The sequence below is a fragment of the Legionella resiliens genome (genome assembly GCF_021344005.1).
Lineage (GTDB): Bacteria > Pseudomonadota > Gammaproteobacteria > Legionellales > Legionellaceae > Legionella > Legionella resiliens.
The window spans coordinates 1-57,671 of record NZ_JAJTND010000005.1; the positions used below are offsets into that span (position 1 = coordinate 1).

Here is a 57,671-nt window from a genome sequence, read left to right on the forward strand (position 1 = left end):
AAGCGCGGTACGTAGAGAAATTTAACATGAAAAACCTCCACTAATTTTTTCGCCTACGTACCGCGCTTTATGCGTGGGATCCAGTGGATCTTGCTATAGAAATGCTCCGCGGCATCTTAAAATATCGTTCTGTTTACCGCGCATAAAGCGCGGTAGGTAGAGAAATTTAACATGAAAAACCTCCACTAATTTTTTCGCCTACGTATCGCGCTTTATGCGTGGGATCCAGGATTTTGCTATAGAAATGACTCAGCGGCATCTTAAAATATCGTTCTGGTTACCGCGCATAAAGCGCGGTACGTAGAGGAGTTTATGCGGTACGTAGAGGAGTTGCGGTACGTAGTGAAATTTAAGCGGTATGTAGAGAAATTTAAAATGAAAAACTGACGATCCATCAGGTATAAATGACTCAACCTACTTGCTTAAATATAATCGTTACGTAGCTACATTATCAATTACACCACCGCCAACAAAATCGCAGTAAGGTAATTTCCTTCTGGGAAAGAAGCTAAGGTAGGATGACAGCTTGCTGGACCATAAATACCTAAAATACGTGCTTGTTTCCCTACTGCTCCAGCTTGAAGACTAACCAAAGAACAAAACTCCTGAGATGAAAGCGCTGAAGAGCAATTACATGTCATTAATAAGGAACCTGATTTCATGTATTTAAATACTTCGCGATGTAAAAACCGATAATAGTTTTTAGCACGCTCAACATGTTGCTTTGATGGAACCAATTTAGGAGGATCAAGGACAACGAGATCATAATTCCCTGCTTTTGTTAAATATTCACGCGCATCAGCCTCGATAAATTCAATTTGAGTCACACCGTTTAATGCTGCATTCTTTTGAGCCTGAGCTATTGCTTGAGCAGAGCTGTCCACCGCAGTCACTTTTAAGGCCCCAGCTTTAGCAGCATGCAATGCAAAGCCACCACTATAACAATAAAGATCTAATACGCTCTTTCCTTTGGATAACTGGGCAATACGTTGGTGATTCTCTCGTTGATCAAGAAACAAGCCTGTTTTCTGTGCCTGAGCAAACTCAACCTCATAAATAACCCCTGCCTCAAGAACCTGAGTATTATTATTTTTCTCTTGTAGGCTAATTTGTTTCCATCCATCTTGGCTTAAGGGTTTACTTTGTGGCATCCATTTAATTTGATCTTCAGGAAACAAATTTTGTAATATTTGAATGATAATTTCTCGATTGAGCTCAACCCAATAAGCGGAACTGGCAACGACACACGTTTGATTAAATCGATCAATCGTTAAACCAGAAAGACCATCTGCTTCGCTATTAAACAATCGATAGGCAGTAGTTTCCTTATTAGGTAGATTTAAACACTCCCTTACCTGTTTTGCCTGGCTTAGTCGATGTGTCATCAGGACATGTAAATTACTGATGTCGATGGATTCATTGGCAAGTGCCAAGACCCTGACTCTATAAAGAGAATGCTCATTATAAACACCTACGCCAATAAGCTCTTCATCTGCATTATAAATATCAATCAAATGTCCTGTAACTAATTTTCCATGCGTTTTTGCAATAGCCTTAGGAAATATCCATGGGTGGCCGCGTAATACAGTATTTTGTTTTGCTGCAAGCAAAATAACTTTTGCATTCATTTTCTATTTCCCAAAGAACAAAAATCGGCTAATCTACACAAAGAACGTTAGACCTGCAATAGTTCAAAATCTAAGAAAGCAGTTCCCACCCCAACATACTGGTGGAAATAAATAAAAGTTAGGGACAGTATAACAAATATGAAAAAACTCTTTATCTCCCTTTTTGCTATTATATTTAGCAAAGTATTCTGGTAATCGATATGGAAAATACACAAAAGTTCTCTTATGGCCTCACTTTAGGTGCATTAGGCGTTGTGTTTGGGGATATCGGTACAAGCCCGTTATATGCCTTAAAAGTAACATTAGATAATATCCCTATTACTCAATCACATATTTTGGGTGTTCTGTCACTTATTTTCTGGTGTTTGATTCTTATTATTTCCTTCAAATACTTGATTTTGATTTTTCGGGCAGATAACGATGGTGAAGGAGGAATTCTCGCCCTTTTGGCACTAATGAAGTATAAAAGTACTAAATACACGCCTTTATTTTACATCATCGCAATTTTTGGAGCTGGATTACTCTTAGGTGATGGAATGCTGACACCTGCTATATCTGTAATCAGTGCAGTAGAGGGTCTTAGTACTCTTTCGCATGAATTTACCCCCTTTATTCTACCTATAGCCGTAGTTATCCTGATTCTTCTTTTCACATTACAAGCAAGAGGGACAGGAAGTATAGGAAATCTATTTGGCCCAGTTATACTGATTTGGTTCCTTACTATCGCAATTCTTGGCATCGTACAAATTGTTAAAGCCCCTATCGTACTTACAGCAATCAATCCGTATTACGCATTTGATCTGATGCGCGATACGGGATTAAAAGGGTATTTGTTATTAGGCGGCATTTTTCTTGTTGTCACTGGAGGCGAAGCGCTTTATGCAGATATAGGACATTTTGGGAAAAATCCTATTCGTGCCGGTTGGTTTGCGGCTGTTCTTCCTTGTTTGATATTAAATTATTTTGGTCAAGGAGCTAACTTACTCATAAACCCCAATGCAATCAAAAATCCTTTTTACATGATTGCCCCTGAATGGTTCTATATTCCCTTGATTATTCTTGCTACGATTGCCACGATAATTGCCTCACAAGCTGTAATTTCAGCTACGTTTTCTTTGACAAAACAAGCAGTTTTACTCAGCTTATGTCCTCGTATACCAATAGTGCAAACATCCAAGGAGTTTTCCGGGCAAATTTATGTACCGCAAATTAACTTTATCTTGTTTATTGGCACATTAACTTTTTGTTTCGCCTTCCAAACTTCAGATAGACTGGCTCACGCATACGGAATTGCTGTGAATGCAGACATGCTTCTAATTGATGCAATGGTTGCCTATGCAGCAATATCAATTTGGAAATGGCCAAAATATAGGGTCATGACCATATTTGGCTTTTTTCTTATCGTAGACTTTGCATTTCTTGGTTCAAATCTACATAAATTCTTGACTGGCGGTTGGGTTCCAGTCATTTTTGCCTTACTCATCGCCACTATCATGTATACCTGGAAATTTGGCTTGGAATACTTACGCGAAAATTATTATATGAATAAGGATGATATTTCGAAGATTCTCAAGCAATTAGAATATAAAAGCTTAAACCAACTCACTGATCTCACTGCAGTTTTTATCACTGATGTTTATGATAAAAGCGGCGGCAGCTTTCTTCATTTTCTTAAATTAAGTCGTGCAGTTCCTGAGCGCGTACTTATTGTTAATTATGTGGTTGATAACATCCCGCATATCCATTACAGCCAACGTTATGAAATTACATGTTTGCATGAAAAAGTATTCAACCTCACCCTGCATTATGGTTTTATGGAAACTATTTCTATACCCAGAGCTTTGGAACGAGCCTCTAACAAAAATCTTTTTCCCTTTAAGTTAAATGTTGAGCGCGCTACATATATGGTAGAAATTCCTAATATTACCGCATCAAAATCAAGAAAATCATTAACTTTTTACTGGCAAGAAAAGTTGTTCGCCTTTCTGATACGCAATTATTCAGCCAATTTAAATATCGAATTTTATAAACTACCGTACAATAGAACGATGGCAATCGGTACCTATTATATTATGTAATCTCAGGAGTTTTTTTATGTGGTTTAACAATGCACTGATCTATCAATATGAGTTGGATGAAGCTTGTGACTTAACAGCATCTCTAGCTGAAAATATTCTAAAACCTTGCCCTCCCCATGCTCGCTTTGTTTATGGCTGGCTTCCTGCTTTTGCGGATGAAATGGTTCAGGAGGTTGCTGGAAGTTCGCTGATTTGTATGGGAAAGGAAGAGCGTTTGCTACCACGGGGCGTCATCAACAAAATGCTTGCCGAAAAAGTACAAGTACTCGAGACCCAACAAGGACGCGCAATTAAACGGGCAGAAAAAGCGCAAATGGCTGAAGATATCGAGTTTGAATTATTGCCTAAATCATTTTGCATCCAAAAAAAGATGCTTGCTATCCTTGATAGCGCCAGCAAAAGAATCATAGTTAATGCTTCCAGCAATAATCAAGCATCACAACTCACTTCCCTTTTGCGTAAATCCGTAGCCGGAGTTTCGATTGAACCATTAACACACACAGAAAATCTTGCTTTACGATTCGCCGAATGGATTCATTCACCCAATTCGCTTCCCAATCATTTTCAATTAGCGTCTGATTGTCTGCTCTTTTCGCTTGATGACGAGAAAAAACGAGTGCATTGTAAAGGTTATGAGCTACCAGCAGAGGAAGTTTTAACTTTATTATCGCAAGGTATGGCAACCGCAGAAATTTCTTTAATCTGGAAAGAAAGAATTCAGCTTACACTGACTCATGACTTTGCATTCAAAAAACTTAAAAGTCTTGATTATCTACTTGATGACTTTAACGAAATTAAACAACTTGATGAAGAGTATCAACAACGCGATGCAGCACTCACTTTATTATCTGGAGAATTACGCGAGTTGACCAATGATCTTTTAGCGGCACTGACAGTAAAAGAAAAAGAACCTGAGTTAGCGAGCATCGTATAAAGGCTATGCCCGCAATAAAACCTGGGTATTACAATTCTACCCAGGTACAATTCCAGATCAATTAATTAGATACTATATGTTCCATTTTAGAGGTATGATAAGTCGCGTTATATACTACTAATGCTTCCTCAGCAGCCTTGTTGAAACCTAAAGCCATATTCGCATCATACATTACAACTAAAGCTTGTTTTGCGCTCGGAGCTTGTGGATAGTTTTTCACCACATAACTCGCTCTATTAATTGCTGCAACATACATCTTGCGTTTAAAATAGTATGTCGCAACATTCAATTCATGTTGAGCAAACATATTGCGCAAATAAATCATACGCTGTAGCGCGTTTGCTTTATATTTACTCTCAGGGAATTTTTGAATCAGGATACCAAAATCAGAATACGCCTGAGTTTGTGTACCAGGATCTCTCCATGATTCGTCTAGAGGTAAAAATTTTGCAAAAACCCCACGACTTTGTTGGAAATTAGCCATGCCCCTCATGTAATAAGCATAATCCACATTCTTAGCTCTTGGGTAAAGATGAATAAATCGTTCCGCAGTAGCAGCAGCTGAAGGATAGTCCTCATTTTTATAATAAGCATAAATTAATTGCATCTGTGAATGCTCTGCATAATCGCTAAATGGATACATCGTTTCGATTGCTTCAAGATGTTTTATTGCTGTTGCATATTCTTTTTTACGTAGATCCTTCTGAGCATCCGCATATAGTTGCTCAGCAGTCATTCCTTTGTAAGGATTATTATCTTCATCGTCTTTACCCCACCATGTCTTACATGCAGATAAAGATACGATAAGACCCACTAGGAACAACATTTGAATTCGTTTCATAAACTACACCTATCTATCAAATATATATATCTGTTGTATCCGCGACAACAGTCACAAATTGGGAACATTATACCTAGGACTATTTATTTTGCGAACATTCTTCTACTTTTTTTGTAAAATGGAAAAAATAGAAACAGTATCGAAAAAAACTGCCTTTAACTGCCCAGAAGATTAAAAAAATATTTGCAAAACCAAGGCCGTTAGGATAGTATTCACGCCTGGAGAGATGGCAGAGCGGTCGAATGCGGCGGTCTTGAAAACCGTTGAAGGGCAACCTTCCCAGGGTTCGAATCCCTGTCTCTCCGCCAAGATCTTCTCCCCCTATTTAGCACCTTCTTAATTCAATATCAAAGCCAATAATATCAATAATGATATTATTTAAGTCATTGATATAGTAGTATTATCTACGAATTAATGGAGAAAACTCTATGATAAGGAATACCCTAAAGCGTTTTGGCGGCGTGACCAAATTATTGCACTGGTTAATCTTTATTTTAATTATCGCCCAATTTTATTTTGTCTGGTCTCTTAGCGATAATTCACCACTCACAGCACTCTATATAATGCTGCACAAATCAGTAGGATTTACTATTTTATTACTCGGAATTTTATTTTTTATTTGGCATATTATAAATATCAAACCACTTCCACCAATAACACAGCCACGATGGCAATACATTACTTCGAAAGTGGTCCATCATACTCTTTTTGTTCTTATTATACTCATGCCCATAGTTGGCTACCTTTTAACATGTGCTGGTGGAAAACCCATTAACTTTTTTGGTTGGTTTACTATCCCTTGCCTTATCTCAAAGAATGATTATTTTGGTAATATTATGTTTTCGACGCATCAAGTGATTGCCTATTTAATTCTCATTTTGGCAGGAATCCATTTCCTTGCAGCGTTATATCATCATTTCATTTGTAAAGATAATGTATTAAAACGCATGCTTCCTTTTACTTCCAGTGAATAGTCTTAAATATCTAATAGAGTGAAAATAAGTCGTAAAATCATGATCTTGACCGAGTAAAGAATTGCTCTTTACTCGGTTCAATACACCTATCCGAATGCAGAATATTGAGGAGCTGTAGGTGTTGTGTACGTTCCAGGATATGGAGGTGGGGTGTCAGAATAGGTAGGTGACACTTCAGGATATAGGGGTTGAACTGGATTATAGTAAGGTGGGATATAAACCCTTTGAGGAAGTCTGCAATCAAAATTCAGCTCCCCTACTTGAACCATATTGATGTCCCCTTTACGCAAATGCCGTAATTTTTCTAATAGCTCCTGGACCTTTTCATTCTCTTTATTAAAATAACGCGAGAAAAACGACGGTATTGGTTTCTCGTTTCCTAATAATTTCGCCATTTCCGCACGCAATGCAACCATCGCGCATCTTACGATAATGGGATCCATACCTTTCTCATCTCTCAAAAAAGCTTCTTCTGAGGCAGTTAATCTAAATCGTTCTGGGTCTGATGGATCCATAGACTCGTTATTTGCTGACTTATTAAGCGAATCATACAACATACTCATCGCAAAACATCCAATACCTGCACCGATGATAGTAAGCAGTACAGCTCCAGCTATCACGATGCCAACTGGATTAAGTCCTGCAGCTACCGCAAGAGCAATTAATGGTGCGGCTCCAAAATTAAGCGTTAAAAAAGCCGAACCTGCACCAAATCCAATAGAAGTAGCGAACATTAATGCGCCCTTTAGCCATCCTTCACCATAGCAAAAACGCTCAATGCTGTTTGCAAATTCATTAAGCATATAATACAAAGCAATAAAAGCTAAAACGACAGCAATCAAAGCCATAAGAATCAGAAGCAAGGCTGCCATCAATTTAGCAAAATCGTCACTTGAAGATGAATCATGACCATGTTGGTTAGAAGGCCAACAGCAGGCATCACTACCTGCATGATGATGATATGAATGATTGTGGGAGTTGATTATGGAACTTAGAATTAACCAATCAAGAAGCGTTGGATCTTGATAACCATAATAATTATACTGATTAATCACATATTTAGCCTTTGGGTTAAACTGAGGCGTTGACGGATTAAAAGTACTTCGTTGAGAAGACTGCATTCCTTGATATAAAGGTAACGCGTTAAATAGTGCATTAAAAGCGGCATATACTTTTAATTTCTCTGCAGGCTCCAATTTAGCGAGTGGGCTTTGACTCCATGATGATTCTAGAGAATATTGCACCGCGAGAAACATTTCATTGTACGTAGCATTAACATCTAAGCCGCGACTAACACAATTTTGATAATGACTTAGTACATGACCATATAATTGCTTTAATTTAAGATCAGTAAACTTCTTGCTTAAATCAGGCATAGCGATACTCCTATATAGTAGATTACATAGCCAAACTTTGCTATCCCAGCCTTAGTATATTAATTTTAAAAAATAAATAAGCAGCTCAAGTTAGCGCATTTGTCTATAAAACCTAGTGCCTCACAATTTGTGCGCGATTAATTAAACTTTTTACATACAAGTCATAATCCATCATGCCATAGCTTGCTTCTATTTGTTGAATTAAGCTATCTTGCTGCTCCCTGTCTAATGTACTTAATTTTCCATAATGAATTTGTTTCAATCTTACAACAACATAATCCCCATTTGGCATGACAAGACCATCACGGCTTTCTGGTCGTAACAAATTGAATGCCATATCATTAATATCCGTATCTACCTTATCGTTGTCACGAGTAGACATAGCAACTGATTTCCATAATAAATTATTTGAACTAATTAATTCGTGTTGCTGCTTATCCTCAACTGGATTTAACAAACCCTTTCCAATCTCTTTTGCTTTGGATTCAGCAATTTTTCTAACCAAAATTTTGCTAATTTGATCCTGAACAGCTTCTAAAGGTTGCTCTTTTTCATCCCAATGCTGATTAACCCTTACAACCACGAGTGAATCATTATCAATTTGTATTGGTTCGCTGTTATTGTTTAAATCGAGAACATCATGGCTGAAGGCAGCATTAATTACCTGTTTATTTTTTGTAATATTATCTGTCCCACCCGACCTTGAAAAAGGTTGGGTTTTTTCAATTTTTAAATTTAATGCCTCTGCTACAGGCTGAAGGGAGTCTGGAGATTGATAACTTAAATCAGACAATTGTTCCATGGCTTGTGTATATTTTGTTTGAGCCGCTTCAGCAATCAGCTGTTCTTTAATCGAGGAGGCTACTTCGGAAAATGGTTTTGTTGAAACAGGCTTATATGCAATTAGTTTAAAAATTTCATAGCCATGTTTTGTTTTTTCAGGAGGAGAAATCTGTCCTGGTTTCGTTAAATTAGATAAAATTTGATTGTAATTATTTTGGCTTCCTGCAGTAATCCAGGGAAGAACACCTTTATCAGCAACTGAAAGCTTGTCATCTGACATCACTGAAACAAGACGTTCAAATTGTTCTGGATTTTTCTGTAATACTTGGTATGCATCATTCGCTTTTTTCTGAATCTTTTCCAAATCAGCTTGACTTGCATCCTCTGGAACAGCAAATAAAATATGTGCTACTTGCCAGCTTGCAGGAGTTAAATAGTTATTTTGGTTGTCTTCGTAATACCGTTTCGCATCATCATCAGATATTTTTATCTTACTTCTAATATCATACATCGATAAAGTGACATAATCTAAACTGACTTTTTCTGGGGACATAAATTCCTTTTTATGCATTTTATAATAATTTGCAATTTCCTCTGGAGAAACTTGAATATCTTTTTCGAAGCGCGCTACTGGAATAGTTAAGTAATCGTAGTCCCTGCTTTGCATGTACAAGCTCACAAAACGATCTATTTCATCAGGTAAAGCAAAAGAACTACCCATAAAAGCAAATCGTTGCTGGTTCAGTAGCATTCCCTGCTTTACTTCATTTTGAAAACTTGATTGAGTGAATAAAGCAGCATTTAGTGCTTGCTGATATTTTTGAGCTGAGAAATGACCATCTTCCTGAAATTGAGGAATACTTAAAATTGCTGCATCCGCTTGGTTTGAACTCACATCAAACCCATGATTACGAGCAGCTTGCACCAGGACTTCATTAGTAATCATTTGATCTAAAACTTGATTTTGTAACTTCTTTTCACTAGCAGCAGTCATTTGCTCAATATCTTGCATGGAACGAGCACGTCTGTAATTGTTTTCAAATGATTGTATTGATAAAGGAGTGTCGTTGACGACCACCTTGGCGTTTGTTGTTTGATGTGATTGCAGGTAATAATCTACACCAAAAAGTGTAAACGTAATACCGATTAAGATAACCACTAACCAAGCTACAACACCCTGTATACGTTCATTTAACTTTTGTAACATGTCCCGAGATCCATATTATTAATAAATAAAGCATTTTTAATTTAGTGAGGGCTGATTATAACCCAGACTGAGAAAAATCAAAACAAAAATCATTCATCTATGCCGCAAAAATTTTCCTTTCCCTGAAATAACTAAAAATTAGGGTGAAGTGAGCAGATTACTACTTTTCATGGCTTCATCCAATCTTTCTCTTAAAGACATGCAAAATGAGAAGGAAATAAAATTTTGAAGTAAACATTCATTCCAGATAAAAAAAACGCGCCTTTCGGCGCGTTAATCTGGCGGAGTGGACGGGGCTCGAACCCGCGACCCCCGGCGTGACAGGCCGGTATTCTAACCAACTGAACTACCACTCCATTTCTTGGTGGGTGCTGTAGGGATCGAACCTACGACCCTCGCCTTGTAAGGGCGATGCTCTCCCAGCTGAGCTAAGCACCCTGAAAACTTATGCTTCTTGCACTGCTTCTTTCAGGTTTTTACCCGCTTTAAACTTGGCTACTCGTGACGCTTTAATTTGAATAATTTTACCAGTTTGTGGGTTTCTACCTGTTCTTGCTGAACGATTGCCTGTTGAAAAAGAACCGAAACCAGGTATTACTACTTGATCACCACTTCTTAAAGCATCAGTAATAGTACTAGTAAAAGTTTCGAGAACTCTGCTTGCGTCAGCTTTTGTTAAACCCGAACCACTTGCTATAGCATCAACTAATTCGCTCTTATTCATTGCTTCCCCTATACTGTTAATCTTCCATACTTCTAAGTTAATTTAATAAAACGCATCAAATTAACCGATCGAGTAGTTACTTCCTTGCAATGCCCGCTAGTGGCGGGCTACGAAACGAAATATACCTCTAATTAATGGGTATGTAAATCATTATTTTTAATTTTTTTTGATCTTTTACCCACTAAAGCCTCAGATTGTACATTTGTTGGCTTTTCTACCCAAGGACTGCGTTGTAAAGCCAGTTCTAAAACCTGTTCTATAGTCTTAACAGGGTGTATTGTTAGCTTACGCAAAACATTATCTGGAATCTCTTCCAGGTCTTTTACATTTTCCTCAGGGATAATGACATGCTTAATTCCACCTCGATGAGCTGCTAATAACTTCTCTTTTAGACCACCAATTGGCAACACCTGCCCTCTTAGCGTTATTTCTCCTGTCATCGCTACATCCGCTTTAACAGGAATCTGCGTCACTACAGAAACCAATACCGTACACATACCTATCCCTGCGCTTGGACCATCCTTTGGTGTAGCACCTTCGGGCACGTGAACGTGAAAATCATTCTTTTCATAAAAATCATCAGGTAAACTAAGTTTTTTAGCTCGACTTCGTACAACCGTCATCGCTGCATGAATGGATTCCTGCATCACTTCACCCAATTGGCCCGTATGCGTCACTTTGCCTTTACCAGGCATCATTGATGCCTCAATCGTTAGCAACTCGCCACCAACACTTGTCCAGGCCAAGCCTGTAACCTGTCCCACTTGGTCAAACTCTTCAGCCAAACCATATCGGAATTTTTTCACACCCAAATATTTTTCAACATTGCTTGTAGTTACATTCATTTTTTTAACTTTTTTATTCGATAAAATTTCTTTTACTACTTTTCTACAAACACTAGCAATATCACGCTCTAGATTACGTACACCTGCCTCACGGGTATAGTGACGGATAACATCTCGAATCGCACCTTCACTAATATGTATTTCATCGTTACTCAGGCCGTTTAAGACGACTTGTTTCGGCACAAGATATTTCTCGGCAATACTTACTTTTTCATCTTCTGTATAACCTGCAAGGCGAATCACTTCCATTCTATCTAATAATGGAGCAGGAATTTCCAGCGAATTTGCTGTTGCAATAAACATAACGTCACTTAAATCATAATCTACTTCTAGGTAATGATCGTTAAACGTATGGTTCTGCTCGGGATCCAATACCTCGAGTAAAGCTGCAGCTGGATCTCCTCGAAAATCCATAGCCATTTTATCCACCTCATCCAGCATAATTAGCGGATTTTTTACACCAGCCTTACACAGTTTCTGAATAATCTTTCCTGGCATTGACCCGATATAAGTTCTTCTATGACCGCGAATTTCCGCTTCATCTCTAACGCCACCTAAAGCAATACGAATAAACGTACGTCCTGTAGCATTTGCAATAGATTGTCCTAATGAAGTTTTACCTACCCCTGGAGGGCCAACAAGACAGAGTATAGGTCCTTTCAGGCGTTTCACACGCTGCTGAACAGCCAGGTATTCAATAATGCGTTCTTTTACCCGCTCTAGACCATAATGTTCTTTATCCAATAATTTTTCTGCCTTAAGCAAATCAAATTGAATTTTGGTTCTCTTTTTCCATGGTACAGAAAGCATCCAATCAAGATAATTACGGATAACGGTCGCTTCAGCAGACATAGGCGACATCATTTTCAACTTATGAAGCTCTGCATGCGATTTTTCTTTTGCTTCTTTAGGCATTCCGGCTTTGTTAATCGAATTTTCCAGTTGCTCAATTTCATTTCCTTCTTCGCCTAACTCGCCCAATTCCTTTTGAATTGCTTTCATTTGTTCGTTGAGATAATACTCTCTCTGACTTTTTTCCATTTGTCGCTTAACACGCCCTCTCACGCGTTTTTCAACATGCAACAAGTCAATTTCATTCTCTATAGCAGACATTAACCGTTCAAGACGAGTTCCCACATCCTTTGTTTCCAGTAACTCTTGTTTATCGTCTACCTTCAGCGTTAAATGAGCAGCAATGGTATCTGCTAAACGTCCGGGTTCTTCTATACCAGCAAGCGGAGATAAAACTTCAGGGGGAATCTTTTTATTCAGCTTAATGTATTGTTCAAACTGCGACATTAAGGAGCGCATCAAAATGCCAATATCTGGTTCTTGTACCGCACTATTTTCATCTTCAATTAATTCGAGATCGGCTTCAAGATATCCTTTAGCTTGATTGTATTCTTTTGCTCTAGCACGCTTTTCACCTTCAACTAAAACTTTTACAGTTCCATCAGGTAGTTTCAGCAACTGAAGGACGCTAGATAACGTACCGACTTGGAAAATATCAGCTTCAGTTGGATCATCATTCGATGATTTTTTCTGCGCTACCAAAAAGATTTGTTTGCTATCAACCATTGCCGCTTCTAAGGCTTTAATTGATTTTCCTCGCCCAACAAACAAAGGAATGACCATATGAGGGTAGACCACTACGTCTCTTAATGGTAATACAGGTATGTTGGACAGATTTTCTGTCTCATTCGAAGTCTCTTTAATTTCAGTGGACATAATGAACCCTTATTCAAACGGAAAACTTATTTTTATTCACGTGACTGCTAAATTATAATTTAAAAGGAAGGGAGAGTTATTGCAAGAAATCAAAGCGTTATAATTAAGAAAGTTCCTTAAAGAATCTCTCCCACACCCTAGGCAGGAGAGATAAAGAGCAGAAATTCTACTCTTGGCCACCTGCTGCACTCTTTATCCCATCCTGTTCATAAATAAGAATGGGTTTAGATGAGCTATTTACAGCATTCTCATCAACCACAACCTTAATTATTCCTTCAAGAGAAGGTAATTCATACATGGTGTCTAAAAGTATATTTTCAAGTATGGCACGTAATCCTCGTGCACCCATTTTTCTTTCCAGAGCTCTTTTAGCAATAGCGATTAATGCTTCTTCTCTAAATTCAAGTTCCACACCTTCCATTTTGAATAAAGACTGAAATTGTTTGGTTAAAGCATTTTTGGGATTAGTTAAAATATCAATCAGAGCTGATTCATCCAACTCCTGCAACGTCGCAACTACGGGCAATCGTCCAACAAACTCTGGTATCAATCCATATTTAATTAAGTCGTCAGATTCCAATTGATTCAAAACCTTGGATACTTCATCACTGGTATCCTTTTTATTTTTTAATTGAGCAGAAAATCCAATACCTGACTTATCACTTCGTTCTCTTATCACTTTTTCTAATCCAGCAAAGGCTCCACCACAAATAAATAAAATATTTGAAGTGTCTACTTGCAAGAATTCTTGTTGCGGGTGTTTACGGCCACCTTGTGGGGGAACTGAAGCGATTGTACCTTCAATCAATTTTAAAAGTGCTTGTTGAACTCCCTCGCCGGAAACATCTCGGGTAATCGAAGGATTATCAGACTTACGTGATATCTTATCAATTTCATCAATATAAACGATACCATGCTGGGCTTTATCTACATCGTAATCACACTTCTGCAGAAGTTTCTGGATAATATTTTCTACATCCTCACCTACATAGCCTGCTTCAGTAAGGGTTGTTGCATCAGCCATAGCAAATGGAACATTGAGAATACGAGCTAATGTTTGAGCTAAAAGTGTTTTTCCGCTTCCAGTCGGACCAATCAGCAAGATGTTACTTTTCCCAAGTTCAACTCCATCTTCACTTTTATGTTGTAATCGCTTGTAATGATTATACACAGCTACGGACAAGACTTTTTTTGCATGAGATTGTCCAATGACGTATTCATCTAAGAAATTTGAAATTTCTTTAGGTGATGGTAAGCGTACGTCTGCTTCTTCATGTGAGTCATGGGTTTCTTCACGAATAATATCATTACACAGTTCAACGCACTCGTCACATACAAAAACAGAAGGGCCAGCAATCAATTTTTTTACTTCATGTTGGCTCTTACCGCAAAAAGAACAATACAAAACTTTATCGCCACTTCCGTTACCGGATTTACTCATAACCCAACCCCTTCTTACAACGATTATCGGAAAATAGATAATATATGTAAAATATTAGTCAATCAGAAAAAGATATGCCACTGTTTATTCAGCGCAATTATTTTTTAAAAATAAAGCAAAATACGAAGAAGTAATATTGAATCAATATAAAAGGGACCCCCTATCGCATTCCTAGCCTGGGCGCAGTGAAGCGGAACCCGGTAAATCTGAACCTCAAACCCAGGTTCCGCTTCACTGCACCTAAGCTACGATAAATTATAGTTCAGTTCTTTAAATTTAATGAAAAATAATTACTCTGATTTACCTACTGACTCTCGATCATAAAGCACTTTATCAACCAGGCCGTATTCAACAGCTTGTGTAGCGCTCATAAAATTATCACGCTCAGTATCTCGCATAATTTGATCTGGTGTCTTATTAGTATGCTTTGCCATAATGGTGTTTAACCGCTCTCTTACAGCTAAAGTCTCGCGAGCATGAATTTCGATATCAGTTGCTTGACCACGATAGCCCCCTAAAGGCTGGTGAATCATTACTCGTGAGTTTGGTAAACAGAATCTCTTACCTTCAGCCCCAGCACAAAGTAACAAGGCAGCTGCACTTGCCGCTTGTCCTATGCACAAGGTGCTTACATCAGGTTTAATAAACTGGATGGTATCGTAAATTGCCAAGCCTGCTGTTACGACCCCTCCAGGTGAATTAATATAGAGAGAAATATCTTTCTCAGGGTTTTCAGACTCAAGAAACAACAATTGAGCAACCACCAAATTAGCCATATGATCTTCAACTTCACCCAAAAGAAAGATAATACGTTCTTTCAATAATCTTGAGTAAATATCATACGAACGCTCACCTCGTGAGGTTTGTTCAATAACCATTGGGACTAATCCACTGGCATTGCGAATTATGTTCTCTGAATAGCCCGACATATAATTACTCTCCTTTTTTCTCTGCCGCTTCAGTTGCTGGTTTAGGATTCATTACTGAATCATAATCTTTATTTTTATATTTAACTTTTGCATCCTCGGCGATTTTATCTGCAACCATCTCTTCCATAACAAGCGCTTCAATTTCAGCCATGTTCTCTTTGCTATTTTGATACCAGGCACGAAGCTCATCAGGATTTTCATAAGCACTAGCAAAACGTTCAATCATTGCCTTCACTTTGTCTTTATCAGCAACGATTTGGTGTTTTTTAACATAATCTGAAAAGAGCAAACCAAGATGAACGCGTCGTTTTGCTTGTTCTTCGAAAAGCTCTCGTGGGAAGTCAGGAATTTGTTCGTTTTCATGATGTTCATGTCCAAAAAGACGATGATACATATCATGTTTCAAATGTTCGATTTCTTTGTCAATTAAAGCAATTGGCAATTCAATGGTATTTACTTCCATTAATTTATCAAACAACTTTTCCCTGTTCATCATGCTCACGCGACGCTCTAACTCACGAGTCATGTTTTCTTTGATGTCTTTTTTCAGCGCATCTATACCACCTTCTTTGATATTGAACTTCGCTGCAAATTCATCATTAAGTTCAGGGAGTTTCCCTTCCATTACATTATGAATCGTAATTTTGAAAACAGCTTCTTTATCTGCTAATTCTTTATGGCCATAATCTTCAGGAAACGTTACTTTGATATCAAAAGGCTTCTCTTTTTTATTTCCAATAATTCCATCTTCAAAGCCAGGAATCATTGCGCCAGAACCAAGAATTAATTCATGGCCTTTCGCAGTGCCACCATCGAAAGGTTTGTCGTCGAGGTAGCCTTCAAAATCAATAACGACCTTGTCGCCTTTTTTGACAGCTCGCGATACGTCATGCCATTCTTTATTTTGCTCGCGAAGTTTATCCAACATGCTTTCAACGTCTTTATCAGTAACTTCTGAACGAGCCAGCTCAACCACTGCTTGATTTAATTCAGCAATCTCAAATACAGGCATCACTTCAAATGTTGCAGTATATTTAAAATCCTTCCCTTTCTCTATTTGTTCGGGCTCTACGTAGGGATAGCCAGCAGGAATCAGTTCATTTTTTTGTAATGCTTCATATAATGTGGATTGTACCATCTCGCGCGCAACCTCTTCACGAACACTTTGAGAGTAGCGACTGACAACAACATGCATGGGTACTTTACCGGGACGAAAACCATCAATTTTAACTTTGCGAGCAAGATTCTTGAGACGTAAGCTCACTTCTTCCTCAACTTTCTCTGCAGGTACAGAAACTGTTACCTTACGTTCCAAACCTTTTAGGGTCTCAACAGAAACTTGCATCAATTTCACCTCTTTGGAATTATAATGTAATGGTGCGAAAGGAGAGACTCGAACTCTCACGGGTCGCCCCGCTGGAACCTAAATCCAGTGCGTCTACCAATTCCGCCACTTTCGCAAATCAGGTTGGATTATCAATCAGTAATTCGGTCTTGTAAAGACTCAGATAAAATCTTTAGCGATAAACCATTTTTCTCAAATGGGGTGAACGATGGGACTCGAACCCACGACAACCGGGATCACAACCCGGGGCTCTACCAACTGAGCTACGCTCACCATAAAAACTTTTTAGCCAGAAATTCTTATGAACAAGATCTGGGCTGGCACGCCCGGCAGGATTCGAACCTGCTACCCTCGGCTTAGAAGGCCGATGCTCTATCCAGATGAGCTACGGGCGCATCTTGGTCGGGGTGGAGGGATTCGAACCCCCGACATCCTGCTCCCAAAGCAGGCGCGCTACCAAACTGCGCTACACCCCGTAAAACCCGTCCCAAGGACAGAGCGCAGATGATACTAGGTGCTTTCATCAAGGTCAATATCTTAAATCATTTAATTTTTATTAATTTTGCTTTAAGTATTAAGAGACTTATTTAGCTTGAACAAATCGATATTTTTTGAACCATATAGCTGAGTGTACAAACAAATACTTAGGCTCCTGCTCCTACTCGTATCTTCATCACTTTTCAGCTAGCATTAGTGATTATGATAAATACCCAAATGAATATTATGAAATTTAAACTGCTTCCTATCTTCGATAATATGAATTACTTACATAAAAATCATGAACATGCCGTATTACCCCATATTCGCTTTCAAAATGATTTTAATTACGCTTTAAGTTTTCTGAAAAGCTATACCGGTAGTCAAGGTACATTTAATAGCTACCGCAGAGAAACGGAACGTTTATTACAATGGTCCTGGTTAATTAAGAAAGCTACGATAAATGAATTGAAACGTGATGATATAGAGCAATACATACATTTTTGCCAGAATCCGCCCAAATCCTGGATCAGTTTAAAAAAAGTACCCCGCTTTATTGAAATAGATGGAAAACGTACCCCTAATGAAGAATGGAAACCGTTTGTAGTAACATTAAGTAAATCTGCAATAAAAAATGGACACAAGCCTGAAATTGATCAATTCAATTTATCTCAAGGAGCTATTCAAGAAATATTTGCTATTTTAAGTACCTTGTTTAATTTTTTAATTGCTGAGGAATATTTGGTCTCTAATCCGGTTGCTCTAATTCGTCAAAAAAGTAAATTCATTCGAAAGAGACAGCATAATGCCCCCATACGCAGACTTAGTTTGGTTCAATGGCGCGCAGTATTGGAAGCCGCCGAATCCCTTGCAGAAGAATCTCCCTTGAAGCATGAACGGACCCGGTTCATGCTAAGCATGTTGTTTGGTATGTATTTACGTATCTCTGAACTGGCAGCAAGTGATCGCTGGATCCCGAGCATGAATGATTTTTCCAAAGACAGCAACGGCCATTGGTGGTTTACCACCGTCGGTAAAGGAAATAAAGAACGACAAATTGCAGTAAGCGATGCAATGTTAGAGAGTTTAATGCGATGGCGTTGTTTCCTCGGATTATCCCCTCTTCCCTCCCCTGCTGATAATACACCACTTATTCCTAAGATTCGTGGTAATGGACCCATGAGTGATACAGCACCAATACGAAGAATCATTCAGCACTGTTTTGACTTGGCTGGTGAGCAACTGAGGATAAATGGGAATATTGAGGAAGCAGATAATTTGGCTGCTGCCACGGTCCACTGGCTAAGACATACAGGAATTTCTGAAGACGTTAAAATTCGCCCTCGTGAACATGTACGGGATGATGCTGGCCATAGTTCCAGTGCAACAACTGATCGCTACATTGATATTGAGAAACAGGCTCGCTACAAATCAGCCAGGAAAAAAACTATAGAGCCCGAAACAACCTAGATATTTTGTGTTAAAATTAATTCATTTGTAGCTAAAGATTTATCATGCTTACACTTCGTCAAATTACCCTGAGTCGTGGCACTAAAATTTTATTGGATAATGCCAATGCCACTCTTTATGAAAAACAAAAAATAGGTCTTATTGGTCATAATGGTTGCGGTAAATCAACATTATTTGATTTTTTATTAGGAAAATTAACTCCTGATTCAGGTGAATTTTTAATTAATCCTCAACTCTCCATCAGTCATTTATCTCAGCAATTACCTGATAGCGATGAAAAAGCATTGGATTTTGTCTTAGGCGGCGATGACCATTATATGAAGTTGCTCCAGCGTTTGCACGAAGCGGAAACTATAGGCCATGATGCTGAAGTGCTCGCATGTCATGTAGAATTAAGTCATACCGGAGGCTACAGTAAACCAGCTCAGGCAGCTACGATCATGTCTGGACTCGGTTTTAAAGGCGAACAGCAACACGCTTCGGTAAATAGTTTTTCCGGAGGCTGGCGAATGCGTTTAAGCCTTGCTCGATGTTTAATGAAACCGGCTGATTTACTTTTACTGGATGAGCCTACAAACCATTTGGACATGGAGGCAATTTTTTGGCTGGAACGTTTCTTGAAGCAAAGTCCCAGCACGATTATTCTTATTTCTCATGACCGAGAATTTCTTGATGCTTTTGTTACTCATATATTACATATTGAGAAACAAAAGCTAACTCTTTACAGTGGTAATTACAGTTGTTTTGAAAAAACACATGCACAACAATTAGCATTACAACAAGCAATGTATGAAAAACAACAAACAAAAATCAATCATATGATGTCCTTCGTCAATCGTTTTAGAGCAAAGGCAACTAAGGCAAAACAAGCACAAGGACGTCTTAAAGCCATAGAGAGAATGGAAATTATTGCTGCAGCACAAGCTGACTCACCTTTTTCTTTTGATTTCTTCCCTTGTCCTCGCGCTGGAAATCCCTTAATTCAATGCAATATGGTTGATGCAGGGTATCAAACTGAAAAACCGATTCTAAAAAGAATTAATCTCTCACTCAATCCTGGCGATCGAGTAGCCCTACTCGGACCAAACGGTGAAGGAAAGTCAACTTTAATTAAAACCCTAACTGGGTCTTTAACACCTTTGAATGGTACGATTCACCGTTCAGCACATTTAAAAATTGGCTATTATGCGCAACACCAATTGGAACAATTGGATTGCAATTTAAGTCCAGTGGAAACAATTCAAGTTTTGTCATCCGAAGTGCGTGAACAAACGATTCGTGATTTTTTAGGTGGCTTTAATTTTACTGGTGATATGGCTGTACAACCTATAAATAACTTTTCCGGCGGAGAAAAAGCACGCTTGGCTTTAGCGAAACTTGTTTGGCTTAAACCCAATCTGCTCTTGCTTGATGAACCGACAAACCATTTGGATCTTGGGATGCGATCTGCCATTGAACTTGCATTGCAAAGTTATGAAGGTGCATTAATTCTGATTTCTCATGACCGCCATATGCTCAAAACCAGCGTAGATAATTTCTATCTGGTATACCAACAAAAAGTTCAAGCTTTTGATGGTGACTTAGATGATTATTATTCCTGGTTACAAACTAAAGATGCAATTAAAGAAAATACAAATGCCTCACCTGTGAATGATTATAAAGAAAAGAAAACGTTACAAAATCGCCTGAAAAAATTGGAACAATTAATTGAACAATATCAAAGTGAAATTTCCAAGCTGGATACCCAACTCGGTGATTCCACTCTTTATGAAGACAGTGCGCAACAAAATAAACTCAATCAATTGGTACAAAAGCGCACATCCACTCACTCCTTTTTAAATCAGGCTGAAGAAGAATGGCTAGAAATTAGCAGCAGCTTGGAAGATTTGGTTTAAATTTGTAGCTTAGATGTAACGGAACCTGAGGACAGAATGAGTTCGATGTTCCCGGTTCCATAACACTACACCAAGCTACAAAACTTCCTTTTTATTTCATTTTTATCATTTTTCCTCATTAAGCCATACCTCCAATAGTCTATAATTTAGACATACAGTATTTAAGTGAGACTATTATGAAGGAAGAATTGCTCGCGAAACTTAAAAAAATTAATCCCGTGAACGAACATGGAATTCCCCAAAATAAAGGGAACTGCCAGTGGTGTGCAATAGAAGGAGCGCGAGTACTACTTGAAGGTGTTGAACCCAGAGAGATTCCAAATCATGAGGGAGGCAACGATCCTATAGAAGAGCGTGTTCATTACAAACATGGCAGCGAGGATGTAACAACTAAAAACCCAACCGATTTTTTTGAGAAAATTCAAGAACTAAAACCAGGTGAATTGATGTTAGTTAGTCTAGAAAGTGAAGATTTAGATCATGCCTACATCATCTATGTGGATGAAGAAAGCAATACTTACCTTATTGATCCTGATAGACAGATTTTTGCTGAATTAGATGATCGAGAAGATTTTCTTCAAACAGTAAAGGGATGGGATGAGGTTTCGAAAGTAAATTATTTAAATGGAGACGTCAATCCTGATAAGTTTAGAGATAAAGTCAAAGTTTCTATATGTGTATTAAATCAAGCGGCAGTTGAGCATGATCCCTTACCTGAATATGGAAGTGAGCCTACCGAAAGTTTAAGTCACTATTAAGCATACACGCTTTTCGTCGGTTAAAGCCGCTAGAAAAAAATAAATAATAATCAAGAGTGGTTATAAATTTCGACGGCAACCCCGCTAACATCTTTTTGGATTTGAAAAGCATCATCAAGCGTTTCCAAAGGCGTATTAGATACTGCAATGATAAATACAAGTAAATGCCCATTTTTTGCGTCAATATATCCCGATAATACTTCTGAAAAGGAATAAAAACGTTGGTTCGCGAAGTCATAAGTTAGTGATGTACCTGTTTTCGCATGAATTTTGCCTACTGCGGGAATGTTCTGGGCTGCTTTAGCAAGACTGCCATCGACACCAAGTATTGGCAGTGCATTATAGAACAGTTTAAATTGGTCTTCAGGAAGTTTGTGTATATAGGTTAATAACTGAATAGCAGCCTTGGGAAGAAGCCTGTTTGTATCGCCACCAGCGCCATCACCGAATACAAATTCATTTTTAGCTAATCCTACTGTATCAAGTAAAAATGTCGCAATATGGGACATGCCGTCTGCAAATGATGTTTCCTTATTATGCTGGGCTAATAAAAGCGGTATTAAATCGGCACCTATGTTGTGACTTAATTTTAAAATAACTTTCACATATTCAGAAAATGGTGGAGAAATATATTGTGCTATAGGTGTAAGTTGCTTATAGACATCGGCGTCTGGCAGTTGGCTATTTTTATTATCAAGATTTACTATAATCCCTTGTTGTTTTAATGCAGCGATAAAAGCTTTTCTGGCAAAAGGCTCCGGTTTAAGGATAGGAGATACTCTTAACAGTTCCCCTGCATTGGCCGCAATTTGTCCTTTTAGAGTCAATACAGTGTTGTCATTATTGGTTGAGATTTCAATATCGTTTTTTTCATCATCGCCTACGGTCATAACCTGATTATCAATAGAATAACCAGGGGCTTGTGGACGCCATTTTATTGAGGCTTTCTGGCCCACAACGGTAGGTTTAATTTGAAAATCAAACAGATTTTCATTAATCATGATTGGGGAAATAGTGTAATTGCGCAAATATTCCGTTTTAAATAAACGGTTGTCCACTAACACATCACCATTAATTTGTTTAATACCTTTGGCTTTGATTTGTTGAGCAAGGCTGATCAGTCCATTGAGCGGGTTTTCGGGGGTAATGGATGCGCCTGGCAAATCATTAGCATAAATATGATCGATATACCCATAAGTGAGTTTGTCATCATGAACACGGCCGCCTAATTCCAAATCGCCTTTCCCAACGAGAATTAAGTTACCATTTAGCGTCCCCTCGTCTTGTTGTCCAATAAAATAAACCGGTGTTTTAAAACGGTAGCCATTACCGAAAACATTCAGTGCAGCTGCAGAAGAAAATAATTTAGTAACAGAGGCAGGCATTAATAAATAGCGAGTATTTAATTGATAAATAGTCTCTTGGGTATTCAAATCTTTAACCTCAATCCACCATTGTGCATTTTGGTAGCGTGGTTGGTGCATCACATTGAGCATATCCTGAGGCAATGATTTAGCCGCATTGGATGAAGTAGAAAGCACGAAAATAAAGATGATGCTGAGCGGATTGAAAAGTATTTTTGTTGTTTTTTGCTTCGTTTGCACAGTAAGTTCCTATTAACTAATGGTTCCCTTGAGAATAAGTTGTCAGATATCAATAATTATATCAAGCTACCTTAAGTTTCTTTTCAATAAGGATAAACGCATCTAATGCATGGTATAAAATCAAGATATCTGCATTCTGCACTTATGCCTGAGAGATCCTCATAAAATTTAAACAGGAAAATATGTATTTTACAGTACAATGATGTCTAAAAAACTGTCATCCCGGCGTAGGCAGGTATGAAGTAGTGCATAAAAGCATAGATAGATCCGGCTTCTAAGCTCATTTTACTAAAGGGGCTTAGAGAGGGCTAACAGTTATAACATCAACTTTTTGTTCTGCTTTTCTACAGTTAGAGTCTTGCTCAAAAGTATTTTGTTTTGCTCCTATTATCATGCCACTCATATAAAAATTGGATTGGCTCATCATCTTAACCCTTAGTGAAGGGTATATTCTGGAAATGCCATTTTTAGGCTTGCAAATATTCCTGCAGTACGTAGCTCCCGGCTACTTACTAAAATTATCTTTATAACAATTTATCGCTTTTATTGGTCTACAACTTTCTCGATGGGCTATAATATAATCAGTTAGATCCAACTTTATACGGATATGGACGCAAAAATCGAGAAACTTAAAAAAATTAATCCCATAAATGAAGAAGGTATTCCCAAAAATAAAGGAAACTGTCAGTGGTGTGCTATCGAAGGAGCTCGCGTATTGCTGGAAGGTGTTGAACCCAAAGAAATTCCAAATTTCGAAGGAGGCAATGATCCTTTAGAGGAGCGAGTTCATTATAAACATGGCAGCGATGAGGTGCGTTCCAAGGAGTCAAAAGATTTTTTTAGCGAAATTGATAAATTAAAAGCTGGTGAATTAATGATAGTTAGTCTGGAAAGTGATGATTTAGATCATGCATATATCATTTATGTAGATGATGAGAAAAAGGCTCACCTTATTGATCCAGATAGACAAGTTTTTGTTCCATTAAATAAAAATGAGAAAAATTTTCATCAAGCGGTTCGTGGATGGGATGAAGTTTCAACAGTCAATTATTTAAATGGTGATATTAATTCTGATTTTAGAAGTAAAGTCAAAGTTTGTATGTGTGTATTGAATAAGGCAGCCGTTGAACATAATCCATTACCCGAATATGGAAGTGAACCTTCTGAAAAGTTAGATTATTAATAGATTTAATAAATATGGAACTGAGGTTCCAAGTTTCAGTTTTCATTTATTGAAATTTATTTTTTAGTTTTTACAGACTGTAAGAATTCTAACATCAACTTCGCAGCGAATTGTTCTGCTTTTCTACGATTAGGGCCTTGGCCAAAAGTTTTTTGTTTTGCTCCTAATACCGTACAGGTAATATAAAATATTTGATTGTGCTCATCACCTTCCACCTTAGTCAAGGTATACTCTGGAAGAGCCATTTTTTCAGCTTGCAAATACTCTTGCAGCTGAGTTTTGGCATCTTTTAAGCAATCGTTTAAATTAGAATCTTCGAGTCTGGAACGATATAGTCCCAGAATGACCTTTTGTGCAGGATCTATTCCGCCATCAAGAAAAATTGCTGCAAAAATAGCTTCCATAGCATCTGAAAGGATTGAGGCGCGACGAAAACCACCACTTTTCAGTTCTCCCTGCCCTAAAAAAAGAAAATCTCCCAGATCAATTTCTTTAGCCAACTCAACCAACATGTCACCTCGAACCAAAAAGGAACGCAAGCGGCTTAATTGACCTTCACTTTGCAAAGGAAATCGATGAAACAGTTCATTGGCAATTATAAAACTTAAAATTGAATCTCCAAGAAACTCGAAACGCTCATAGTTTTCACTTCCTACACTACAATGCGTTAAAGCTTGCTTGAGATAAGCAATATGATTGAATTGATAATTTAATCGTCTGCATAACCTTTCTAAATCAACTTTCACTGCCTGTTACAACCTCTTCAATATGATCAAAATCAAATAATAAGCTTATATTGTATACTAAAGGCTTAATCACTTGATATTTCAATTTCACTCTAAATTTATTGACGCCAAGGGGCTCAATCATCAACTGATTTTCCTTTAAACTTTCTACTCCATTAATATTTAGGCGTTTATCCAAAGTACTCTTTAGAACATTAACATCGGCCATGGGATCGCCCGTTAATGAAGATGGAGATATCTCATTTAATCCTTTTATCGACTTAGTAATGGAGTAATACTGCAAATAAACTGGAACAACTCGCATTACTATCGTTGCCGCTATAACAATCACAACTACTGCAAATAACATCCCTATAAAAGTCATTCCCTTTTGCTTGTGCATTCGTTATTCCTTTTTTCTGTTCACTGGGTAATCTGTTGCTAATTCTCTAGAGTAAGCCAATGGTTTAGTTTTAGAGCACCGAAACGCAGCATACATGAAGATGTGTGAATCTCGGAACACATAAAATCACATCATTTTAGCCAAGATATTAGAATGGCAACAGCCCCTAATTAAAGTATTTGGATCTGAAAATAAATACCAATACTTACGGAATTAATTTTCCTATTCTTGACCAACGAACGTTATCGGTCTTACCATTCCAACTCATCCAAACCAAAAATGCTCTGCCTCGTAAGTAGGGCTCAGGTACAAAACCCCAAAATCTGCTGTCAGCACTGTCATCTCGATTATCGCCCATCATAAAATAATTTCCTTCAGGAACTACAATATCAAAGTCCACAGCAGGAACATCCGTCCGAACGAAAATATTATGCACTGTTCCATTTAAATCTTCTTTGTATTTAGCTACAGCCTTTCCAGAACTTTCATCAATAGTGTACTCAAGAAAAGTTTGCTTTGCTTCCTTTCCATTAATGGTTAATACCTTATTGTGATAACTAATTTTATCTCCAGGTACACCTATCACCCTTTTAATGTAATCATAGGAAGGATCGGGCGGCCATCGGAATACAGCAACCTCTCCTGTTTTAGGATCAGAAATTGAAACAGCTTTTTTTTCCCAAACAGGAAGCCTTAAACCATAAATAAATTTGTTTACCGCTACGAAATCACCCACAAGCAAGGTCGGTTCCAAAGAGCCTGAAGGAATGCGAAAGGGTTCAATGAGGAATGAGCGTAAAATTAAGACAATGAAAAACACAGGAAAAAAAGATCGTGAATATTCAATAATACGATTGGGCTTTTGATTCTCAGCGCGTTTTTTTGACCAGAATATTATGTCTAAAAGATAAATAAATCCACTAACAAAAGATAGGACAACCAATATTAAAGCAAAATTCATAAATTTATATCCTAATCAAACTTAATTTTATAATAAGACATTCACTGGCATTAATATGCCGCCCTTATATCAACGTGTTTCCATTTCTACTATCTTGGCCAAACTGCCCTGATTTTCTGCGTTCCGATGCTCACATACTCTATGTATGCTGTGCTTCGGTACTCGAAAATCAGGCCATTTTGACTCAAGCTAGCGCAACGCATATTTCTACTATCTTGAACCAAAGAGAAACAGATCCTATTTCTTTTTGTCTGTTTGAAAAACAGCCATAAAAGCTTCTTGGGGTATCTCCACATGCCCCACTTGTTTCATGCGCTTCTTCCCTGCTTTTTGCTTTTCTAATAATTTTCGTTTTCGAGTCACATCACCGCCATAACATTTTGCAGTAACATTTTTACGTAAAGCCTTTACTGTTTGTCTGGCAATAATATGACTGCCCAATGCTGCTTGAATTGCTACGTCAAACATCTGCCGTGGGATCAAATCACGCATTTTTTCGGCAATTAGCTTTCCACGACTTTGTGCTGAAGAACGATGAACAATAACTGAAAGCGCATCCACTCGTTCGCTATTAATCAAAATATCCATTTTCACCAAATCAGCTTCTTGAAAACGTAAAAAATTATAATCCAATGAAGCGTAACCACGACTCACCGATTTTAAGCGGTCAAAAAAGTCAGAAACCACCTCACTCATTGGAATATCATAGGTTACAGAAACCTGACGACCACTGTAAGTCATATTAACCTGAACACCACGACGTTCAATACACAAACTAATAATTGACCCAAGGAAATCCTGGGGCACCAGTATATTTGCTCTCACAATTGGTTCGTACATTTCTTTAATTTGAGGAAGCGGTGGTAGAAGTGATGGATTATCAATCAACAACGTCTCGCCTTTTTGGGTCAAAATTTGATAAACCACAGTAGGCGCAGTAGATATTAAATCAAGATTGTATTCCCTCTCCAGGCGCTCCTGTACAATCTCCATATGCAGCATACCCAAGAAGCCACATCGGAAACCAAAACCTAATGCCTCGGATGATTCAGGCTCATAAAATAATGAAGCATCATTGAGGCTTAATTTAGCTAAAGCTTCGCGAAATGCTTCAAAATCATCCGAACTTATAGGAAATAAACCGGCATAAACTTGTGGTTTTACACGTTGAAATCCAGGAAGCGGTTTTTCTGCAGAATTTTTTTCCAGAGTGAGGGTATCTCCTACTGGGGCACCTTGAATTTCTTTAATTCCAGCGACCAAATAACCTACTTCGCCAGCATTTAACACATCCAGCTTAGTACGCTTGGGTGTAAATATGCCTACTTGATCGACTTCATAAGAACGGCCGGTAGACATCACCCTCATTTTGTCGCCTTTGCGTATTGAACCATTTACGATACGTACTAATGAAACCACACCGAGGTAACTATCAAACCATGAATCAATGATCAATGCTTGCAAAGGTCCATTGATATCACCTTCTGGCGCTGGAATGTGAGTCACTAAAGCTTCAAGCACATCTTCTACACCCAAGCCGCTTTTGGCACTAACTCTTATTGCATCATGTGCATCAAGACCAATAATGTCTTCAATCTCTGAGATAACACGCTCTGGCTCAGCTTGTGGTAAATCGATTTTATTGAGTACAGGTAAAACAGATAAAGATTGATCTATGGCAGTGTAACAAACGGCTACCGTTTGCGCTTCCACTCCTTGAGCTGCATCTACAACTAGAATCGCACCTTCACAAGCCGCTAGAGAACGGGATACTTCATAGCTGAAATCTACATGTCCTGGTGTGTCAATAAAATTCAAGAGATAGGTTTTACCATCTTTTGCTGTGTAATTTAACGAAACACACTGGGCTTTAATGGTGATGCCTCGCTCTCGCTCTATATCCATAGAATCAAGTACTTGAGCACTCATTTCACGCTCAGTTAAACCACCACAAATTTGGATAAATCGATCAGCCAGGGTTGACTTACCATGATCGATGTGGGCAATAATTGAAAAATTACGAATTCGCTTTAAATCACTCAACTGAAATAACCTATTTTGCAAATAGCGCATTTTAGCTTAAATATGCGTAGCCTTAAAGTATTTGCTAATACACTGCATTTTTAATAAAATTTATCGTTTCAGTTTACATTACTTGGAGGGGCTATGCGACAAATGCCATGTCTGGGGTTTATTGCAATAATATTGCTGCTTCTTTCATTCTCAACTTATTCAAATACGTCATTTACCCAAAGAAAAGACGTACAGCTTTTTATTAAAAACATGGTTAAAGAGTATCATTTTAATGCTAAAGAGCTTACAGCAATAATGAATCAAGTAGTTATTCAGCCCGATATCATCGAATCCATGGAAAAGCCCTATGAAAAGAAAAATTGGGATGTTTACAGAGATTTGTTTCTGACCCCCATGCGCGTAAAGGGCGGATTGGATTATTGGGTTGCTAACAGAACAGCATTAGAAAAAGCAGAAAAAAAATATGGTGTTCCCCCAGAAATTATTATTGCGATTCTAGGTGTAGAAACTTTATATGGAGAGCGACAAGGAGGGCATCGAGTTCTGGATGCTTTGGCGACATTGGCTTTCAACTATCCCAAACGCGCACCTTATTTCACTAAAGAATTAAAAGAATATCTGCTTCTTTGTCGTGAACATGGAGTACCAGCAACCCAATACAAAGGGTCTTATGCTGGCGCTATTGGTCAACCACAATTCATGCCAAGCAGTTACCGTAATTTTGCTGTTGATTTTAATAATACAGGCACACGCGATCTCGTGTCGAACAATGCTGACTCCATTGGGAGTATTGCTAATTATTTCCATCATCATGGTTGGAAACCCAATGATGGGGTTGCCCAGCATGCGAAATTAATAGGAACACACTATAAACGCATTCAAGTTAATCCTAAAAGAGCAAATTATCATTATTCACAATTAATTTCATATGGGATTAAGCCTGTAAGTGCAGCAGATAATCATCCTTCACGTGCCGGATTGATTGAGCTAGTTACCGCTAAAGGAAATGAGTATTGGATAGCTTATCCTAATTTCTTTGTAATTACCCGTTACAACTCCAGCCCCCAATATGCGCTTGTAGTATATCTGTTGGCACAACAATTGAAACAACAATGGACTGCAATGAATATAAAAAAACATAGAGCATATGCTTAGGCATGGATACTCTTTTTCTTTTTGCAAAACATCTTGCTGAAACAGGATGTTTTTGCCTTAAATTAAATGCGGATGGCGCCTTAATTACTCCACCCGCACAACGTAGTTTTGATGAAATTAAATCATTACAAACTGAATGTAAAACTTTAATTATTGAAACATGCGAACATGTCAGCCTTCTTAATCTGGAGTTCGCATGGCTTCCAGAAAGAAAAGCAAGAGCTGCAATTCCTTATGCTTTAGAAGAGAAACTGGCGCAACCTGTAGATGAGCTGCATTTCGCTTTTGATAGAGCACGATATCAAAACAATCAATATCTGGTCACTGTTATAAGTAAACAGCGAATTCGATATCTGATGCAATTGCTCAATGAACAAAAAATCGAATTTTCTGCAATTACTGTGGATTGGTTTGCCTTAGAACCACAAGAGCTATGTATTAGTGAAACGACTTTAATCATCAACTTGGATGATTTCAAAGGAGCACTTTCCGGAGAGTTAGCAGACGTCTATCTAAAAAGCCATCCACAATATCAACCCTTACTTTTCGCAGACAGTGCAATCCAAATTGATCCATCATTAACTAAAAGTCAGGAAACTTCACATACCTGGATTGCTCAAAGAATACTTAAATCCAAGTTAATGAATCTCTGCCAAGGAGAAATGCAACATGGAAATAAAGCAGATTTAATTAAAAAGGGATACCAGCTCGTCGGCGCCCTTTTTTGCTTTTGGCTTGTTTCTCTCCTTGTAGTGAATGGAATCAAATTGCATTTATTAAATAAGCAAACTCAAAAAATTGATGAACAAATTGCAGTGATTTATCATGAGTTTTTTCCTGATGCAAAACAAATTATTAGTCCTAAATTTCGTATTACAGAACTTTTAGAAAGTAATAATACAGAAGAGCAAAATCGCTTTTGGTTTTTACTCAATCAATTTGCCAAAGTAATGAAAAATGAACGCAATACCCTAGAGCAATTGCGCTATCAAAACAAAATTTTATCTGTGACGATAATCAGTACAGATTTTGCCAGTCTAGAAGAGTTGGAAAACGAATTAAAAAAACAGCAACTCAAGGTAAAACAAACTCAGGCATCGACTCGTGAACAACATGTTGTAGCTACTTTGGAGTTAATGTGAAAGCCTATTTAAGTACACTTAATGAAAGAGAAAAGTGGATGTTAATTGGAACAGTGTTGTGTCTTTTCCTCTATGTTTATTATTTATTTTTATATAGCCCCTTAAGTCAACGAGTTACCCAAAAATCAGCTCAGTTAGTGGAGAAAACAGCTACGCTGGATTGGATGCAAAAAATAAGACAACAAAGTCACATGAAGCAAACAAAAAAGAAAACAGTGGATAACAGTCAGCTTTTGACAACATTGGCAACGCACTTAAAGAATGACCCGACCCTAAAATTTCCTTATCAGTTGCAACAAACTGGCTCTGGAGATATTCAGCTTACTTTTGATGCTGTTGCTTTTAACCTATTTATTATTTGGCTGGAGAAAATAAATCAAAACTATGCCATTACGGTGAAACAATTTGAAGCAGATCGCTTGAAAACCTCAGGGATCGCTCGATTAATGATTCTAATTAGTTCAGCTTCTAAAACGACGTAGTCTTAATCAAATATTTCATAAAAATAAGGAAATTTCATCTCACACTAATCGGTTAGAATCGTTCGTTTTCATCAAGCTGGAGGTCCCGAAGTATTAATACTCGAAGAAATGTTATTGCCCGAACCTGGAAAAGGAGAAGTTCGCTTACGTGTTCACGCAATTGGTTTAAATCGAGCTGAGATTATGTTTCGCTTAGGAGCCCATCTCCTTGGGAGAAATAGTAGACGCACATAAATACATGGAATCAAATGAACAAATCGGCAAGATTGTAGTGACCCCCTAATACAATAAGTTCCCGGAGTTAGATTTTGCCTAAACCGGGAACTCATTGCTTTATTGCTGCACGCTGCTCCAATTAATTACCGAAGCACTACTTTTGATTTCGGGCGGTAATGCATTTAATGCCTTTTGTGCTTCTTCTGCTGTGCTGTATGTTCCATATACCCCTTTATAATGCGTTTTTCCATCTCGATCATATTTTACCTGGGCTATTCGATCATTTTTGGGGGCTTTATAAAGAACTTGCGCTACTCGAGATGCCTTATCACCTTCTACCAGTTCAATAGTGTAGCCTTGCGGATTTTGGCTATTTACCCAACTCTGATCTCTATCCTTAAAAGAAGTTGGAGAATGCAACTCTCCAACATAATATGAATCAGGAACTTTAACTTCCTGTTTTTGTTGATATTTATAGTCATAACTGACCATACTATAACTATTATTGGCATATGCTTCTGTATTATCATAAGAGTACGCTGGATAGGCCATGTAGTCGCTTTCTTTGGCACAAGAAGACATTGTGAACGCACAAATTGCTATGAGTGCTAAATTTATTTTCTTGTTCATTGTTATCCCCTATTTATAATTCTTCTTTTTAGTCCTTGTCTGTTATATCTACAAATTTAAGAAAAACTTTAGAAAATTGTGTTGTTAACGAACAAATTATGCCTTACAGTAATTGTTTTTTATTTTATATTGCAAAATCTATGTGGACACATCGACGCTCTGGACAAACAAATCAAAGAGGAAATCAGGATCATCGAGATCCTTATGAACGAGACCGAACTCGAGTAATTCATTGCCCTGCGTTCAGACGACTGCAAAGAAAAACACAAATTTTAGGGACTGATGAAGGAGATTTTCATCGCACCCGCCTCACTCACTCTCTGGAAGTTGATTCGATAGGACGCAGCATTGTACACAATCTTTTAATGAGCCAAGAAAAACATATTGGACTCGCTGGTTTATTACCTAATGATGATCTCATTTCTGTTATTTGTTTATTACACGATATTGGCCACCCTCCTTTTGGCCATGGTGGTGAGGTCGCTTTAAATTATATGATGCGCAATTATGGAGGGTTTGAAGCAAATGGACAAACTCTACGGTTACTAACCAAAGTCGAAAGCAGCTATGGAACCTATGGTCTTGATTTAACACGGCGTGCGCTACTTGGTATTTTAAAATATCCAGTGAAACGTTCTACTGTTGTAGCACCCAAGCAACCTCCAGTTCATGAATCCATCCATAAAACCATCAAAATCAATGATTGGCTGCCTCCTAAAGCTTATTTTGATTGCGAACAGCCTGAGATTGATTGGCTGCTATCACCTTTTACCGATAGAGACAAAGAGTTATTTCAATCATTGTCACAAATGCCGCATAATACAAAATCAGGAAAATCAACTTATCATAGTTTTGATTGCTCCATCATGGATATTGCGGATGATATTGCTTATGGTGTTCATGATCTTGAAGACGCTATCCATTTACGTCTAATCAATCCCTCTCATCTCGATACATCTGAATTTAGACACTTATTAAACAATACCCTATTAACTGATCGACAAAATCAGATAATTGATTCGCTATTTTCTTCAGATCTTTATTCAAGAAAACAAACAATAGGGGAAATGGTTAATTATTTTATTACGTCGACGCAAATCATAATAACCAACGAAAAATTTGAGAATAATTTACTCAAATACAATCTGGCGCTCACTCCTGAAGCAAATGCCCTTCTAAATTATTTAAAGCAATGCATCTATAATAATGTCATTGACTCTCAGGAAGCCCGTACTTTTGAATATGGAGGTCAAACGGTCGTACTTAGACTCTTCGATGCGATTAGTTCAAATCCTGCTAGTTTATTAGATAACAAAAATAGAGTTTTGTTCAAACAAGCAGAGGATGAAACCTCAGCTTATCGAGTGGTATGTGATTATTTAGCCAATATGACGGATGAGTATGCCTATAGAATGCATGAACGATTGTTTGGTTTTAATACACGAACAATTTTTGAAAGGCTTTAAGAGCACCTCACAGGTACAATCAAAAAAAGAGACAAGAATTCTGTTCCGGAAAACATTATTTTCTATTCATATCTAAGGATTGAAGGGAATTTTTTTTAGGAATTGGATTAAATGTTTATCTTGATAAATAAAAACAATTAAACCTGAATATGGCGTCCCCAAGGGGGTTCGAACCCCTGTTACCGCCGTGAAAGGGCAGTGTCCTAGGCCGCTAGACGATGGGGACCTGGATCTTTAACAACTTATAACATTTTACTACAAACTTCAAACACCAATAATGGCGTCCCCAAGGGGGTTCGAACCCCTGTTACCGCCGTGAAAGGGCAGTGTCCTAGGCCGCTAGACGATGGGGACCTTGAACGTTTTCCCATCAACATCAAAGATGTTGATGGTGGAGCTAGGCGGGATCGAACCGCCGACCTCTTGCATGCCATGCAAGCGCTCTCCCAGCTGAGCTATAACCCCAAAATTTAGGTTCGCAGTTTAATGAGCCACCCAAGATCTGTCAAGTAAATTTTGCACTTTTCCTTAAGAAGTTTATTTTGTAACCGAAAATGATGCGTAATAAGTTTTTAAACTGTCTGATTTACAGAAAATCAATACAGGTGGTTACTACCAGGAAGGTATAAAAAGCAATTGTTGTTGCTGCATACCCCTCTAAAAAGACTGATTACATGAATAATTTATTTACATATCGCATTGTATATATTCTTTTTTTTTCATTATAATACGTTTCACCATAAGCGAAATAAGAATACGTTCATTGCATTGTTAACGCTTAATCTCCTGTTAATAATAGCGGTGTATTATTTTATTTCTTTTGATTCTAGGAGTTTTGCTGTGCCCCAATATTCACAAAATAAATACCTTCAATCCTTACTAGAAAATCTGATTACTTCATACGAAACTGAAATAAACTACACGCCCTTAGAAATTGAACTTGATCCACAACAATTCGCTGAAAAAGATATTGATAGCCTATTGAACTTTATTAACGAAGATCGTAAACGTCTCTTTATTTTTAAAATTCCAGAAAGCCAGCAGACCTCTAATCGACTCGCGTTACTTGCACGTAGAGCCGTCTTAAATAAAACAGCAGAAACCCTACTTAAAAATACATCCAACGAACCCAAAATTAACCCATTGAAGTATGCGTTGAACTCCAAGTCGACCGCTGTTCGTGCGCGTATCCAAATTCAAAGAAGTATTCATTTACCTAAACCGCCAAGCATTCCAAAAGACATTCATCTCGAACATAGTGAACTTATAGAAAGTCCGGATCTTAATCTAATTCCTATTGAATTGCCTGATTTTCCTGAATTGGTTGCACAGCTCAGAGCTTTAGGTATCGAAAACCTACAACAATCAGCCATCCCCATCATAAAAGAACATGCTTATGCATTTAGAGATGGTATCATTCCCAATAATCCTCCCAGAGGATTTCATATTAGTAAAAACAAAAAAGCCCTTTGTTATACTGATGCACCAAAAAGACTCCCTTCTGCCTTAGCTCCTGTACTTAAAAAACTCGAATCCTTAACATTACCTTCGGTAGAAGAAGCAACAACCTTGTTTCCAAATCTTTCTCGACAAACTCTTTCGACACTATTAGAAACAAAATATTCAATTGAACAAAAAAATATATTGTTCAGCCTATTTCCTGCATATGAAAATGAATTCAAAACATTATTACTGCAATTGTATCGATCAACTGAGCCACAAATCTCAACACAACAGCATGACGAATTCATCATTCCATTACTTTGCAAGCAATATATACTTGGAGGTGAATCACATACTGCTTTATTAGTGAGACTGCTTAATGGGTGTTTGAATAAAAAAATCAATCTTGAGTTTCTTAACAATCCTGAAGTTCAAAATTCATTATTGAGCGCCCACGGAATTAAAAATCTTCAAAAATTAATTCAACTTCCAGCAGAACAAAGAGAATGGTGGAACAAACTGGTTGTTAATCATCTTAAATATGACAAAAAAAGCTTTGATTTTAACACCTTTTTTGATGCCTATACTCAAATTTTTCTTCCTCGAATTGCAGAAAAAAATCTGACTTTACCCAATCCGTGCCCTATTAACCATCAAGGGCATTTGCTTATTACCTTAAATCGGGTGATGGATGTTATAGAACAGGCTTCAAACCCACAGGAGCAGTGTCTTTCTTTGGCGGAGCTCAATTGGGGACCAACAGGCGTTCATTATGCCATGTTACAAAAACCAGCTCCGGAGCAATTTAAGCACGTTGCCGCCTGTATGAAGATTAACAGTCCTGAAGACACCATTACCGATCCTGATCTCATTTATCAACAAATCAATAACGAACATCTTGAACTTCAACCTTGGTTGTTTCGATATATAGGACAACATTGGAAGGCTGAAATCAGATTAGAGGACATCCAGTCTCAGCTTCTTGAAATTGGGAAGCTCGATTCTTGGTCCACCGTTCAAAAAAATCAACTCACTTTTATTTTAACATGTGCTTTTGCGGATAAGACCGTACTGAACGCCAAACAATGGAATGAAACTTTAAAAAATTGCATACATTCTCTACAGAGATTAGATCCAGATGATCGAAGTGATTTACTTCATGCATTTTCACGATGTTTTAAATTCAAACCCAGCCCTTCTTTGGCCCAAATCAATACATTAATCAAACAATGTATTGATTATAAAATTACATTTCCTGATAAAAAAATCAAAGAAGAATTTATTGCTCCACTCGTTTCATGTTTGGAAAATGAAGGATTTGAACTCCTCAATACACTGCAAGAGCGCATTCAAAAAACAGATCCAGCTCCTGAAGAAAATCAATTTTCCCTATCTGTTATTGCAACTTTTACAGAGATGCTGCAAAAAAATCGCCAAGCCTTATCTCCTGATGTCATCAAACTCCTTACAAAACTCAATGAACCTAATTTAACTCAAGAGAAAATTGATAATTTATTATTAGGCATTCAAAACGTAGGAAATAAAAAAGGCGATGTTTTTCAGCGAGTCGTATCCAGTACTTTAGGCCAAATCAATATCTCAAAATCACAAACATTACCTAAAATAGAACAAATTGAGGCATTACTGGATACCCTTGCAAATTCAGCGGAAACTATCCCTGAAGAGTGTAAAACCCTAGAAAAACAGGAAGCCTGGTTAAAAGCGCTTCTCATTGAAAAGAATCCATTTCCGGGCTGTGTACTTGGGAATGGAGATATTTCCAAGCTCGATGATTTAATTGTTGATGCTTTAGTTGATGCGATTAAAAAAAGAAGTGCTGTATTTGATGTAAAAAAATTAAAAACAACACTTCAAGAAAATCTGCAAAGTTTCCTGGTGCCTAAACAATTACGTGAACAACTCGATCGCGAATTAATGCCCCTATTCGATGCAGTAGACGAATTGGTACAGCTCTTACAAAGGCCCAATCCCAAATTCTCTGACGTTATTGCAAAACTTCAGTTTTTCGAAGAGAAAAAACCTCTTTTACTCGATGGAAAGTATCGTCTCGTCGGAGAAATTAAAGGGGAACATATTTTAAGTTTCTTGCTTACTGGAAAAAGAAAAGAAACGGATAAGACTACGGGATCAACTTTAGCTGCTATTTTGGCTCCCGTGCATAACAAACTGATTGTACCACCAATGAAAGCCTTCTTTGACAATCCTCAGAATAAACTCATTGTCAAAGATTTAGATTTTAATACCTGTCTTTCCTGGATGACAGCTTTTAATGAGACACACTCTTTAACCTTCTTTTTCAAAGAAGAACTGATTCAGAAAAAAGTATTGCCTGCTTTGAAAAAAACATTACAACAACTGAATACGCAAGACGTTGAATTTGAAAAAAGTGTTCTTGACGAAGCTACTTTAATTGATGAACATGCCCCAGCTGACCAAGCGTTACAAAGCTATAAAAACAAAATTGAGTCAATTGCAAATTATCTCAACCTGCTCATCGAGCTTAATGACCAACTTCCTCAACAATTCAATAAAATCTACAAACAACTGAACACAGGAGCCCTGGCTCGTCTAAATTATAAGCAAAAACAAATTCTCGTTGATAAGCTAATCAAAGAAAGCTCGCAAAACCTGGATCTTTATTTAAAACTGACAACCCAAGCTTTAGAAGAGTACCCTAATGCAGATACTGCTGCGCTTGAGCGTGCAGTCAATGGTTTAGTTGAACTGTTTAAAATAGAAAATCTTGAGCCAGATACCCAAATTATGTTCTTCAAAATGAGCATGGCTCATAATTTGAAAAGCACGACTCCCTTCCCGCTTGCGGCATTAAACGAATTGAAGAAATCGGCTCTTCCCGAAGAAACCAAATCTTTAATTATCAAACAAATTATTCAAATTTTAGGGCTACCAGGCACAAAATCCGAGCTCATTCAGGAACTAGTCCAACAGACTCAATTATTCTTAACTCATAATCCAGGGCAAACTGAGCTTTGCATTGCATTACTTAATAAAGCATCTCAGGATAATTCCAAGCTGGAATACTATGCTCAAATTCTTCAACAATTGGATCAAGTCGATCTTGAGCATAGGCTCAAAATTGCTACGATTTTAACTGGCTTAGCTAGAAATAAAAAAGACTCCTCAGTAAAGCTTGCTGCATTGCTGGAAGTTGCTAAAGGTTTGGGACGTCGCTCTATTGATGATGTCAATCGAGTCCATAAATTATTTGATACCCCCCCCTACCCTAATGCACAAAGCCTTAACTCTGCCTTATTCGCGCATGGCTCTGAAAAACTTCATGAATATTGCGCCAGTTTCGACACAAATCCTTTTGCTAAAAATGGGGTAAAAAGAGACCTAGCCGATCATTTTGCAACAGATCGGATAAAATATGCTCTGGAAAATTTGCAAGATTTACTGCATGAAACTGATTTTCCTTATTCATTGCAAATGAAACTTGCAAGGCAATTAACTTTTATTGAAACTTTAGGTTACTCTGACCCCCTAAATCCCGGAGATTTTCAAAAAGAAAAAAAATTAACGGCCTGTTCACGTCATGATTTAAAAGAACACGCCAGCGCTTTGCTTCAAAAACTACGCTCGCAATTACTAAGTCCCGAAGAAAAGGAATTAACCCATTTAGAACTTTTAGCTTACTTAAGAGAAATCTATTTCCGAACTACGGGTTTATTTCCCAATACCACACAAATGCTCGTTCTTTTGATTGCACTAGAAGATCCAACATCCAATTTATTAATGCGCATCAAAACTGGAGAAGGGAAAAGTATTAATACGCCTATGCTTTCTGTTCTACAGTGGGCACAAGGTGGTACTGTTGTTCAATGGACTGCGAACCCAACCCTTCTGGTTCGAGATTTTGAGAACAGTTGTGAGCCATTTTTTAATTTTTTGGGAATCCCAACAGCTCTCATTCAAGGCGACACTCCGATTACAGCCTTTAAACCTAATGGAATCAACTGCTCCACAGTTGAAGACATGGCTAGTTTTCATTTAGCTGCCAAATTAGCCGGAATGGAAAAACTACTTAAAACGGATGGTCCAGTACATATTGTCTTAGATGAATGTGATGATGCACTTTTAGATCAATTAACACTGTATAAATTAGTTGCAGAAGCCGAAGCAAGCCAAACGAATAATCCTGCTCAATGGGTTTATCCGCTGGCCTACCAATTCATCAATTTGCCGGCATATCGCAATGTTGATTCATCTCGTAAAATTTGGGATGAGGATGAGGATCTGGATCAATTCCGATTATTTCTCAATAAGCAAATTAATGAACAATTCAGCGGTGATGTTCAAAAACAAAATTATTTGATGGCATCCAGTAATACACAACTGAAACAATGGCTTCATGCCAGTTGTATCGCCGAAAAGCAGGTTGAAAATAAAGATTTCTTAATGCAACCAGTCAAGGAAAAGGATGAATCGGGTCAGGAAATTATTAAAAAAATTGCTTGTGTTCCTCTAATTCGCAGTACACCTAAATCAGGTTCAATTTTTACTGAAGCAGTTCAACAGGCTTTACAGGCCCGATTGCAAGCAGAATACAAAGATCAAGCACAATATATTTTTATTGATCCAGTCCCTTCAGTACTTGCCAGTCAATCTGCACAAGGGTTAATTAAGTTTTTTCAAAAGACCTTGGGACGTCTGCTTGGAATTTCAGCAACTCCTGGAGACAAACGCGAGTTGGAAAGCTTAGCTACCTCAGTCGGAACCCAGGCAATCAGTATTGCTCCTCATGCGGGAGACAAACGCATCGATCATGATCCGATTTTTACGTTAAATCGTGAACAAACCATCAAGGCAATACATGAAACATTTGACAAGATTAAACGTCCTGTTACACCAGCCATGATGAAGATTGATCCTGATGAAGAAATTCAAACCTATGAGGAATATGAAAATTTACTTGCTGAAAGAAAAAGTGCCATTGAAAAATGGAGTCCCACTCAAACTCAACCTATCCTCATTATTAATGAAGATTTTAGTGAGGCAAAGGCAATTGGTAATAGTTTAAAGATCTATGAGGAACAAGGGTTTAAAATTCAGATTATTACCGGTAAGGAAACTCCAGCTGAACTGGATAAGATCATTAAGCAAGCAGGCCAAGTCAATACCATAACTGTAGGTACAGCAATGCTTGCAAAGGGAATAGACATCAAGACAGATCATCCTAAGGGTTTATTTGTAATGCAAACTTATCTGGATACAGAGAGAATGACCACTCAGATTCCTGGGCGTACTGCGCGTAATGGAAAACCTGGTGAATGGTTACCAATTTATCAAGTAAAACCACCTGAAGATTTATTCAATAAGTTTTTTTATTATGTTTTCCCTTGGAGTCGGCAACGTATTAATGAACATACCGTCGAAATATTAAGAGAAAAAATCCAATTACAGGCAACAGTCGACAGAATATATACTCAGAGCATCGATGAAGCTCAGCAAGTCCTCATGCAACAAATTGAAGCTTGGGAAGGTTTACTCCTTGAGCTCTATCCTGATAATCCCCAATTACAATTTGAGCTCTATCAATGGCGTGAAATGCTTTTGAATGAACTGGCTCGCGCACAAGATCCCAATGTATCTGAAAGTTCTCTTAATGAAAGCATTACCCAGTTTAAAAGGTCTGCATGCAAGCTTTGGGAGTCTGCTCGAGAAGAAAAATGGGTGGCCAAGGCAGAAAAAGCAACTCACATGAGTTATGAACAATCCCTAAGACTTAAGTTCTTAAAACAAGTAGATTTCGTTCAAGAATTAAATATTCAAGCAAAACTACAACAAAAAGGTAAACCCATTACCGCTGGAATAAAAGCACTGATGCAGCAAAACCTTGAAACAGTGATTGCTGACAAAGCAGGAGCAGTTTTAGAGTATACAAAACCCTCAGGTCAAGAAAAAAAGAATTTAGAATTAGCACAAAGCAAGCAAATTTTACCTTATTTAATTGGAGATTTTTGCACTATATATCCAAATATTATAGAAAAATTTTTCCCTGAACGAACATCCAAAAACCCCTCCTATGTGCCTGTAATAGTCATAAAAGTAATTAAAAAGCTAATCGAACAAAAAAATAAGGTATTGCATGGCGAAGAAAAACAAGAAGTCGCCAAAGGTATCATCCAATCTTATCAAGAAAAATTGATGAAAGCCGACAGCAAAGAAATTGGGGAATTATTAGCTCAGATGAAACCCTGGATCCAAGAACATTGCACAGATTTAACAAAATTTTCGCTTGTTGAACAATTTAAAATGCAGGGTTTGGTCCTTACTTTTTCTACCCTTTATCGAAACTTAGGCTTACCTGAAGATCCAAGTTTGAATGACTTGCAAAAAGCATATAACGAAGAAATTATGAAAAAACTGGCTCAACATTTACTCAATGAATTTGCTTGGGTGCATAAAAATCCAGTTCCTTTCCACGCGCTCTTTGAACGAACTGCTGCCAAAAAAGCTGCTTTGAATATTTATACCTTGGCAGAGGATTTAATCAATTCGCCTCAGGACAAAGACAAAATTCAGACTCTCTATGCAGCCCTTCAGCGTCATAGAGTCATTTTAAAAGATATGTATCTGTTTTCAATCAGTCACTCATCGCCTCGAAATGTCATTAATGATGCATTAGATGCCATTGATTCATTAAATAATGCGCCCTCTTGTGATTTTGACTTTAGGCAAAAATGTCATGATAAAGCCGTTTCAGAACACCAAATTTCTGCATTCCGTAGAGTGTTGACGAATAATTCGCCTTCCTTTTTCAATACTTATGATCCTACGTGGGAGCATTTGAAAAAAACACTACTTGAAATAAGCCGCCAAAGCAAAAGTAATCCAAGTCATATTGTACAGGAATTATATGAAGCGACCGTACGTTTTAGCTCATATCAAGCATATCAACCTTATTTAAGCCGACTTAATGCCTTGAAAAAACAACTTTTACGCTCTATAGAAGAATTGGATAAAGCTGATGGACTGAATCAAGACGTACAAGAAAGCCTATTTACGCAAAAACAGAACCAATTTGCTACCTTATTAAAAGTAAATCCAAAACAGGTTCGCATTCAAAGTGGTAGTGATGGCATGCAATCCTACATAGAATTACAAATTGAAGATGCACCGTTGCAAGAAGGATTTACTGGGTATCAATCCTCTTTCCTAACCCGAGTAGAGGCAGAACGAAGTGAACTCAGGAAAGTTCGATCAGCTCTTGAGGAGAATAAAGAGGGTCTTCTTAAGTTAGGTGATGTACAGCTAATTGAAATCCTTCCTGTGCGAAAACGTCCTGCATTTGAGAAATTATTTAGATTAAAAGGGCTTTTAACACGTGATTGGAATTTGGATATTGATCGCAGTGAACTCCCAGAGCTGATTCGACAAAAATTGGAACATGTCGATGAGCTGAAGCATTGGAGTTGGAAACTTCATCCTGTGGATCAAATCCGACTCAAGACAATTTTGGGTAAAGAACCAAATATAAATATTGCTGCTTCTGTTAATGAGCAATCAAGCATCCAAAGCGATCTTGAGAAAATTAAAGCAAGGATAACTACTGCTAATGAACGAATTCGCCTCAAACAAAAAGAAATATCAGATGCTGAAGAGATCATTACTGCAGCAGAGAAACGTATGAAAGAAAAAGATTGTACCTATGTAGAGGGAATTAAGTTAAGGGGTACAATTTTTCTTCGACAAAGAGATATCCAGTCCTTTCAAAATCAACTTGTGGAACTTAGGGAAACTTTATCGTCTATTCAAGAAGAAGAAACGGAGTGCATAGATGCATTAAGTGACCATAATGTAGGATTAGATAGTAAGAGAACTGAACTCATAGAAGAGTTGCTAATTCAAATCAAACGGGATCTTGCATCTTATCTCGATGAAACATCAAAACAATACGTCGCTGGAATAGAGAAAGAACTTTTGCAAGCTGAGCCGGTTATTGAGAAAATTGAAAAAGAAGAAGTCCAAAAAACACGCTATCAAACACGGAGATTCTTCAAAACAAGTGAGCTGTTACAGTATGAAGCAAGTTTGGTTGGTGAAGAAGCAGGGATCCGAGCAAAAGTGCTCGAGCCTTCAGTCGTACATGAGGAACATGAAGTTCTAAATACAGGGGTTTTAGTCTATTAGGAAGTTTAGAAAGCCTGTAACATGGGTAGATAATACATTTCCGGGTTCAGCAAAGCGAACCCGGGCTACTACTAAAAAGTCCCCATGTAATCTGCTTTACCAATATCAACCCCTAAACTTCTTAAAATGTCATAAGCGGTAGTAACATGAAAGAAAAATTGCGGTAACCCATAATGCACAAGATAAGTTTGTCCACTAAGTTTTCGCTCTTTTGAAGTCCCTGGACGAAGAATAATTTCATTCTCTTCACTACCGTTAACATGTTCTGGAAGAATATTAGAAAGAAAGAGTAGCGTTTTCTCAATACGGCCACGCAGCTCAAAAAAAGTTTTTTCATTATCTTCAAAAGCAGGGACTTCCATCCCAGCCAAACGAGCAGACACACTTTTAGCAAAATCAGCTGCAATCTGCACCTGGCGTGTGAAATGAAACATATTCGGAAAAAGGCTTGCTTGTAAGAAAGTCTCAGGGTTTATTTTATTATGATCAATATGAGCCTGAGTTTTTTCTAAAATTGCATTGAGCGAGGTAAGCATTTGTTTAAAAACGGGTATGGAAGCAGCATACATTGAAATTTGTTGTTTCATTTTTTTTCCTTGTTAATATTATACGATCTATTTCGAATCATGAATAAAAAATATGATCCAAAAAATTCTAATTATCACAGGCATTATTTTACTAATAACCGGTATATTTTGGCCGTTTATCAAAAAAATCGGCTTGGGTAAATTGCCAGGTGATATCATAATTCAGAGAAGTAACTTTACTTTCTATTTCCCTATTACTACATGTATCCTAATTAGCCTCATCATTATGCTCATTTTTTGGTTTTTCAATAAATGACTGTTTTGTTCAAAACCATTGACAACAATTTAATAATGATGATAAAAAAACCTCACCCAAACTGATTAGGCATAATAATGATTAAATTTTACACTTTTCTTTTGATGGGTTTACTTGCTGGAACGAGTTTTGCAAAACCGTGCACCAGTATACATAGAAGTTGTTTAAAACTCAAAAATCAACATTTTCAATCAGCTAAAATTGAGTGTAATTGGCTGAATGAAGTAACCTCTTCCGGGCGCTCACAAGGCTCTACCCAATTGGATTTGGGTTATGGAGATGGTCTTGGAGCCCCAGAACCGCGTCAAGTTTCTTGCAAGTTAACGACTGGACAGACCAAACAGGTTTTTGAATTCCATAATCCTTATTGGGGCTCATTAATTGAATTTAATCTAGTCTCTGAAAAACAGCTTGAAGTACACATCATAGATGGGTGGAGTTCAAGAGAAACACGATATACTTTTAGCTGGTAATTGTAATATTTCAAATTACTATGCTCAATATTTTCTCTCAAGATGCATCCATGCCGTTCCCTGATAGGAACTGAGCGCTTAGGATAAATTACGATAGCCTGCGCTTCAGCAAGGCTACGCATTCTTCAGTGGATCCTGACGGTAAAACTTTACGAGTAAATCATAAATATCAGGATAATAGGTTCTGACTGTTTCCGGTTTTTCAAAAAATAATTCAGAAAATACAGCAAAAAATTCAGCTGGCGAGGTAATAGCATACGGATCAATTGGAATAGAATCATCGCGTTGAATACGGTTTAGCAAATCATTATATCCCCTGTTAAAAACTTCAGTCCAATGCTGCGCAGACATTCCTTTATGGAGAGGTGGAAATCCATTCGCTCTACCGTTTTGCATATCCAATTTATGGGCAAACTCATGAATCACCACATTCCGCCCATTCACACCACCATGATGTAGTGCATCGTCCCAGGAGATAATCACTGGCCCGCGTTGCCATGATTCTCCGCTTAAATGTGATCTTCCCAAATGCTCTACCCCAAATTCGTCGATTTCCTTACTCTCATGTGAGTATGCTCCAGGATAAATTACGACTGAAACCCAACCGTCATACCAATCGAATCCAAGATTCAGAATAGGAAGACATGCCTGCAAAGCAATATTTAATTGCATGGAAGTTGTTATTTGCAGCTCGCCAACTCCTTCTAATGACTTGTAATAAAGAAATAAAATAGCTAATCGCTTAAGCCTTATTTTTTCTTGTTCATTCAAGCGCCGCAGCAAAGGTAAATTTTGAAACACCTCATTCCACTCTTCGTCCGTTATAAGTGAATGGCGTACAATGCGTTCGTACCTCCATTCCTTTAACCAGTGAAACATGACTATGGCCTTACTGTAACTAAAAGAATAAACCTATTTTTTGAACGAATAGTAATATGTCTTTTTTCTTCATCGATACGAAGTTCCATTTCCTCTCTTCCTTTGATTTCTTGTCAACAAAACAACCGATTAGCTGCTTCAGAAAAGCCAGTGATCTAAATTAACATCCTGTATCCGTCTTCTCCGAGTTCATGCTCCGCTACGTGATCAAGATTTGCTTCCTTAGCGTGACTATTAAAATGAGCCGAATCATTTCTACCCAAAACATAAGCAGTTAAATCAGAGTATTCAATGGGCTTACCCTCAAATTGTATGAGCTCTTGAATTGCATTAAACTCAGGTTGATTTAATGCCTTAACTAAAGCCAATCCGGAAGTTGTTGTCCCATAAAAACTATAGCTGTATCGGTCACGTTGTAACGCAATTGTGAGAATATCCCTGAGTATAAAACTCAATTGCTCTTCACTAAAAGACCTATCTTTGCCCAAACCTTGTTGAATATTACTTAATAATATTCCCTTTCTCCCTTGCTTACTCGTGTCAGTCATTTTATCTTTGATAGCTTTAGCCAAACTTAATAAAACTTCTTTTGTTAAGGGAGTTTTTACTTTTTCAGAATAAGTTCGTTCTGGCTCCACTTTTAAGCATAGTTCCTCGGGATCCTGAGACTCCATATCTATAAGTTCACGATGCGTTTTATTAAGATATTTTGCTGAACTCTTAACCGTAATCTTAGAATCATCCTGAGAATGTAATTTTCTACTTTTGGGGATAATATTCCTAATAACTCCAGCGAGTATGCCAGTCCATTTCTCTCGTTCTCGCTCAAATTCCTTGATAATCTCAGTTTGTGCAACATTCTCTCCCACCTCTGCCAAGCTTCCTACCCGACTCAAGAACTGATACATAATTGCTCTACTGAGCTTTCTGATTACAGGAATTACATTAACACCATAGTAGTTTATTTGGGCTGTATCTTGCTCTTTTTCAAGGTCTTGAAAAGCTTTTAAATGCGCTCCTAAGATAACCTCTTCTCTAACGTGACAATGTTTTGGATAAGTCGGCCTTATGGGGATATGAAAATTGGCAAGAACCTGATCCAGTCGTTCTCCTGTGTCATCACCTACTTCGAGATAAGGGTAGAGTGTCTCAACATAATTTAAATTTTTAGAGTGAGACAAATCAAGTGTGCGATTCGTTAATGTATATTTGAAAAAATCCAGAAAGGGAATATAAAATAAATTGCCAGGTACAGGATCCAAAAGAAGCAAATTCGTTTCCAAATGAAATCGATCAATATGAGCTAATTTAATCGCCGCTAAAATTGCCGCAATCCCACCGCGGCTTAAACCAATACCATTTAACTTTACTTTATACCCGTCATGAATGAGCTTTTTAACTACCGCTACAACTTGGTCACTTTGTTCTTCTACACCTGCCCCAAATAAAAGACCCTTTACACCATAATCAATGCCACATCCATTAAAACCCATTTTAAAATGGGTCACATCTTGATATTGGTTAATCTCCTCCGCAGAAGTAATGCGGACCCCATCACAATCTTCTTGCAACACTCGATGCAAATGGGTTTGTCGCTCTTCAATACTGTAGATTGTCCCTTCAAAGATAGCGGTAAGAGTGATCTCTTTCATTGAGTAAACCTTTTATAAAACAGCAGTTACGCATTGTTTGGGTATTCTAGCAACATCACCCAGGATGAGCAATTAACCATCAAACTAATATCTTTTTTTAATTCAAACTGGGTCTGTTTAATTCATTTTTTTATTACCCAGTTGTTTTAATCTTATAAGTTTGGTTTAATCCGGATTGTATTTTAAATGATAACTATGAAAAAAATGCAATCTCTTATTGAATCCAAGGCTCAATTTAATGAATGGAAAACTGAAGTTTTTTTTCATAATGAATAAGTCACTAACCACTCTAATGAGTAAATTAAATGAGCAGCTTAATGAGCTTAATTTGAATTTACATACCGTGCTGCAGAAAAAGCAAAGATTTGAACAGCAAATTCAACAGATAGAAGAGCTAATCAATCAAACCAACTCCAGCTCTCTCACCATTAATCCAACAATCGAGATTCATAAGCTGAACATCATTACACAGGAACAAGAAAGAAAAGAAGCAATCACTTTGGATCTTAAAAATTATCAGGATATAGAAAATAAATTAAGGGAAAAAATCAAACGCGTAAAAATGGAATTAAGCATGTTAATGCATTATTTAGAACGAGAAGAAACCAATCAGCAAAAAAGTTCTCTGGATTTTACCCTAATTTAATTCAAATAGGGACGCTAAATGCATCGGAAAACACACTCATCCTGATTCGTATCAGTGTCTATCTCATCGCCCAATGTCTCAGTATCCGCAGGAACTGCTGTACCTGCAGCAAGTACCGTAGCTACTGGACGGGTAACCACGGAGAGCACGCTGTGAGGAAAACTAATAATCGCCAATAGAGCGCTAATTGCAGCGGTTAAAAGAGCTATACCCGAAAAATATAACGCATAACCAGCAAATTGAAGCGCATTATCACGAAGTTTTGGAGCACTGAATAACTCACTCCCAGCAGCTACAAACAAAGATCCTATACAAACAACAACTGATCCAACTGCAGCAAATGCAGAAAAGCCGGCGACAACAATACCCGCCAAAGGATATACAACAGGAGCAAGTAGCTCTTCTACAAACTCCTCGCCATTTTCATAAGGAGTAAAAAATCCTGGACGCTTCTTGTATGTATGGATTGCTCTATGGGTGATTTCTTTAAGGGTTCGTCCTTCAAAAATGTAATTTATTTCTTTTTCGCCAATTAAATAAACCATAAAACTTACTCCATTAATTTTTGCAAAATAAAAAAACCATCCAAAATAATAAAATTGCCTTTATAAGCAGACACTTATTTCAGAACGATAGTAATATATTTCTCAACACGACTTATTTTTACACATACTAAAGAGAGGAATAACTGATGTCAAATAATTCAAAAGAATCTGCCAAACTAATCGCCAACACATCTTAAGTACTGTAAAACCATGCATTTTCCCCATTTTGTAAAATAGGCACTCGGAAACAGGCGAAGGTATTTGTACTGGTAAAATCCTGAGTTTTCATGGACGTGTGTAAGTAAAAAGGTCACTCTTACATTTCGTATACGTAGCAAAAAATCGAGCTAAAAAATAATTCTAGCCTCCAAAAGATATATTCCATACCAAAATGATTAAGAAAAAACCTAAAAATAACACTATACTTATAAAAAATGCTTTTCACCCTACGATCCAATTAGTTTCACTCAGGAGAGATATATGGAAATCAAGACCTTTCAATTCCTTAGAAATAAAGGATGGAGCTTGAAAGAATTTCCTGATCTTGATTCAGAGCATACCTTGGTTCTTATTTTTGCTGCCCCAGAATTTCTGGATTTTCAAGAACCAATTATTCAATTGGCGAACTTTTACTCAAAATCCAAAATCATTGGTTGCTCTACTGCTGGTGAAATTTTAGATAATCATCTTTTTGACCACAGTATTTCCGTTGCAGTAGTTAAATTCGCAAAAACCTCATTAAAAATCGCAAAAGCTGAAGTAAATCACAGCAAAGAATCCCAAAATACAGGCAGGTTAATCTCCGAAAAATTAAAATCAGACGATCTGCACAGCATTTTTATTCTATCTGACGGACTTAATGTTAATGGTTCTGAATTAGTAAAAGGCTTAAACTCAACCAGTAACACCGCCCAACTGATAATGACTGGTGGTTTAGCGGGTGATGGCAGTAACTTCAAAAAAACATGGACCATTTTAAATGATAAAATCCTTGATAATTACGTCGTTGCGGTAGGATTTTACGGTTCTGATATTCATGTTGGTCATGCCTCTAAAGGAGGATGGGATATTTTTGGTCCCGTTCGTCGAATTACTCGCTCAGAATCGAATGTGTTGTACGAACTTGATTATCAACCTGCCTTACAACTTTATAAAGAATATTTAGGTGATAAAGCCTCTGAGCTACCCTCCTCGGGATTGCTTTATCCATTGGCTATTAATAATCCTGAGGCACCTGATAATGTCCAACTGGTTCGTACTATTCTGGCAATTGATGAGAAACAGCAGTCTCTGGTGTTTGCGGGAGATATTCCGGTGGGCTGGCATGCACAATTGATGAGAGCGAATTTTGATCGATTAATTGATAGCGCTAATGAAGCGAGTTTACTCGCAAATAAATTGATGCTACGCGACAGCTTGGAAAAATTAGGACCTGTTTTGGCTATTGATATCAGTTGTGTGGGTAGAAGACTGCTTTTGGGTGAGCGCACAGAAGAAGAAATCGAATCGACTATGTCCGCTTTGCCGGAAGGTTCAACTCAAGTAGGTTTCTACTCATATGGGGAATTATCCCCTTTTTCTGTAGGTAATTGCGAACTGCATAACCAAACTATGACCATTACAACTATTTATGAGACCTAAAAACTTAATATTAAAGTAAGATAATATGGAAATTCACAAATTATTAAAACGACAACTTGAACATTCACACATTGGTCAAGATAACAAACCAGAAACCGATGAGCAATGGGAGACCTTTATCAAGCGTGTTAATAATGCCTATATGGAAGCAGATCAAGAGCGTTATTTACATGAACGCTCTATGAGGATTTCTTCTCGCGAAATGCTGAATTTGAATGAGAAGCTTGAGTTTGCACAGCATATCGCAGGATTAGGATACTGGTCTTTTGATGGCAATACAGGGTATACAATCTGGTCTAATGAATTATTCAATCTCTTCCACTTAAATGCAATTAATAAACCACCTTCGCTGCAGGAGTTTCTGGAATTAGTTCATGAACAAGATAGATTCGAGTTATCTCATAAGATAGAGCGCGCTTTAAATGCTCATATTGATTATGAATGTGAAGTCCGTGTAAAAGCGCCTGATGGAAAATACCATTGGTATCGTATAATTGGCCAATGCCAGGATGGCGATAAACATCTTGCTGGTATTGTTATTGATATTCATAAAAGTAAAATTAATGAAGAAAAAATTAAAGAATTAAATCAACAAATATCATCGACTGCACGTCGTGCCGGCATGGCCGAGGTAGCAACCACCATTTTGCACAACATTGGAAATATATTAAATAGCTCCAATGTCTCCATTACTTTATTAAAGAATAGCTTCCAACAAGATTGTCATAAGAAATTATTGAAAATTATGGAGATGATGGAAAAACATCAAATGGATTTAGCTGATTATTTAACCAAGGATCCCAAAGGCAAGCTTATTCCCGAATATCTGAACAAACTGACTAAAATAATCTTGGAAGAAAATGAAAAAAATAATATTGAGATTGAAAATCTACAGAATGATTTGCACCACATAAGTCAAATCGTAAATACGCAAAAATCGATCAGCGGGTTATCCAGTGTGAATGAGAAAATCTATCTTCCAGAATTGATTGATACTGCCTTAAATATTTCGATGAGTTCTTCAAAAAAAACAGGTATTAAAATTACTAAAGAGTTTAAACCAGCACCTTTAGTTACCGTCGATAAATCCAAGTTGCTGCAAATATTAATTAATTTAATTCAAAATGCTAAAGAATCAGTGCTGGAGGACACAATCTCCTCTATTAAAGAGATCAGATTGATTGTGCAAAAAACGAAAAAAAATTCAGTACAAATTATTATCGAAGACAATGGCGTGGGTATTAATGCGGATAACTTACAGCGTATTTTTGCTTTTGGATTTACTACAAAAAAAGATGGCCATGGCTTTGGTTTGCATAGTTCAGCTTTATCAGCTCGCGAAATGGGAGGCTCCCTTTTAGCCAAAAGCGAGGGTAAGGGGTACGGCGCACAATTTACCTTAACTTTGCCGATTACTGAGGATTTTAAATGAATATGGAGAGGGCCTGATGAGTGATATACCATTACATATTATGATTATTGATGATAATCCTTCGATACATCAGGATTTTATTAAAGTTTTGACCTCTGCAAATACTCAGTCAGAATTGAATGATTTGGATAAACAATTATTTGATGATGAATCTTCTTTTATGGAATCTAGCAGTCCTGAGATTGAATTTTTTTTACCTAAATTTATTTTTAATACCGCATGTCAAGGCAAAGAAGCCATTCAAAAAATTCAAAAAGACCAGACAAAAGGGATACATTATGCTTTGGCATTTGTCGATATTAGAATGCCGCCAGGTTGGGATGGTATTGAAACAATCAAACACATGTGGGAGATTGATCCTGATATACAAGTAGTGATTTGCACTGCATATTCTGATTACAGTTGGGAAGAAACGGTAAAAAAATTAGGAATGGGGGATAATTATCTTATCTTGAAAAAGCCTTTTGATGTGGTTGCGGTAAGGCAACTGGCCTGTGCGCTAACAAGAAAATGGATTTTAGCAAATGATTCAAAGCATCATGAGAAAATTCTACAGAAAACTGTAGAGGAACGTACGGAGTCCCTACAACAATCATTATCACTTTTAAGGTCTACATTTGAATCATCCGCTGATGGAATTTTAGTTATTGATTTGCATAACAAGCTCATTGATTGTAATTCAAAATTTATTTCCATGTGGAATATTCCAGAATCTATGTTAGAGACTGACGATGGAACCATCCTTTTATACTATATGCTTAATCAGATCATTGAACCCAGAGACTATTTAACCGCCGTAAATCGTCTTAGAAAGAATATTGATGAGATAAGCAGGGAGATTGTAACATTTAAGAACGGTACCATACTGGAATGCTATACTCTTCCACACCGGCTAAACGAGGAAACTATTGGTCGAGTATGGAGTTTCCGTGATATTACAGAACAGGCAAATCTTGAGAAACAACTTAAATACCAAGCTCTGCACGATCCATTGACCCAGCTACCCAATCGAGCCTTATTAATCGATAGAATACAAACCAGTATGGATTATGCGAAAAAATATAAACAGCAATTTGCCCTTCTGTATTTCGATTTGGATCGATTTAAATTAATCAATGACAGTTTGTCGCATGAAGTGGGTGATAAATTATTGAGTTTAGTGGGACATAGGTGGTCTACTTTAATTCATAAAGAAGATACCTTGGCTAGAATTGGTGGTGATGAATTTGTCATGGTTTGTCATATATCAAAAAATGAAAGTATTGGAAGTATTGCAAGTAAAATTTTAGATTCAATGAGAGAACCATTCAAAATTGCAAATCGCGATATAATAATTACTACTGCTATTGGAATATGTATTTACCCTAAAGACGGAGATGCCCCAGGAGAATTATTAAAAAATGCTGATTTAGCAATGTATCAAGCTAAAGAACGCGGAGGAAATCAGTATTTTTTTTACGACCCTCAATTACAAGAATATACGAACCAATGTTTTAAACTTGAGACCGAGCTCCACAACGCCATTAAAAATAAAGAGTTTTTTTTATTGTATCAGCCTCAATTTAATATTGAAACAAAGAAAGACTTACACTCTGTAGAGGCATTAATTCGTTGGAATCATCCGGAAAAAGGATTAATACTTCCTATGGATTTTATTCCTTTAGCAGAAGATAGTGGATTAATTATACCTATAGGCGAATGGGTTATCCATGAAGTGTGCCAACAAATAAAATCCTGGCATAACAAAGGGCTGCCATATATCCGAGTGGCCATTAATATCACCAGCCGTCAATTACAACAGCCCAATTTTATTAATACTGTAGAAAAAATTTTAAAAGAACATTTAATAAATCCACAATATATAGAATTTGAAATTTCGGAAAATGTGGTTATAACGCATAGAGATATTGTACACACACTCAATCAACTGAAACAACTTGGCATACGAATTGCTTTAGATGATTTTGGAACAGGAAATTCCAGTATCAATTATCTGAAACGATTACACATTGATTGTTTAAAGATAGATCAGTCTTTTATACAAAATATATCTGCTTCACGTAGTGATGAGGTAATTATAGAAGCGATTATTTCTATGGCTCGTAGTTTTAATTTTAAAGTTCTTGCTGAAGGTGTAGAAAGTCAAAAACAATTGGATTTTTTAAAAAAACAACACTGTGACGAGGTTCAAGGATATTTTTTCAGTAAACCTTTAACATCTAAAGGGCTTGAGAAGCTTTTAAGGAATCATCTTTAATAAATATTTTCATTCCTGTTTAGGTAAGATAAATCGCACTATCTGCACACTTGAAAATACTTCTTTTATCTTACCTATAAACAAAATAAGCCACTCCCTTAGTACACGATTTTAATCATTTTACCGGTACCAACAGGAATAGAACCTCTAATGACATGAACTCAACTCGGGTCTAATTTTTTTCCATTGATTTAAGGGTGAATAATCTGGTGCTACCATTTTATCGACAGGAAGATAAAACGTTTGTTCCAGTAAATGCTGACCGCTCAAAGCTGCATGGGATACATGATCGGTAAAAACTATCCATGTGCTCTTGGCAGGAAAATCCATTTGCATCTTTTCAACTTTTGCCTGATAAACATCATCTAACTTCATCATATCATGTAAATGTAACATGTAATGATCATAAGGCGAGCGCAGAGTTTTAGTTGCTTTAACCCATTTCAACATTTTTGCTTTCATTTTACTGTAAGGAGCAATTTTGGGTGCAAAGCGATTAAGAACATCAGTAAATGGCTCGCCAAGATTCCAAACTCGCGGTTCGTTATGTGGATTAATATTACAAAAAACGCGTAAAATTCGTAAGCCATGTACGGGGCTTGCGGAAAATGAATCGACATGCAGCCGAGTATCATCTTTACGTTTAGAGGAAATACGCCCATTAATTTGTGCAGGCCTGAAACTCGTTCTTCCCCATTGCAAATGGGGTACATAAGAAGGTAGAACCGTTTGAATCAATTGATGTGCAAACTCTGCATAACCATGCATCATAGGCCTAAGCTTAGAACCCAAATTGTTCATATCCTTTTTAAAGGCACTTAACTTTTGATTACGAATATCGTAACTTACATTTTTACGACTGCCATCCAACACGTTTTCAGATAGCAAAAGCGGGTCTACATCAGCAAAAAAATATTCCGGGAAAAACAAAACCTTGCCCTCCTCCAATAAATTCACGCTTCTTTGTTGATCGATTTGCTCTATGTTTTGTGTAAATAAATAAGAATTCATTATTTTACCCTAAATAATGTGTAATTCAGTAAAATTTTAATGCTATATCGCATATAATCCAAAAATCCAATTTACTTTTAGCTGGATCATATCATGTCATCTTGTCCTTGTGGATCACAAAATACATATGAACTATGTTGCGGTTTATACATCGACAACAAACAACTCCCAGAAACTCCTGAGCAATTGATGCGCTCAAGATATACTGCTTACAGTATGGGTAAAATTGATTACATCAAAAATACAATGAAAGGCAACGCGTTAATAAGCTTCAATGAAATGGAAGCTGGGCAATGGGCTAAAAGTGTGACCTGGATTGATTTAGAGGTAATGCACACAAGTATGTCTGGTCCTGATAAAGGTTTTGTGGAATTTGCAGCACGTTTTTCCGAGCATAACCAAATAAAAATTATTCATGAATTAAGTGAGTTCCATAAGGAAACGGGTCGTTGGTTCTATGTCGATGGGGTACATAAAGCAAAATTAAATAAAACCAGCAAACCAAAAGTTTCACGTAATGCGCCCTGCCCTTGTGGAAGTGGAAAAAAATTTAAAAATTGTCATGCAAAATAAAATCAGAGTTAAATTATGAACGGAAACCTATTGCTTAATGTCTTCATCTTTCTTGCTTCAGCCAGCATTATGGTTCCTATTGCGAGCCGTTTCAAACTGGGATCCGTCCTGGGCTATCTTATAGTTGGTATTCTTATTGGTCCATTTGGATTCAAACTGATAGGAAACTCCCAACAAATTATGAATTTTGGTGAGTTTGGTGTGGTTATGATGTTGTTTCTCATTGGTTTGGAACTGGAACCGGCCATGTTATGGAAGCTTCGCAAACTCATTGTCGGCTTAGGTGGTTTACAAGTCCTCTTAACTACAAGTATCTTAACGGCAGTTGGGCTCATGATCGGTTTTGATTGGCGACCCACTTTGACTGTAAGTATGGCTCTGTCGCTTTCGTCCACAGCTCTTGTATTGCAAATGCTCCAAGAAAAAAACCTACTCAAAACATCAGAAGGTGAAACTTCATTTGCTGTATTGTTGTTTCAAGATATTGCGGTAATTCCAATATTAATTATTATCCCCTTACTTGCACATCATGGAAACATGCAACTTAATATCCATGAGGCTGCATTCATTATGAGTCTACCAAGATGGTTGTATGCTATTTTTGTTGCTGGAGTTATTGGGAGCGTTATTGTAGTTGGTCACTATTTATCCAGACATTTGTTTTTAATTATTGCCAAAACCAATTTACGTGAAGTATTTACCGCTTTTTCTCTTGCTTTGGTAGTTGGTGTGACTTTATTAATGGAATCTATAGGAGTATCTCCTGCCTTAGGTGCATTTATTGCGGGCGTTGTCTTAGCCAACTCTCCGTACAAACATGCAGTTGATGCAGATATTCAGCCTTTTAAAGGAATCTTGCTTGGATTATTTTTTATTTCTGTGGGAATGGTAATGAATTTTTCTCTTTTTTCTCAGAAAGCAATGCTGATTCTCATCTCCGTGTTTGCCTTAATTACGCTTAAAGCAACCGTTTTGTATTTTCTAGGACTTTTGTTTGACTTAAGAAAGCTGCAATCCGTAGGTTTTGCTTTTGCTTTATCTCAAGGGAGTGAATTTGCCTTTGTTCTTTTTGAATATGCTGGAAAAATTAAAGTAATCAGCCCTGAATACCAAGCTTTTTTTACTCTTGTTGTTGGGGTATCCATGCTTGCCACTCCCTTTTTAATCCTTCTCTATCATCGTTTGATTATACCCAAATTTATAAGTTTTTTGCCTGAACGTGAATATGACGCAATCAATGAAAGAAATGGGATTATTCTTGCAGGTTATGGACGTTTTGGACAAATTATTGGACGTTTACTTAATGGTGAAAATGTAAAAATTACAGTATTGGAAAAAAATGCAGAACAAATTGAGTTACTCAGAAAATTTGGTTATGTCGGCTATTTTGGAGATGCCAGTCGCTTGGATTTGTTAAAAAGTGCTGGTGCTGAACATGCCAAACTCCTTATAGTTGCTGTTGGAAATCCAGATGCAAATCTAAAGATTGTCAAGTTAGCGAGACAGCATTTCCCTCACCTGAAAATTTTTGTTCGTGCCCGTAACCGTCGCCATGCTTATGAATTATATCGAGTAGGTGTTGATTATTTTATTAGGGAATTATTTGACTCCTCTTTGAGTATGACCAAGGAAATTATGAAATTCCTAGGTTACAAACACGAGGACATTCAGAGAAAGGCAACGGCATTCCAAAAGCATGACGAAGAAACATTAATTCAATCGTTTGATTTTTTTGAAAAAGAAAGCGATCTAATCAATTTCTCACGGCAAGCAAAAGGCGAATTGGAACGCATTTTGCAATCGAGTTAAAAAGTACAGCTCAAGTTTATTAATTGTAGCGTGGGTGGAGCGAAGCGAAACCCGGGGAAAAATAAGGCTCAAAATCCCGGGTTCTTCGCTCCCCAGGCTACAATAATCAGATGTTTTTTTGGGAGTATTAACAACACATGATCAATTTTCAGCAAATTTCTTTAAAAACCTTTCTCAGTGAGTATTGGCAAAAAAAACCTCTAGTGATTCGCAATGCCATTCCAGATTTCACTAATCCATTATCCCCTGATGAATTAGCAGGACTTGCCCTTGAAGAGGATGTAGAAAGTCGCCTTGTCTTTGAAACACCCCATGAAAAACCCTATTGGCATCTAAAGCGCGGACCCTTTTCTGAAAATGACTTTAATCTCCTTCCTCCAACGCATTGGACCGTCCTCGTACAAGGCGTGGATAGATTAATTCCCGAAGTATATGATTTACTTGATCATTTTGATTTCATTCCACAATGGCGGATTGATGATATTATGATTAGCTATGCAGCGCTTCACGGCAGCGTCGGACCTCATTACGATAATTATGATGTTTTTTTATATCAAGCTCAGGGGAGACGGGAATGGTCACTTACTACTAAAAGATGCACTAATGAGAATTACATCAAAGATCTCGAACTTCGTATTATGGAACAATTTGACGTCGAAGAACGTTTGACCCTTGAAGAAGGTGATATGTTATATCTTCCACCCCATGTAGGCCACTATGGTATTTCACTTTCCGAAGATTGCATGACCTACTCTTTCGGCTATCGTAGTTATCAAGGACAAGAATTATTGGATAGCCTTGGTGATTATTTAGCTGAAAAAGGAACATTCAAAACATTATATCAAGACCCTGATTGGT

Annotated in this window: 41 protein-coding genes and 10 tRNA genes (1 of these 51 running past the window's edge); 22 read left to right on the forward strand and 29 right to left on the reverse strand. The window is 37.4% G+C overall.

The window, feature by feature from the left end:
- Positions 1-455: 455 nt before the first annotated feature.
- The gene (locus tag LXO92_RS12640; protein ID WP_232891101.1) at positions 456-1,628 is read right to left on the reverse strand and encodes a class I SAM-dependent rRNA methyltransferase; all 1,173 of its coding nucleotides are present in this window, start codon (positions 1,626-1,628) and stop codon (positions 456-458) included.
- Positions 1,629-1,828: 200 nt separating this feature from the next.
- Here LXO92_RS12640 and LXO92_RS12645 point away from each other — a divergent pair, with 200 nt between their 5' ends.
- Both LXO92_RS12645 and LXO92_RS12650 read left to right on the forward strand, forming a co-directional pair.
- Entirely contained in the window at positions 1,829-3,706 is a 1,878-nt protein-coding gene (locus tag LXO92_RS12645) for a potassium transporter Kup (RefSeq protein ID WP_232891102.1), read from the forward strand.
- Between the two features lie 16 nt (positions 3,707-3,722).
- Positions 3,723-4,640, forward strand: a complete 918-nt coding sequence (locus LXO92_RS12650; protein ID WP_182349928.1) for a recombination-associated protein RdgC — start codon at positions 3,723-3,725, stop codon at positions 4,638-4,640.
- 61 nt (positions 4,641-4,701) lie between these two features.
- Here the strand turns inward: LXO92_RS12650 and LXO92_RS12655 are convergent, their stop codons facing one another.
- A complete protein-coding gene (locus LXO92_RS12655; RefSeq protein WP_182349929.1) occupies positions 4,702-5,481 on the reverse strand; it encodes an outer membrane protein assembly factor BamD in 780 nt (259 codons plus the stop codon).
- 220 nt (positions 5,482-5,701) lie between these two features.
- Here LXO92_RS12655 and LXO92_RS12660 point away from each other — a divergent pair.
- Both LXO92_RS12660 and LXO92_RS12665 read left to right on the forward strand, forming a co-directional pair.
- Positions 5,702-5,789: transfer RNA gene (locus LXO92_RS12660), tRNA-Ser, on the forward strand.
- A gap of 120 nt (positions 5,790-5,909) precedes the next feature.
- Complete coding sequence (locus LXO92_RS12665) at positions 5,910-6,455, forward strand: cytochrome b (RefSeq protein ID WP_182349930.1); 546 nt, start codon at positions 5,910-5,912, stop codon at positions 6,453-6,455.
- Between the two features lie 86 nt (positions 6,456-6,541).
- Here the strand turns inward: LXO92_RS12665 and LXO92_RS12670 are convergent, their stop codons facing one another.
- The 13 genes from LXO92_RS12670 to LXO92_RS12730 form a co-directional block, all read right to left on the reverse strand.
- A complete protein-coding gene (locus tag LXO92_RS12670) occupies positions 6,542-7,831 on the reverse strand; it encodes a hypothetical protein (RefSeq protein ID WP_232891103.1) in 1,290 nt (429 codons plus the stop codon).
- A gap of 112 nt (positions 7,832-7,943) precedes the next feature.
- Complete coding sequence (locus tag LXO92_RS12675) at positions 7,944-9,821, reverse strand: SurA N-terminal domain-containing protein (RefSeq protein WP_182349932.1); 1,878 nt, start codon at positions 9,819-9,821, stop codon at positions 7,944-7,946.
- A gap of 279 nt (positions 9,822-10,100) precedes the next feature.
- Positions 10,101-10,177 (reverse strand) — tRNA-Asp (locus tag LXO92_RS12680).
- A gap of 6 nt (positions 10,178-10,183) precedes the next feature.
- Positions 10,184-10,259: transfer RNA gene (locus LXO92_RS12685), tRNA-Val, on the reverse strand.
- A gap of 7 nt (positions 10,260-10,266) precedes the next feature.
- Positions 10,267-10,545, reverse strand: coding sequence for an HU family DNA-binding protein (locus tag LXO92_RS12690; RefSeq protein WP_010653977.1), 279 nt, complete (start codon positions 10,543-10,545; stop codon positions 10,267-10,269).
- 131 nt (positions 10,546-10,676) lie between these two features.
- A complete protein-coding gene (gene lon, locus LXO92_RS12695) occupies positions 10,677-13,118 on the reverse strand; it encodes an endopeptidase La (protein WP_182349933.1) in 2,442 nt (813 codons plus the stop codon).
- A 166-nt stretch (positions 13,119-13,284) separates the two neighbouring features.
- Positions 13,285-14,559, reverse strand: coding sequence for an ATP-dependent Clp protease ATP-binding subunit ClpX (clpX, locus tag LXO92_RS12700; RefSeq protein ID WP_182349934.1), 1,275 nt, complete (start codon positions 14,557-14,559; stop codon positions 13,285-13,287).
- Positions 14,560-14,849: 290 nt separating this feature from the next.
- Positions 14,850-15,488, reverse strand: coding sequence for an ATP-dependent Clp endopeptidase proteolytic subunit ClpP (gene clpP, locus LXO92_RS12705; protein ID WP_182349935.1), 639 nt, complete (start codon positions 15,486-15,488; stop codon positions 14,850-14,852).
- Between the two features lie 4 nt (positions 15,489-15,492).
- Positions 15,493-16,833 (reverse strand): trigger factor, encoded by a 1,341-nt coding sequence (tig, locus tag LXO92_RS12710; RefSeq protein ID WP_182349936.1) that lies wholly within the window; start codon positions 16,831-16,833, stop codon positions 15,493-15,495.
- 30 nt (positions 16,834-16,863) lie between these two features.
- Positions 16,864-16,948, reverse strand: a tRNA-Leu gene (locus LXO92_RS12715).
- 82 nt (positions 16,949-17,030) lie between these two features.
- Positions 17,031-17,106: transfer RNA gene (locus LXO92_RS12720), tRNA-His, on the reverse strand.
- Between the two features lie 45 nt (positions 17,107-17,151).
- Positions 17,152-17,228, reverse strand: a tRNA-Arg gene (locus LXO92_RS12725).
- Between the two features lie 4 nt (positions 17,229-17,232).
- A tRNA-Pro gene (locus LXO92_RS12730) sits at positions 17,233-17,309 on the reverse strand.
- A gap of 247 nt (positions 17,310-17,556) precedes the next feature.
- Between LXO92_RS12730 and LXO92_RS12735 the strand changes: the two genes are divergently transcribed.
- From LXO92_RS12735 to LXO92_RS12745, 3 genes are all read left to right on the forward strand, one after another.
- A complete protein-coding gene (locus LXO92_RS12735) occupies positions 17,557-18,780 on the forward strand; it encodes a tyrosine-type recombinase/integrase (RefSeq protein WP_182349937.1) in 1,224 nt (407 codons plus the stop codon).
- A gap of 44 nt (positions 18,781-18,824) precedes the next feature.
- Positions 18,825-20,675, forward strand: coding sequence for an ABC-F family ATP-binding cassette domain-containing protein (locus tag LXO92_RS12740; protein ID WP_232891104.1), 1,851 nt, complete (start codon positions 18,825-18,827; stop codon positions 20,673-20,675).
- Positions 20,676-20,851: 176 nt separating this feature from the next.
- Positions 20,852-21,433, forward strand: coding sequence for a hypothetical protein (locus LXO92_RS12745; protein ID WP_232891105.1), 582 nt, complete (start codon positions 20,852-20,854; stop codon positions 21,431-21,433).
- Between the two features lie 50 nt (positions 21,434-21,483).
- Here LXO92_RS12745 and dacB read toward each other — a convergent pair whose 3' ends face one another.
- The gene (dacB, locus tag LXO92_RS12750; protein ID WP_232891106.1) at positions 21,484-23,037 is read right to left on the reverse strand and encodes a D-alanyl-D-alanine carboxypeptidase/D-alanyl-D-alanine endopeptidase; all 1,554 of its coding nucleotides are present in this window, start codon (positions 23,035-23,037) and stop codon (positions 21,484-21,486) included.
- Between the two features lie 607 nt (positions 23,038-23,644).
- On the opposite strand from dacB, the gene LXO92_RS12755 reads away from it, so the two are divergent.
- Entirely contained in the window at positions 23,645-24,220 is a 576-nt protein-coding gene (locus LXO92_RS12755) for a hypothetical protein (RefSeq protein ID WP_232891107.1), read from the forward strand.
- 56 nt (positions 24,221-24,276) lie between these two features.
- Here LXO92_RS12755 and rnc read toward each other — a convergent pair whose 3' ends face one another.
- The 4 genes from rnc to lepA form a co-directional block, all read right to left on the reverse strand.
- Positions 24,277-24,966, reverse strand: coding sequence for a ribonuclease III (gene rnc, locus LXO92_RS12760; protein WP_232891108.1), 690 nt, complete (start codon positions 24,964-24,966; stop codon positions 24,277-24,279).
- Positions 24,956-25,348, reverse strand: a complete 393-nt coding sequence (locus LXO92_RS12765; protein WP_182349942.1) for a DUF4845 domain-containing protein — start codon at positions 25,346-25,348, stop codon at positions 24,956-24,958. Before LXO92_RS12765 ends, rnc begins: the two co-directional genes overlap by 11 nt.
- 205 nt (positions 25,349-25,553) lie before the next feature.
- On the reverse strand, positions 25,554-26,309 hold the full coding sequence (gene lepB, locus LXO92_RS12770; RefSeq protein ID WP_182349943.1) for a signal peptidase I: 756 nt from the start codon (positions 26,307-26,309) through the stop codon (positions 25,554-25,556).
- 237 nt (positions 26,310-26,546) lie between these two features.
- Positions 26,547-28,382 carry a translation elongation factor 4 gene (gene lepA / locus LXO92_RS12775; RefSeq protein WP_182349944.1) on the reverse strand — a complete coding sequence of 612 codons (1,836 nt, stop codon included), beginning with the start codon at positions 28,380-28,382 and terminating at the stop codon, positions 26,547-26,549.
- 93 nt (positions 28,383-28,475) lie between these two features.
- On the opposite strand from lepA, the gene mltB reads away from it, so the two are divergent.
- Genes mltB through lspM form a run of 3 tightly spaced genes read left to right on the forward strand, consistent with a single transcriptional unit; the run spans position 28,476 to position 31,122 of the window.
- Complete coding sequence (gene mltB / locus LXO92_RS12780; protein ID WP_232891109.1) at positions 28,476-29,498, forward strand: lytic murein transglycosylase B; 1,023 nt, start codon at positions 28,476-28,478, stop codon at positions 29,496-29,498.
- Between the two features lie 2 nt (positions 29,499-29,500).
- Positions 29,501-30,640: a type II secretion system protein GspL gene (gene gspL, locus LXO92_RS12785; RefSeq protein ID WP_232891110.1), complete on the forward strand. Its 1,140-nt coding sequence runs from the start codon at positions 29,501-29,503 to the stop codon at positions 30,638-30,640.
- A complete protein-coding gene (gene lspM / locus LXO92_RS12790; protein WP_182349946.1) occupies positions 30,637-31,122 on the forward strand; it encodes a GspM family type II secretion system protein LspM in 486 nt (161 codons plus the stop codon). Before gspL ends, lspM begins: the two co-directional genes overlap by 4 nt.
- Before the next feature lie 333 nt (positions 31,123-31,455).
- Here the strand turns inward: lspM and LXO92_RS12795 are convergent, their stop codons facing one another.
- Positions 31,456-31,968, reverse strand: coding sequence for an SPOR domain-containing protein (locus LXO92_RS12795; RefSeq protein ID WP_182349947.1), 513 nt, complete (start codon positions 31,966-31,968; stop codon positions 31,456-31,458).
- Between the two features lie 140 nt (positions 31,969-32,108).
- Here LXO92_RS12795 and LXO92_RS12800 point away from each other — a divergent pair, with 140 nt between their 5' ends.
- Positions 32,109-33,434 (forward strand): anti-phage deoxyguanosine triphosphatase, encoded by a 1,326-nt coding sequence (locus LXO92_RS12800; protein ID WP_182352837.1) that lies wholly within the window; start codon positions 32,109-32,111, stop codon positions 33,432-33,434.
- Between the two features lie 150 nt (positions 33,435-33,584).
- Here the strand turns inward: LXO92_RS12800 and LXO92_RS12805 are convergent.
- From LXO92_RS12805 to LXO92_RS12815, 3 genes are all read right to left on the reverse strand, one after another.
- Positions 33,585-33,660, reverse strand: a tRNA-Glu gene (locus tag LXO92_RS12805).
- A gap of 52 nt (positions 33,661-33,712) precedes the next feature.
- A tRNA-Glu gene (locus LXO92_RS12810) sits at positions 33,713-33,788 on the reverse strand.
- Between the two features lie 35 nt (positions 33,789-33,823).
- Positions 33,824-33,899, reverse strand: a tRNA-Ala gene (locus tag LXO92_RS12815).
- A 375-nt stretch (positions 33,900-34,274) separates the two neighbouring features.
- Here LXO92_RS12815 and LXO92_RS12820 point away from each other — a divergent pair.
- Positions 34,275-43,052 (forward strand): hypothetical protein, encoded by an 8,778-nt coding sequence (locus LXO92_RS12820; RefSeq protein ID WP_232891112.1) that lies wholly within the window; start codon positions 34,275-34,277, stop codon positions 43,050-43,052.
- Positions 43,053-43,123: 71 nt separating this feature from the next.
- Here the strand turns inward: LXO92_RS12820 and LXO92_RS12825 are convergent, their stop codons facing one another.
- Positions 43,124-43,639 carry a DUF1993 domain-containing protein gene (locus LXO92_RS12825; RefSeq protein ID WP_182349949.1) on the reverse strand — a complete coding sequence of 172 codons (516 nt, stop codon included), beginning with the start codon at positions 43,637-43,639 and terminating at the stop codon, positions 43,124-43,126.
- A 52-nt stretch (positions 43,640-43,691) separates the two neighbouring features.
- Here LXO92_RS12825 and LXO92_RS12830 point away from each other — a divergent pair, with 52 nt between their 5' ends.
- Together LXO92_RS12830 and LXO92_RS12835 are read left to right on the forward strand one after the other, a co-directional pair.
- On the forward strand, positions 43,692-43,895 hold the full coding sequence (locus LXO92_RS12830; protein WP_182349950.1) for a DUF2905 domain-containing protein: 204 nt from the start codon (positions 43,692-43,694) through the stop codon (positions 43,893-43,895).
- A 77-nt stretch (positions 43,896-43,972) separates the two neighbouring features.
- Positions 43,973-44,368, forward strand: coding sequence for a hypothetical protein (locus tag LXO92_RS12835; protein WP_182349951.1), 396 nt, complete (start codon positions 43,973-43,975; stop codon positions 44,366-44,368).
- Positions 44,369-44,482: 114 nt separating this feature from the next.
- Here the strand turns inward: LXO92_RS12835 and LXO92_RS12840 are convergent, their stop codons facing one another.
- Both LXO92_RS12840 and LXO92_RS12845 read right to left on the reverse strand, forming a co-directional pair.
- Positions 44,483-45,247 carry a M90 family metallopeptidase gene (locus LXO92_RS12840; protein ID WP_232891113.1) on the reverse strand — a complete coding sequence of 255 codons (765 nt, stop codon included), beginning with the start codon at positions 45,245-45,247 and terminating at the stop codon, positions 44,483-44,485.
- 155 nt (positions 45,248-45,402) lie between these two features.
- On the reverse strand, positions 45,403-46,899 hold the full coding sequence (locus LXO92_RS12845) for a hypothetical protein (RefSeq protein WP_182349953.1): 1,497 nt from the start codon (positions 46,897-46,899) through the stop codon (positions 45,403-45,405).
- Between the two features lie 238 nt (positions 46,900-47,137).
- On the opposite strand from LXO92_RS12845, the gene LXO92_RS12850 reads away from it, so the two are divergent.
- Positions 47,138-47,545: a hypothetical protein gene (locus LXO92_RS12850; protein WP_182349954.1), complete on the forward strand. Its 408-nt coding sequence runs from the start codon at positions 47,138-47,140 to the stop codon at positions 47,543-47,545.
- 14 nt (positions 47,546-47,559) lie between these two features.
- Here LXO92_RS12850 and LXO92_RS12855 read toward each other — a convergent pair whose 3' ends face one another.
- Positions 47,560-48,090, reverse strand: a complete 531-nt coding sequence (locus LXO92_RS12855; RefSeq protein WP_182349955.1) for a hypothetical protein — start codon at positions 48,088-48,090, stop codon at positions 47,560-47,562.
- Positions 48,091-48,570: 480 nt separating this feature from the next.
- On the opposite strand from LXO92_RS12855, the gene LXO92_RS12860 reads away from it, so the two are divergent.
- From LXO92_RS12860 to LXO92_RS12870, 3 genes are read left to right on the forward strand one after another with little or no spacing between them, the layout of a single operon-like run.
- On the forward strand, positions 48,571-49,731 hold the full coding sequence (locus LXO92_RS12860) for an FIST signal transduction protein (RefSeq protein ID WP_232891114.1): 1,161 nt from the start codon (positions 48,571-48,573) through the stop codon (positions 49,729-49,731).
- 25 nt (positions 49,732-49,756) lie between these two features.
- Entirely contained in the window at positions 49,757-51,163 is a 1,407-nt protein-coding gene (locus LXO92_RS12865) for a sensor histidine kinase (RefSeq protein ID WP_232891115.1), read from the forward strand.
- A gap of 16 nt (positions 51,164-51,179) precedes the next feature.
- Positions 51,180-53,420 carry an EAL domain-containing protein gene (locus tag LXO92_RS12870; RefSeq protein ID WP_232891116.1) on the forward strand — a complete coding sequence of 747 codons (2,241 nt, stop codon included), beginning with the start codon at positions 51,180-51,182 and terminating at the stop codon, positions 53,418-53,420.
- A gap of 147 nt (positions 53,421-53,567) precedes the next feature.
- Here the strand turns inward: LXO92_RS12870 and kdoO are convergent, their stop codons facing one another.
- Positions 53,568-54,431, reverse strand: coding sequence for a Kdo hydroxylase KdoO (gene kdoO, locus LXO92_RS12875; protein ID WP_182349959.1), 864 nt, complete (start codon positions 54,429-54,431; stop codon positions 53,568-53,570).
- 93 nt (positions 54,432-54,524) lie between these two features.
- Between kdoO and LXO92_RS12880 the strand changes: the two genes are divergently transcribed.
- From LXO92_RS12880 to LXO92_RS12890, 3 genes are all read left to right on the forward strand, one after another.
- Positions 54,525-55,004 carry a YchJ family protein gene (locus tag LXO92_RS12880; RefSeq protein ID WP_182349960.1) on the forward strand — a complete coding sequence of 160 codons (480 nt, stop codon included), beginning with the start codon at positions 54,525-54,527 and terminating at the stop codon, positions 55,002-55,004.
- 15 nt (positions 55,005-55,019) lie between these two features.
- A complete protein-coding gene (locus LXO92_RS12885) occupies positions 55,020-56,813 on the forward strand; it encodes a monovalent cation:proton antiporter-2 (CPA2) family protein (protein WP_182349961.1) in 1,794 nt (597 codons plus the stop codon).
- 137 nt (positions 56,814-56,950) lie between these two features.
- A protein-coding gene (locus LXO92_RS12890) for a cupin domain-containing protein (RefSeq protein WP_182349962.1) crosses the window boundary here: on the forward strand, positions 56,951-57,671 show its 5' portion. Its footprint extends 464 nt past the window's final position; only the first 721 of its 1,185 coding nucleotides appear in the window; its start codon is at positions 56,951-56,953; the stop codon falls past the right edge of the window.

Bases quoted from the DNA above. Each gene is read 5' to 3' on its own strand.
- LXO92_RS12640 (WP_232891101.1), bottom strand. From the start codon at position 1,628: ATGAATGCAAAAGTTATTTTGCTTGCAGCAAAACAAAATACTGTATTA.
- LXO92_RS12645 (WP_232891102.1), top strand. From the start codon at position 1,829: ATGGAAAATACACAAAAGTTCTCTTATGGCCTCACTTTAGGTGCATTA.
- LXO92_RS12650 (WP_182349928.1), top strand. From the start codon at position 3,723: ATGTGGTTTAACAATGCACTGATCTATCAATATGAGTTGGATGAAGCT.
- LXO92_RS12655 (WP_182349929.1), bottom strand. From the start codon at position 5,481: ATGAAACGAATTCAAATGTTGTTCCTAGTGGGTCTTATCGTATCTTTA.
- LXO92_RS12665 (WP_182349930.1), top strand. From the start codon at position 5,910: ATGATAAGGAATACCCTAAAGCGTTTTGGCGGCGTGACCAAATTATTG.
- LXO92_RS12670 (WP_232891103.1), bottom strand. From the start codon at position 7,831: ATGCCTGATTTAAGCAAGAAGTTTACTGATCTTAAATTAAAGCAATTA.
- LXO92_RS12675 (WP_182349932.1), bottom strand. From the start codon at position 9,821: ATGTTACAAAAGTTAAATGAACGTATACAGGGTGTTGTAGCTTGGTTA.
- LXO92_RS12690 (WP_010653977.1), bottom strand. From the start codon at position 10,545: ATGAATAAGAGCGAATTAGTTGATGCTATAGCAAGTGGTTCGGGTTTA.
- lon (WP_182349933.1), bottom strand. From the start codon at position 13,118: ATGTCCACTGAAATTAAAGAGACTTCGAATGAGACAGAAAATCTGTCC.
- clpX (WP_182349934.1), bottom strand. From the start codon at position 14,559: ATGAGTAAATCCGGTAACGGAAGTGGCGATAAAGTTTTGTATTGTTCT.
- clpP (WP_182349935.1), bottom strand. From the start codon at position 15,488: ATGTCGGGCTATTCAGAGAACATAATTCGCAATGCCAGTGGATTAGTC.
- tig (WP_182349936.1), bottom strand. From the start codon at position 16,833: ATGCAAGTTTCTGTTGAGACCCTAAAAGGTTTGGAACGTAAGGTAACA.
- LXO92_RS12735 (WP_182349937.1), top strand. From the start codon at position 17,557: ATGAAATTTAAACTGCTTCCTATCTTCGATAATATGAATTACTTACAT.
- LXO92_RS12740 (WP_232891104.1), top strand. From the start codon at position 18,825: ATGCTTACACTTCGTCAAATTACCCTGAGTCGTGGCACTAAAATTTTA.
- LXO92_RS12745 (WP_232891105.1), top strand. From the start codon at position 20,852: ATGAAGGAAGAATTGCTCGCGAAACTTAAAAAAATTAATCCCGTGAAC.
- LXO92_RS12755 (WP_232891107.1), top strand. From the start codon at position 23,645: ATGGACGCAAAAATCGAGAAACTTAAAAAAATTAATCCCATAAATGAA.
- LXO92_RS12765 (WP_182349942.1), bottom strand. From the start codon at position 25,348: ATGCACAAGCAAAAGGGAATGACTTTTATAGGGATGTTATTTGCAGTA.
- lepB (WP_182349943.1), bottom strand. From the start codon at position 26,309: ATGAATTTTGCTTTAATATTGGTTGTCCTATCTTTTGTTAGTGGATTT.
- lepA (WP_182349944.1), bottom strand. From the start codon at position 28,382: ATGCGCTATTTGCAAAATAGGTTATTTCAGTTGAGTGATTTAAAGCGA.
- mltB (WP_232891109.1), top strand. From the start codon at position 28,476: ATGCGACAAATGCCATGTCTGGGGTTTATTGCAATAATATTGCTGCTT.
- gspL (WP_232891110.1), top strand. From the start codon at position 29,501: ATGGATACTCTTTTTCTTTTTGCAAAACATCTTGCTGAAACAGGATGT.
- LXO92_RS12795 (WP_182349947.1), bottom strand. From the start codon at position 31,968: ATGAACAAGAAAATAAATTTAGCACTCATAGCAATTTGTGCGTTCACA.
- LXO92_RS12800 (WP_182352837.1), top strand. From the start codon at position 32,109: ATGTGGACACATCGACGCTCTGGACAAACAAATCAAAGAGGAAATCAG.
- LXO92_RS12825 (WP_182349949.1), bottom strand. From the start codon at position 43,639: ATGAAACAACAAATTTCAATGTATGCTGCTTCCATACCCGTTTTTAAA.
- LXO92_RS12830 (WP_182349950.1), top strand. From the start codon at position 43,692: ATGATCCAAAAAATTCTAATTATCACAGGCATTATTTTACTAATAACC.
- LXO92_RS12835 (WP_182349951.1), top strand. From the start codon at position 43,973: ATGATTAAATTTTACACTTTTCTTTTGATGGGTTTACTTGCTGGAACG.
- LXO92_RS12840 (WP_232891113.1), bottom strand. From the start codon at position 45,247: ATGTTTCACTGGTTAAAGGAATGGAGGTACGAACGCATTGTACGCCAT.
- LXO92_RS12845 (WP_182349953.1), bottom strand. From the start codon at position 46,899: ATGAAAGAGATCACTCTTACCGCTATCTTTGAAGGGACAATCTACAGT.
- LXO92_RS12850 (WP_182349954.1), top strand. From the start codon at position 47,138: ATGAATGGAAAACTGAAGTTTTTTTTCATAATGAATAAGTCACTAACC.
- LXO92_RS12855 (WP_182349955.1), bottom strand. From the start codon at position 48,090: ATGGTTTATTTAATTGGCGAAAAAGAAATAAATTACATTTTTGAAGGA.
- LXO92_RS12860 (WP_232891114.1), top strand. From the start codon at position 48,571: ATGGAAATCAAGACCTTTCAATTCCTTAGAAATAAAGGATGGAGCTTG.
- LXO92_RS12865 (WP_232891115.1), top strand. From the start codon at position 49,757: ATGGAAATTCACAAATTATTAAAACGACAACTTGAACATTCACACATT.
- LXO92_RS12870 (WP_232891116.1), top strand. From the start codon at position 51,180: ATGAGTGATATACCATTACATATTATGATTATTGATGATAATCCTTCG.
- kdoO (WP_182349959.1), bottom strand. From the start codon at position 54,431: ATGAATTCTTATTTATTTACACAAAACATAGAGCAAATCGATCAACAA.
- LXO92_RS12880 (WP_182349960.1), top strand. From the start codon at position 54,525: ATGTCATCTTGTCCTTGTGGATCACAAAATACATATGAACTATGTTGC.
- LXO92_RS12885 (WP_182349961.1), top strand. From the start codon at position 55,020: ATGAACGGAAACCTATTGCTTAATGTCTTCATCTTTCTTGCTTCAGCC.